58 protein-coding genes and 1 tRNA gene (2 of these 59 only partly in view) are annotated in these 53,590 nt (G+C 64.2%); 30 read left to right on the forward strand and 29 right to left on the reverse strand.

Going from position 1 to position 53,590, the window contains the following annotated elements; translation table 11 throughout:
* The 8 genes from AC2FMM_RS06135 to AC2FMM_RS06170 form a co-directional block, all read right to left on the reverse strand.
* Window positions 1-165, reverse strand: partial view of a 2'-deoxycytidine 5'-triphosphate deaminase gene (locus AC2FMM_RS06135; protein ID WP_496796073.1) — the start only. 915 nt of this gene lie to the left of the window's left edge; only the first 165 of its 1,080 coding nucleotides appear in the window; its start codon is at window positions 163-165; the stop codon falls past the left edge of the window.
* Between the two features lie 61 nt (window positions 166-226).
* A tRNA-Pro gene (locus AC2FMM_RS06140) sits at window positions 227-303 on the reverse strand.
* Between the two features lie 61 nt (window positions 304-364).
* A complete protein-coding gene (locus AC2FMM_RS06145) occupies window positions 365-964 on the reverse strand; it encodes a MerR family transcriptional regulator (RefSeq protein ID WP_496711798.1) in 600 nt (199 codons plus the stop codon).
* A gap of 18 nt (window positions 965-982) precedes the next feature.
* Window positions 983-1,285, reverse strand: coding sequence for an integration host factor subunit alpha (gene ihfA / locus AC2FMM_RS06150; protein WP_496682267.1), 303 nt, complete (start codon window positions 1,283-1,285; stop codon window positions 983-985).
* 97 nt (window positions 1,286-1,382) lie between these two features.
* A complete protein-coding gene (locus AC2FMM_RS06155) occupies window positions 1,383-2,354 on the reverse strand; it encodes a beta-ketoacyl-ACP synthase III (RefSeq protein WP_496682269.1) in 972 nt (323 codons plus the stop codon).
* Window positions 2,355-2,373: 19 nt separating this feature from the next.
* Window positions 2,374-3,462 (reverse strand): phosphate acyltransferase PlsX, encoded by a 1,089-nt coding sequence (gene plsX, locus AC2FMM_RS06160; RefSeq protein ID WP_496711814.1) that lies wholly within the window; start codon window positions 3,460-3,462, stop codon window positions 2,374-2,376.
* A 24-nt stretch (window positions 3,463-3,486) separates the two neighbouring features.
* Window positions 3,487-3,693, reverse strand: a complete 207-nt coding sequence (gene rpmF / locus AC2FMM_RS06165; protein ID WP_068331762.1) for a 50S ribosomal protein L32 — start codon at window positions 3,691-3,693, stop codon at window positions 3,487-3,489.
* Window positions 3,694-3,899: 206 nt separating this feature from the next.
* A complete protein-coding gene (locus AC2FMM_RS06170; protein WP_496711800.1) occupies window positions 3,900-4,436 on the reverse strand; it encodes a YceD family protein in 537 nt (178 codons plus the stop codon).
* Window positions 4,437-4,519: 83 nt separating this feature from the next.
* Between AC2FMM_RS06170 and AC2FMM_RS06175 the strand changes: the two genes are divergently transcribed.
* From AC2FMM_RS06175 to AC2FMM_RS06185, 3 genes are all read left to right on the forward strand, one after another.
* Window positions 4,520-4,990 (forward strand): outer membrane protein assembly factor BamE, encoded by a 471-nt coding sequence (locus AC2FMM_RS06175; RefSeq protein WP_496682273.1) that lies wholly within the window; start codon window positions 4,520-4,522, stop codon window positions 4,988-4,990.
* A gap of 66 nt (window positions 4,991-5,056) precedes the next feature.
* On the forward strand, window positions 5,057-5,830 hold the full coding sequence (locus AC2FMM_RS06180) for a GNAT family N-acetyltransferase (RefSeq protein ID WP_496796074.1): 774 nt from the start codon (window positions 5,057-5,059) through the stop codon (window positions 5,828-5,830).
* A gap of 69 nt (window positions 5,831-5,899) precedes the next feature.
* Window positions 5,900-7,711 carry an ABC-F family ATP-binding cassette domain-containing protein gene (locus AC2FMM_RS06185; RefSeq protein WP_496796075.1) on the forward strand — a complete coding sequence of 604 codons (1,812 nt, stop codon included), beginning with the start codon at window positions 5,900-5,902 and terminating at the stop codon, window positions 7,709-7,711.
* 55 nt (window positions 7,712-7,766) lie between these two features.
* On the opposite strand, the gene AC2FMM_RS06190 is transcribed toward AC2FMM_RS06185, so the two are convergent.
* The 3 genes from AC2FMM_RS06190 to AC2FMM_RS06200 all read right to left on the reverse strand — a co-directional run bounded on the left by AC2FMM_RS06190 (window position 7,767) and on the right by AC2FMM_RS06200 (window position 10,567).
* A complete protein-coding gene (locus tag AC2FMM_RS06190; RefSeq protein ID WP_496682279.1) occupies window positions 7,767-8,522 on the reverse strand; it encodes a 3-hydroxyacyl-CoA dehydrogenase in 756 nt (251 codons plus the stop codon).
* A 40-nt stretch (window positions 8,523-8,562) separates the two neighbouring features.
* Entirely contained in the window at window positions 8,563-9,441 is an 879-nt protein-coding gene (locus AC2FMM_RS06195; RefSeq protein WP_496796076.1) for a GNAT family N-acetyltransferase, read from the reverse strand.
* Window positions 9,442-9,616: 175 nt separating this feature from the next.
* Window positions 9,617-10,567 (reverse strand): GlxA family transcriptional regulator, encoded by a 951-nt coding sequence (locus AC2FMM_RS06200; protein ID WP_496796077.1) that lies wholly within the window; start codon window positions 10,565-10,567, stop codon window positions 9,617-9,619.
* A gap of 112 nt (window positions 10,568-10,679) precedes the next feature.
* On the opposite strand from AC2FMM_RS06200, the gene AC2FMM_RS06205 reads away from it, so the two are divergent.
* Window positions 10,680-11,381: a GntR family transcriptional regulator gene (locus tag AC2FMM_RS06205; RefSeq protein ID WP_496796078.1), complete on the forward strand. Its 702-nt coding sequence runs from the start codon at window positions 10,680-10,682 to the stop codon at window positions 11,379-11,381.
* Between the two features lie 46 nt (window positions 11,382-11,427).
* Here AC2FMM_RS06205 and tyrS read toward each other — a convergent pair whose 3' ends face one another.
* Complete coding sequence (gene tyrS / locus AC2FMM_RS06210; protein WP_496682290.1) at window positions 11,428-12,678, reverse strand: tyrosine--tRNA ligase; 1,251 nt, start codon at window positions 12,676-12,678, stop codon at window positions 11,428-11,430.
* Window positions 12,679-12,741: 63 nt separating this feature from the next.
* Between tyrS and AC2FMM_RS06215 the strand changes: the two genes are divergently transcribed.
* From AC2FMM_RS06215 to AC2FMM_RS06225, 3 genes are all read left to right on the forward strand, one after another.
* Window positions 12,742-13,863, forward strand: coding sequence for an anhydro-N-acetylmuramic acid kinase (locus AC2FMM_RS06215; protein WP_496796079.1), 1,122 nt, complete (start codon window positions 12,742-12,744; stop codon window positions 13,861-13,863).
* 76 nt (window positions 13,864-13,939) lie between these two features.
* Window positions 13,940-14,452, forward strand: coding sequence for an aggregation factor core (locus AC2FMM_RS06220; protein WP_496796080.1), 513 nt, complete (start codon window positions 13,940-13,942; stop codon window positions 14,450-14,452).
* 29 nt (window positions 14,453-14,481) lie between these two features.
* Window positions 14,482-14,934: a TspO/MBR family protein gene (locus AC2FMM_RS06225; protein ID WP_496796081.1), complete on the forward strand. Its 453-nt coding sequence runs from the start codon at window positions 14,482-14,484 to the stop codon at window positions 14,932-14,934.
* Between the two features lie 12 nt (window positions 14,935-14,946).
* On the opposite strand, the gene AC2FMM_RS06230 is transcribed toward AC2FMM_RS06225, so the two are convergent.
* Together AC2FMM_RS06230 and AC2FMM_RS06235 are read right to left on the reverse strand one after the other, a co-directional pair.
* Window positions 14,947-16,488 (reverse strand): phospholipase D family protein, encoded by a 1,542-nt coding sequence (locus AC2FMM_RS06230; protein WP_496796082.1) that lies wholly within the window; start codon window positions 16,486-16,488, stop codon window positions 14,947-14,949.
* Window positions 16,489-16,578: 90 nt separating this feature from the next.
* A complete protein-coding gene (locus AC2FMM_RS06235) occupies window positions 16,579-16,998 on the reverse strand; it encodes a cupin domain-containing protein (RefSeq protein WP_496740697.1) in 420 nt (139 codons plus the stop codon).
* A gap of 66 nt (window positions 16,999-17,064) precedes the next feature.
* Here AC2FMM_RS06235 and AC2FMM_RS06240 point away from each other — a divergent pair, with 66 nt between their 5' ends.
* The 7 genes from AC2FMM_RS06240 (at window position 17,065) to AC2FMM_RS06270 (ending at window position 23,104) form a co-directional block, all read left to right on the forward strand.
* Window positions 17,065-18,483 (forward strand): protein adenylyltransferase SelO, encoded by a 1,419-nt coding sequence (locus tag AC2FMM_RS06240; RefSeq protein ID WP_496796083.1) that lies wholly within the window; start codon window positions 17,065-17,067, stop codon window positions 18,481-18,483.
* Between the two features lie 86 nt (window positions 18,484-18,569).
* On the forward strand, window positions 18,570-19,274 hold the full coding sequence (locus AC2FMM_RS06245) for an endonuclease/exonuclease/phosphatase family protein (RefSeq protein ID WP_496682305.1): 705 nt from the start codon (window positions 18,570-18,572) through the stop codon (window positions 19,272-19,274).
* A gap of 81 nt (window positions 19,275-19,355) precedes the next feature.
* Entirely contained in the window at window positions 19,356-19,769 is a 414-nt protein-coding gene (locus tag AC2FMM_RS06250) for a Fur family transcriptional regulator (RefSeq protein WP_005982689.1), read from the forward strand.
* A gap of 144 nt (window positions 19,770-19,913) precedes the next feature.
* Window positions 19,914-20,798: a DMT family transporter gene (locus AC2FMM_RS06255; RefSeq protein ID WP_496711812.1), complete on the forward strand. Its 885-nt coding sequence runs from the start codon at window positions 19,914-19,916 to the stop codon at window positions 20,796-20,798.
* A gap of 135 nt (window positions 20,799-20,933) precedes the next feature.
* Complete coding sequence (gene eno / locus AC2FMM_RS06260) at window positions 20,934-22,211, forward strand: phosphopyruvate hydratase (RefSeq protein ID WP_496682309.1); 1,278 nt, start codon at window positions 20,934-20,936, stop codon at window positions 22,209-22,211.
* Window positions 22,212-22,257: 46 nt separating this feature from the next.
* On the forward strand, window positions 22,258-22,785 hold the full coding sequence (locus AC2FMM_RS06265; RefSeq protein WP_496740689.1) for a GNAT family N-acetyltransferase: 528 nt from the start codon (window positions 22,258-22,260) through the stop codon (window positions 22,783-22,785).
* 148 nt (window positions 22,786-22,933) lie between these two features.
* Window positions 22,934-23,104 carry a hypothetical protein gene (locus AC2FMM_RS06270; RefSeq protein WP_490361548.1) on the forward strand — a complete coding sequence of 57 codons (171 nt, stop codon included), beginning with the start codon at window positions 22,934-22,936 and terminating at the stop codon, window positions 23,102-23,104.
* Here AC2FMM_RS06270 and AC2FMM_RS06275 read toward each other — a convergent pair.
* The 3 genes from AC2FMM_RS06275 to mazG all read right to left on the reverse strand — a co-directional run bounded on the left by AC2FMM_RS06275 (window position 23,101) and on the right by mazG (window position 25,409).
* Window positions 23,101-23,550, reverse strand: a complete 450-nt coding sequence (locus tag AC2FMM_RS06275) for a GNAT family N-acetyltransferase (protein WP_496682311.1) — start codon at window positions 23,548-23,550, stop codon at window positions 23,101-23,103. The genes AC2FMM_RS06270 and AC2FMM_RS06275 overlap by 4 nt on opposite strands.
* Complete coding sequence (locus tag AC2FMM_RS06280; RefSeq protein WP_496796084.1) at window positions 23,547-24,488, reverse strand: nucleoside hydrolase; 942 nt, start codon at window positions 24,486-24,488, stop codon at window positions 23,547-23,549. The genes AC2FMM_RS06275 and AC2FMM_RS06280 overlap by 4 nt, the downstream gene beginning before the upstream one ends.
* A 63-nt stretch (window positions 24,489-24,551) precedes the next feature.
* Window positions 24,552-25,409 (reverse strand): nucleoside triphosphate pyrophosphohydrolase, encoded by an 858-nt coding sequence (mazG, locus tag AC2FMM_RS06285; protein ID WP_496796085.1) that lies wholly within the window; start codon window positions 25,407-25,409, stop codon window positions 24,552-24,554.
* Between the two features lie 66 nt (window positions 25,410-25,475).
* Between mazG and AC2FMM_RS06290 the strand changes: the two genes are divergently transcribed.
* The 4 genes from AC2FMM_RS06290 to AC2FMM_RS06305 all read left to right on the forward strand — a co-directional run bounded on the left by AC2FMM_RS06290 (window position 25,476) and on the right by AC2FMM_RS06305 (window position 29,143).
* On the forward strand, window positions 25,476-26,639 hold the full coding sequence (locus AC2FMM_RS06290) for a M20 aminoacylase family protein (protein ID WP_496682317.1): 1,164 nt from the start codon (window positions 25,476-25,478) through the stop codon (window positions 26,637-26,639).
* Window positions 26,640-26,674: 35 nt separating this feature from the next.
* Window positions 26,675-27,652, forward strand: a complete 978-nt coding sequence (gene speB / locus AC2FMM_RS06295; protein WP_496682319.1) for an agmatinase — start codon at window positions 26,675-26,677, stop codon at window positions 27,650-27,652.
* 69 nt (window positions 27,653-27,721) lie between these two features.
* Window positions 27,722-28,669 (forward strand): agmatinase, encoded by a 948-nt coding sequence (gene speB, locus AC2FMM_RS06300; RefSeq protein ID WP_496796086.1) that lies wholly within the window; start codon window positions 27,722-27,724, stop codon window positions 28,667-28,669.
* A 66-nt stretch (window positions 28,670-28,735) separates the two neighbouring features.
* Window positions 28,736-29,143 (forward strand): DUF1499 domain-containing protein, encoded by a 408-nt coding sequence (locus tag AC2FMM_RS06305; protein ID WP_496796087.1) that lies wholly within the window; start codon window positions 28,736-28,738, stop codon window positions 29,141-29,143.
* On the opposite strand, the gene AC2FMM_RS06310 is transcribed toward AC2FMM_RS06305, so the two are convergent.
* Complete coding sequence (locus tag AC2FMM_RS06310; RefSeq protein ID WP_496796088.1) at window positions 29,069-29,371, reverse strand: hypothetical protein; 303 nt, start codon at window positions 29,369-29,371, stop codon at window positions 29,069-29,071. The genes AC2FMM_RS06305 and AC2FMM_RS06310 overlap by 75 nt on opposite strands.
* A gap of 62 nt (window positions 29,372-29,433) precedes the next feature.
* On the opposite strand from AC2FMM_RS06310, the gene prfA reads away from it, so the two are divergent.
* The 3 genes from prfA to AC2FMM_RS06325 all read left to right on the forward strand — a co-directional run bounded on the left by prfA (window position 29,434) and on the right by AC2FMM_RS06325 (window position 32,150).
* A complete protein-coding gene (gene prfA, locus AC2FMM_RS06315; protein ID WP_496796089.1) occupies window positions 29,434-30,489 on the forward strand; it encodes a peptide chain release factor 1 in 1,056 nt (351 codons plus the stop codon).
* Entirely contained in the window at window positions 30,486-31,331 is an 846-nt protein-coding gene (gene prmC / locus AC2FMM_RS06320) for a peptide chain release factor N(5)-glutamine methyltransferase (RefSeq protein WP_496740678.1), read from the forward strand. Before prfA ends, prmC begins: the two co-directional genes overlap by 4 nt.
* A 240-nt stretch (window positions 31,332-31,571) precedes the next feature.
* Window positions 31,572-32,150, forward strand: a complete 579-nt coding sequence (locus AC2FMM_RS06325; protein WP_496686309.1) for a DUF4167 domain-containing protein — start codon at window positions 31,572-31,574, stop codon at window positions 32,148-32,150.
* 67 nt (window positions 32,151-32,217) lie between these two features.
* On the opposite strand, the gene rsmA is transcribed toward AC2FMM_RS06325, so the two are convergent.
* The 5 genes from rsmA to lptG form a co-directional block, all read right to left on the reverse strand.
* Entirely contained in the window at window positions 32,218-33,060 is an 843-nt protein-coding gene (rsmA, locus tag AC2FMM_RS06330; RefSeq protein ID WP_496713304.1) for a 16S rRNA (adenine(1518)-N(6)/adenine(1519)-N(6))-dimethyltransferase RsmA, read from the reverse strand.
* Between the two features lie 84 nt (window positions 33,061-33,144).
* The gene (pdxA, locus tag AC2FMM_RS06335; protein ID WP_496796090.1) at window positions 33,145-34,110 is read right to left on the reverse strand and encodes a 4-hydroxythreonine-4-phosphate dehydrogenase PdxA; all 966 of its coding nucleotides are present in this window, start codon (window positions 34,108-34,110) and stop codon (window positions 33,145-33,147) included.
* Window positions 34,107-35,360 carry a peptidylprolyl isomerase gene (locus AC2FMM_RS06340; RefSeq protein WP_496686302.1) on the reverse strand — a complete coding sequence of 418 codons (1,254 nt, stop codon included), beginning with the start codon at window positions 35,358-35,360 and terminating at the stop codon, window positions 34,107-34,109. Before AC2FMM_RS06340 ends, pdxA begins: the two co-directional genes overlap by 4 nt.
* Window positions 35,351-37,507, reverse strand: a complete 2,157-nt coding sequence (locus AC2FMM_RS06345; RefSeq protein ID WP_496796091.1) for an LPS-assembly protein LptD — start codon at window positions 37,505-37,507, stop codon at window positions 35,351-35,353. The genes AC2FMM_RS06340 and AC2FMM_RS06345 overlap by 10 nt, the downstream gene beginning before the upstream one ends.
* The gene (lptG, locus tag AC2FMM_RS06350; protein ID WP_496713306.1) at window positions 37,507-38,607 is read right to left on the reverse strand and encodes an LPS export ABC transporter permease LptG; all 1,101 of its coding nucleotides are present in this window, start codon (window positions 38,605-38,607) and stop codon (window positions 37,507-37,509) included. Before lptG ends, AC2FMM_RS06345 begins: the two co-directional genes overlap by 1 nt.
* 215 nt (window positions 38,608-38,822) lie before the next feature.
* Here lptG and AC2FMM_RS06355 point away from each other — a divergent pair, with 215 nt between their 5' ends.
* Genes AC2FMM_RS06355 through AC2FMM_RS06365 form a run of 3 tightly spaced genes read left to right on the forward strand, consistent with a single transcriptional unit; the run spans window position 38,823 to window position 41,855 of the window.
* On the forward strand, window positions 38,823-40,295 hold the full coding sequence (locus tag AC2FMM_RS06355) for a leucyl aminopeptidase (protein ID WP_496796092.1): 1,473 nt from the start codon (window positions 38,823-38,825) through the stop codon (window positions 40,293-40,295).
* A gap of 4 nt (window positions 40,296-40,299) precedes the next feature.
* On the forward strand, window positions 40,300-40,761 hold the full coding sequence (locus tag AC2FMM_RS06360; RefSeq protein ID WP_496796093.1) for a DNA polymerase III subunit chi: 462 nt from the start codon (window positions 40,300-40,302) through the stop codon (window positions 40,759-40,761).
* A gap of 47 nt (window positions 40,762-40,808) precedes the next feature.
* Window positions 40,809-41,855 (forward strand): aldo/keto reductase, encoded by a 1,047-nt coding sequence (locus tag AC2FMM_RS06365; protein ID WP_496727586.1) that lies wholly within the window; start codon window positions 40,809-40,811, stop codon window positions 41,853-41,855.
* Window positions 41,856-41,930: 75 nt separating this feature from the next.
* Here AC2FMM_RS06365 and AC2FMM_RS06370 read toward each other — a convergent pair whose 3' ends face one another.
* Window positions 41,931-42,917, reverse strand: a complete 987-nt coding sequence (locus AC2FMM_RS06370; RefSeq protein ID WP_496678020.1) for a GlxA family transcriptional regulator — start codon at window positions 42,915-42,917, stop codon at window positions 41,931-41,933.
* 133 nt (window positions 42,918-43,050) lie between these two features.
* Between AC2FMM_RS06370 and bcoG the strand changes: the two genes are divergently transcribed.
* From bcoG to AC2FMM_RS06385, 3 genes are all read left to right on the forward strand, one after another.
* Window positions 43,051-43,965 carry a 3-dehydrocarnitine:acetyl-CoA trimethylamine transferase BcoG gene (bcoG, locus tag AC2FMM_RS06375; protein WP_496686287.1) on the forward strand — a complete coding sequence of 305 codons (915 nt, stop codon included), beginning with the start codon at window positions 43,051-43,053 and terminating at the stop codon, window positions 43,963-43,965.
* Window positions 43,966-44,046: 81 nt separating this feature from the next.
* Window positions 44,047-45,510 (forward strand): carnitine 3-dehydrogenase, encoded by a 1,464-nt coding sequence (locus AC2FMM_RS06380; protein WP_496796094.1) that lies wholly within the window; start codon window positions 44,047-44,049, stop codon window positions 45,508-45,510.
* Window positions 45,507-46,268, forward strand: coding sequence for an SDR family oxidoreductase (locus AC2FMM_RS06385; protein WP_496796095.1), 762 nt, complete (start codon window positions 45,507-45,509; stop codon window positions 46,266-46,268). Before AC2FMM_RS06380 ends, AC2FMM_RS06385 begins: the two co-directional genes overlap by 4 nt.
* On the opposite strand, the gene AC2FMM_RS06390 is transcribed toward AC2FMM_RS06385, so the two are convergent.
* Window positions 46,265-46,447: a hypothetical protein gene (locus tag AC2FMM_RS06390; RefSeq protein ID WP_093962276.1), complete on the reverse strand. Its 183-nt coding sequence runs from the start codon at window positions 46,445-46,447 to the stop codon at window positions 46,265-46,267. The two genes, AC2FMM_RS06385 and AC2FMM_RS06390, sit on opposite strands and share 4 nt — an antisense overlap.
* 90 nt (window positions 46,448-46,537) lie before the next feature.
* Complete coding sequence (locus AC2FMM_RS06395) at window positions 46,538-47,404, reverse strand: helix-turn-helix domain-containing protein (protein WP_496796096.1); 867 nt, start codon at window positions 47,402-47,404, stop codon at window positions 46,538-46,540.
* Between the two features lie 110 nt (window positions 47,405-47,514).
* Between AC2FMM_RS06395 and AC2FMM_RS06400 the strand changes: the two genes are divergently transcribed.
* The 3 genes from AC2FMM_RS06400 to AC2FMM_RS06410 are packed head-to-tail and all read left to right on the forward strand — an operon-like array spanning window position 47,515 to window position 49,537.
* The gene (locus AC2FMM_RS06400; RefSeq protein ID WP_170432309.1) at window positions 47,515-47,718 is read left to right on the forward strand and encodes a DUF2061 domain-containing protein; all 204 of its coding nucleotides are present in this window, start codon (window positions 47,515-47,517) and stop codon (window positions 47,716-47,718) included.
* Window positions 47,711-48,613 carry a fatty acid desaturase gene (locus AC2FMM_RS06405; RefSeq protein WP_496796097.1) on the forward strand — a complete coding sequence of 301 codons (903 nt, stop codon included), beginning with the start codon at window positions 47,711-47,713 and terminating at the stop codon, window positions 48,611-48,613. Before AC2FMM_RS06400 ends, AC2FMM_RS06405 begins: the two co-directional genes overlap by 8 nt.
* Window positions 48,614-48,634: 21 nt before the next feature.
* Entirely contained in the window at window positions 48,635-49,537 is a 903-nt protein-coding gene (locus tag AC2FMM_RS06410; RefSeq protein WP_496796098.1) for an EamA family transporter, read from the forward strand.
* A gap of 59 nt (window positions 49,538-49,596) precedes the next feature.
* Here AC2FMM_RS06410 and AC2FMM_RS06415 read toward each other — a convergent pair whose 3' ends face one another.
* From AC2FMM_RS06415 to AC2FMM_RS06425, 3 genes are all read right to left on the reverse strand, one after another.
* Window positions 49,597-50,985, reverse strand: coding sequence for a DEAD/DEAH box helicase (locus AC2FMM_RS06415; protein WP_170459353.1), 1,389 nt, complete (start codon window positions 50,983-50,985; stop codon window positions 49,597-49,599).
* A 451-nt stretch (window positions 50,986-51,436) separates the two neighbouring features.
* Complete coding sequence (locus AC2FMM_RS06420) at window positions 51,437-52,213, reverse strand: YiiX/YebB-like N1pC/P60 family cysteine hydrolase (protein ID WP_496678035.1); 777 nt, start codon at window positions 52,211-52,213, stop codon at window positions 51,437-51,439.
* 76 nt (window positions 52,214-52,289) lie between these two features.
* Window positions 52,290-53,590: the 3' portion of a peptide chain release factor 3 gene (locus AC2FMM_RS06425; RefSeq protein WP_496796099.1), read on the reverse strand. The gene runs 307 nt beyond the window's last position; the window shows 1,301 of its 1,608 coding nt (coding positions 308-1,608); the start codon falls outside the window, past its right edge; the stop codon is at window positions 52,290-52,292.

Genomic DNA, 53,590 nt, shown 5'->3' on the forward strand with positions numbered 1-53,590 from the left:
GCCTTCGCCGGCCAGAAACGAGGCGCGCACACGGTAAGCCACTGTTCCTAAACGAAGATCAAGGCTGGCGGGTTGGATCTGGGCGGGGGTGATCGGCGGGGTCGCGGTGATCTCACCGCTGTCGATCATCGCTGCGATCTGCTGGTTCGGGCACACGCCGGTCATTCCGCTCCTCCCCTCAGCCGAAGGAGGCTCCGGCCCGTATTTTCTGAACGTCGGTGTGATTTGGTCGGGCTAGCAGGACTCGAACCTGCGACCTTCCGTCCCCCAGACGGACGCGCTACCAGGCTGCGCCATAGCCCGACGTTGAGGTGTTCATAATGATTTTCCCGGCAGGGGCAAGAGGAAAACATTACCTTTTTGCTCAACCCGCCAATTGCTGTTCGACCCGGTCCAGCCAGGCGCGCAGATCCTTGGCAACGGGCGCGATCCGGCGCAAAGTGTCGGTGTCGAACTCGGTTTTCCGCCACGCCCGGGCTGCGATTCCGGCCTGCTGCGGCGTGGTCTCGGTCTTGGGTTTCTGCGACGCAGCGTGATCCCGGGCTTTGGGGGCGGCAGGTTCGCCCAAATTTTCGGCCTCGGTCGGTGATAGATCGAGGGCACCCTGCACCACGGCGGGGGGCTGCGGCAGCGGCACCACGTTCTCAGCTGCCTGGATTTCGATGGTCGGGGCCGGAGCCGCGCCATCGTCCAGTCCCGGCGACAGCGACGCGACGTAGGCCACGCCCTGTTCGCGCAGGATGCGTTGAACACCCTTGATGGTCACGCCATCCTCGTGCAGCAGCTTCTTGATGCCGCCCAACAGGCGCATGTCGTTGGGGCGGTAATACCTACGTCCTCCGGCCCGCTTGACCGGTTTGATCTGGCTGAACCGACTTTCCCAGAACCGCAGGACATGCGCCTGAACACCCAGCCAATCCGCAACTTCACTGATGGTGCGAAATGCGTCGGGAGACTTGCTCATGCCTGCCTTGCCCCGGACTTACTTGCGGTTTCCGGCCGCGACCCGATCCTTCATCAGATGCGAAGGGCGGAAGGTCAGAACGCGGCGCGGCTCGATGGGAACCTCTTCCCCGGTTTTCGGGTTGCGGCCGACGCGGGCCGACTTGTCCCTGACGCTGAACGTGCCGAAAGACGAGATCTTGACCTGCTCGCCGCGCACCAGCGCATCGGACATGTGGTTCAAAATGCTTTCGACAAGCTGCGCGCTTTCGTTGCGAGACAGACCCACTTCGCGAAACACGGCTTCGCTCAGGTCCATTCGCGTCAGTGTTTTTTCGCCCATGATTATTCCCCTGATGATGTACGACCATAGGGGCAGGGCAAATTCACTGTCAATATCAATGAATTGCGCGTGGTGGTGTAAGCAGGTTTGCGCCGCCCTACCAGCGCATCACCACCGCGCCCCAGGCCAGTCCGCCGCCGATGGCCTCGGTCACTATCAAGTCGCCGGGCTTGATCTGCCCGCGTTCCTTGCCCACCGACAGCGCCAGCGGGATCGATGCGGCCGAGGTGTTGCCGTGATCCTGAACCGTGACCACCACGTTATCCATGGGCAGCTGCAGCTTTTTGGCCGTGCCCTGAATGATGCGGATATTGGCCTGATGCGGGACGATCCAATCGACGTCGCCGCTTGTTAGCCCCGCGCGATCCAGCGCGGTGGTGGCCGTGGCAGCCAGTTTCTCGACCGCGTGGCGGAACACCTGGTTGCCCTGCATTCGCAGATAGCCGGTGGTCCGGTTCGAGACCCCGCCATCGACATAGAGCAGATCCTTGAACCGCCCGTCCGAATGCAGGTCGGTGGATAGAATGCCCCGGTCTTCAGGCGTTCCGGCGCCTTCCTGCGCCTCGAGCACCAGCGCGCCGGCGCCGTCGCCGAACAGAACGCAGGTGCTCCGGTCCGACCAGTCCATGATGCGCGAGAAGGTCTCGGCCCCGATCACGAGGATGCGTTTGGCCTGACCCGACAGGATCAGCGCGTTGGCGTTGGCCAGCGCAAAGACGAAGCCGGCGCAGACCGCTTGCACGTCAAAAGCAAATCCGCGGGTCATGCCCAGATTGGCCTGAACCATGGTCGCAGCGGACGGAAAGGTCAGGTCTGCGGTGGAGGTGGCCAGAACAATCGCGTCGATGTCGTCGGCGGTCAGCCCCGCATCGGTCAGCGCGGCCTTGGCCGCATGGGTCGCCATATCAGATGTGGTTTCGTCTTCCGCCGCGAAATGGCGGCGTTCGATGCCCGAGCGGGTCCGGATCCATTCGTCGGACGTGTCCAACGTCTTTTCGAACTCGGAATTGGGAACGATGCGTTTGGGTAGATAATGCCCGACACCAACAACGACTGAACGGCCTGCCATCTGAGGTCCTGCCTTTTTGTTATTTTTCGGTCTGCAGCGCAGATTGCGCAGCATCTTGTTCAAGCTGGGCAGTCGATGCAACCCGTGCGGCCAATTTTTCGGCAAAACCCGACCGTGCCAGGGTAAAAGCCAGCTTGATGGCCGCGGACACACCCGTGGCATCAGCGCCCCCGTGCGATTTGACCACTGTCCCGTTCAGCCCCAAGAACACCCCCCCGTTCACGCGCCGCGGGTCGATGCGCTTTTTCAGGCGCTGCAATGACGTGATCGCCAACACCGAGGCCAGCCGGGACAGAGGAGAATAGCTGAACGCCTCTCGCAGAAGGTCGCCGATCAGGCTGGCGGTGCCTTCGCCCGTCTTGATCGCGACATTGCCGGTAAACCCGTCCGTCACAATGACATCGGCCTTGTCGCCGGGGATGTCGCTGCCTTCCACGAAGCCCACGAAATCGAAATTCGCCTGCTCGGCGAAGTCCGTGATCAACGCGTGCGCCTCTTTCAACTCGGCGCGGCCCTTGTGTTCTTCTGTACCGACATTCAGCAACCCGATGCGCGGACGCGCCAGGGCCATGCCGTTGCGGGCATACGAGGCCCCCATCAGCGCGTATTGCAGCAGATCCCGGGCATCGGCCCGCACATCCGCGCCCACGTCCAGCATCACGTTGAACCCCTGCGGATTGCGCGAGGGCCACAGGATCGCGATCGCCGGGCGGTTCACGCCGGGCAGCTTGCGCAGCCGCATCATCGACAGCGCCATCAGCGCGCCGGTATTGCCGCAGGATACGGCGCCGTGCGCCTCTCCGTTGCGCACCGAATCCAGCGCCGACCACATCGAGGTGTTCTTGCCGTTGCGCACGACCTGGCTGGGCTTGTCCTGCATCGTTACGACATCGGGACAATCGCGAAAAACGACGCGCCCTTCCAGGACGCGCCGTTTCGCAACAAGCTTGCGCAAGACGTCTTGGGGGCCGTGCAGCAGAAACCCGATATCGGGGTTCTTCTGCGCTGATTTCGCGATTCCAGCAACCACGACCGCGGGACCGGAGTCCCCGCCCATTGCGTCAACCGAGATGATGATCTTTCCGGTCTGCTCGGGCTGCGCCGTCATGCCAAAACCTGCGGTCAATCAGGCTCAGGCCGCGTCTTCGTCCAGGTCGATTTCGTCGGCCTGCGCCACGACTTCGCGGTCGTCATAGTGGCCGCAGGCTGCACAGACGTGGTGCGGGCGTTTCAGTTCGCCGCAGTTCGGGCATTCGTTCGGGTTTGCAGCAACCAGAGCGTCGTGTGCGCGGCGGTTGTTGCGACGCGACTTGGAAACTTTGTTCTGTTGGACGGCCATGGTCTCAACCTTTGTCTGACTGGGGGCTGCAGATTCGCTGCCAGCCCGGGTTTCATTCTTCGTTTTCTCGTGGTGTGACGCGCGTTTAGGGGACGAGCCCCGCGATGTCCAACCCAAATTCCGATGAGCGCGCGAAAATACTGCGATTCTCGACATGTTCAAGGGGTTTTTCTGACCGAGTGCTATGACAGGAAATCATGGCGCTGTCACTTGTCTTTTTTCAGCGCGTCGCGCAACCCGGCCAGCCCCGCAAAAGGCTTGGCATCGTCATCCGTCATGGCCTGTTTGCCCGGCTCGGTGAAAATTGCGTCATCCAGATGTGCGCCGTCCTTGCGGGGGTATTGCGGCAGCGCCAGCGCCAGCGCTTCGCGCATCACGGCACCAGGGTCGATCTCGGGGCCCAGGGGTTCGGTTTCGTCGTCTTCGGGCATCTCGAATTCGGGTTCGTCCGGCTCGGTCCAGTCCGACAGGAACAGGCGCCGCACGGGCGTTTCGATACGCGTGGTCACAGGGTCCAGCGTGACGACGCAGGGCTGGATCACGGTTGCGCCAAGGCGACCGGTCAGTTCCCAATCGCGTTTGCCGCGGGCCTTTATCTCTCCGACAAAGCTCAGCTTGCGCAGCCCCTGCAGGCCCAGATCCGCCCGGAGGACATCCAGTTCATCCGCTGCCGGGCGCAGATCGAACGGGACGGGGCTGTTCTGCGGCAGGTCCGCGACGCGCAAAGATGTTGCCTTGGCCATAGTGACCCTTTCCTGTGTTGAACCGGGGCATGGGTTTCTGTAATCGGATAGAAGCCGCAAGGGTGCAAGGCAAGAGGGTGAAGATGTCGAAGGTCGCGAACAAGCTGAAACTGGCGTTCGGAACGCTTGCCTGCGTGTCGGTGCTTGCGATGGCCGGGTGCAGCCCGGTCTACAAGAACCACGGCTATGTCCCCACGCCCGAGGAACTGGCCGAAATCAAGGTGGGTGTCGATACCCGCGACAGCGTGGTAGAAAAGGTCGGCGCGCCCGGTGCGTCGGGGGTTCTAAAGGATTCGGGGTACTATTACGTCGCCTCGCGTGTCCGCCATTATGGCCCCAAACGCCCCGAAGTGGTCGAGCGGCAGCTGGTCGCCGTCAGCTTTGACCAGCGCGGGGTCGTGCGCAACATCGAACGGTTCGGGCTCGAGGATGGCTATGTCATCGTCCTGGACCGCCGCGTGACCGATTCGAGCGTTCAGGATAGGGGATTCCTGCGTCAGTTGTTGGGCAATATCGGCAGTTTCAACCCGGCAAACATCCCAGGCCAGAGCTGATCGCGCGTCCGGTCCCTCGGTCTGTCATGAGGCGGTTACAGACTTGGTGTTAGTGGCAGGCGGAACTTGGGAAAGTCAGATACCGCGGAGGGTGCGGCCATAGACACGGATGTCTTGCTGAACAAGGGGAGGTATCGGGCGCGACTGGCCCGCACGCCCGAGGACATCGCCGCCGCGCAAGCGCTGCGTACGCTGGCTTTTCGCACCGCACGGACAGACCGCGATGCGTTCGACCGGATCTGCACCCATGTGCTGGTCGAGGATCAGCGGGCCGGCGGGCAACTCGTGTGCTGTTTCCGGATGCTGGTCATGGATTGCGGGCACGAGATCGGCCGCAGCTATTCGGCACAGTTCTACGATCTGTCGGGCTTGCAGAACTTTCAGGGACGGATGGTCGAGATGGGCCGGTTCGCGGTGCATCCCGACCGGACCGACCCGGATATCCTGCGGGTGGCGTGGGGCGCGATGACCGTGTTCGTGGACCGGTGCGACATCCGGTTGCTGTTTGGTTGTTCGTCATTTGCCGGGACCGACACCGAGGCCTACTTGGATGCTTTCGCAATGCTCAAACATCGCCACCTGGCGCCCAAACGCTGGTTGCCGCGGGTCAAGGCGCCGGACGTGTTCCGCTTTGCCGCGCGGCTGCGGCGCCGGCCCAACGCGCAGAAAGCCATGCGGCGCATGCCGCCGTTGCTGCGCACCTACCTTATGATGGGCGGCTGGGTCAGCGATCATGCGGTTGTGGACCGCCAGCTGAACACGCTGCATGTCTTCACCGGCGTCGAGATCGGTGCGATTCCCGCGGCGCGGAAACGCCTCTTGCGGATGATTGCGGGCTAGGGCGGGGCCGTTTGGAAAAGCTGGCGCTGGGCCGTTGACGCCCGATGCCAGCCGGTTTAGCTGGCGCATATGGCACGTATTCCTTTGTTGCAGATGTCCGGCATCTCGCTGACCTTCGGCGGCGAGCCGGTGTTTTCTGATCTGGACCTGGTGGTTCAGCCCGGTGACCGCGTTGCGCTGGTCGGGCGGAACGGCTCGGGCAAATCCACCCTGATGAAGGTCATGGCCGGTCTTGTCGAGCCGGACCGGGGTGAGATCGTGGTGCCGCCCGGCAAATCCGTGGGCTACATGGAGCAGGACCCTCATATGGAAGGCTTTGCCACGCTGGGCGACTATGCCGCCAGTGGGCTGGAACCAGGCGAGTTGTACAAGGTGGAACGGGCCGGTGAGGGGCTAAAATTCGACCCCTCGCGTGCGGTTCAAACCGCCTCGGGCGGAGAGCGGCGCCGTGCGGCGCTGGCCAAGCTGATGGCCGAGGCCCCCGACCTGATGCTGCTGGACGAGCCGACCAACCATCTGGACATCGAGGCCATCGGTTGGCTGGAGCGCGAACTGGGCGCAACGCGGGCGGCTTTTGTCCTGATCTCGCATGACCGCGCCTTTCTGCGAGCACTGACGCGGGCAACCCTGTGGATCGATCGCGGTGTCGTGCGCCGGCAGGAGCAGGGGTTCGAGGCTTTTGAGGCCTGGCGCGACAAGATCTGGGAGGAAGAAGACCAGCAACGCCACAAGCTGGATCGGCTGATCAAGTCCGAATCCCGCTGGGCGGTTGAAGGGATCAGCGCGCGCCGCAAGCGCAATCAGGGCCGGGTGCGGGCGCTGCAAGCGTTGCGGGCGGAACGCGCGGCGCAAATCAAGCGTCAGGGCTCGGCGGCCATGTCTTTGGAATCCGGTCCGAAATCCGGGCGCAAGGTGATCGAGGCGCGCGGTGTCAGCAAGGCGTTCGACGGCAAGCCCATCGTACGCAACCTGGACCTTTTGGTACAGCGCGGCGACCGCGTGGCCTTTGTCGGCCCGAACGGAGTTGGCAAGACGACGCTACTGAAATTGCTGCTGGGCGAGGCCGCGCCGGACGAAGGGTCGGTGACTCTGGGCACCAATCTGGAAATCGCGGTCTTCGACCAGACCCGCGCGCAGCTGGACCCCGAGATGACCCTGTGGGACAGCCTGACCGGCGACCCCGAGATGCGTGTCTCGGGCAAGGCCGATCAGGTGATGGTGCGCGGCCAGCCCAAGCATGTGGTGGGCTATCTCAAGGAATTCCTGTTCGACGAACGGCAGGCGAGAGCGGCCGTCAAGTCTTTGTCGGGTGGCGAAAAAGCGCGGTTGCTGCTGGCCAAGCTGATGGCGAAACCGTCGAACCTGCTGGTGCTGGACGAACCGACTAACGACCTGGATGTCGAGACGCTGGACCTGCTGCAGGAGTTGCTAGACGACTATGACGGTACCGTGCTGCTGGTCAGCCACGACCGGGATTTCCTGGATCGTGTGGCGACCACCACCATCGCGATGGAGGGCAACGGCCGCGCGACGGTCTATGCGGGCGGTTGGTCGGACTATATCGCGCAGCGCGGTGATCTGACCGAGAAAAGGCCTGAGAAAACAAAAGAGAACAAGCCGAAAGTCAAGCAGGAAGCCAAGCCGAAAACCGGCCTGTCCTTTTCCGAAAAGCACCGGCTGGAGAAGCTGCCCGCCGAGATCGCGCGGCTGGAAGCCGAGATCGCCAAGCTGGAGGAGCTGATGTCGGACCCCGAGCTGTTCACCCGCGAGCCGGTGAAGTTCCAGAAGGCGACCGAGGCCCTTGTCGAGCGGCAGCAGAAGCTGGCCGCCGCCGAGGAGGAATGGCTGAAACTGGAAGAAAAGGCTGAGGCCGGGGCCTAGCCAGGCTCGACCCAAGGCGCGGGCAGATCGGCGCTGCCCACGCCATGCGGTCATGTCAGCGCATGCGCAGGGCGCCGTCGATGCGGATGACCTCGCCGTTCAGATAGCCCATCTCGACGATGAACCCGGCCAGCCGGCCGTATTCGCGCGGGTCGCCCAGACGGGCGGGGTTGGGCACGTCGGCGGCCAGTTGCTGCTGCACTTCTTCGGGCAGGCCGGCCAGCATCGGCGTCATGAATATGCCGGGCGCGATGGTCATCACCCGGATCCCGGTCGAGGCCAGATCGCGCGCCATCGGCAGTGTCATGCCCACGACACCGCCCTTGGAGGCGGAATAGGCCGCCTGGCCCTTTTGGCCGTCGAAGGCCGCGATCGAGGCGGTGTTGATGATTACGCCGCGCGCGCCATCTGACTCGGGCGCGTTCTTGGCCATTTCGACGGCAGCCAGACGCGACACGTTGAAGGTGCCCACGAGGTTGATGTCGATGGTGCGCTGGAAGGCGTCCAGCGGGTGGGGGCCGTCCCTGCCGACGGTCTTGATGCCATAGGCGATGCCGGCACAGTTCACGCAAGCAGTGATCTTGCCCATCTTTTCCATCGCCAGCGCAATGGCCGCGGCCACCGAGTTCTCGTCGGTCACGTCGGTCTGTGCGAAATGCCCGCCGATTTCGGCCGCGACCTGCGCGCCACGCTCGGCATCGCGGTCGAGGATGGTCACCTGCGCGCCGTTCTCGGCAAAGTAACGGGCGGTGGCCTCTCCGAGGCCCGAGGCGCCGCCGGTGATGACGGCGGCGGTGGTGGACAATTGCATGGCGGGCTCCTCCCCAATGATCTGAACAAGTGTTCAAATATCAGCCTGTATGGGGATCTGTCCAGCGCATCCCGCCGCGGTCAAGGCCCGCCAGCGGGCGCAGGCTGCGCCCCAGCGGTGGCCACCAGCCCCAGGTGCCGCCCAGCCAGCGGGCGCGGGCGCCGGTTCCCAGTTTGAACCGGGCCAGACCGGGCGCATCCTCGGTCGACACCGGGCCAAGATCGAGCCGCTGCAACCCCCGTTTCGCCAGCCAGCGCATTGCCTGCCACAGAATCAGCCGGTGGGCATTCAGCCGCCGCCCGCGCGCGGTGGTACAGCCGATGTGATAGGTCGCAACCGAGCCATGGCACAGGAACAGCATCGCCGCCACGGTGTCGCCGTCGGTGGCTAAGAATTCAACGGCCTTGCCGGGATTGGCGCGGGCATAGGCCAGGGTCAGCGGCACCGGCCAGTTGCGATAGCCGCGTGCCCGCTGTTGCGCCTGATCGGTGGTCAGCAGCCAATTGTCCGACCCTTCGCGTAGGATGCGGCGCGTGATGCGCCGCAGGCTGCGCTCGGCCTGAACAAGCGCATTGCGCCATTTCTGATGCAGCCCTGCCGGCAGGTCGCTGCGCAGATCCAACTCGGCAACGCAGGTCGGGGTAACCAGCGGCATCGCGCCCAACGTGGTCAGGTCGGGGGCTGGATGGTCGGGCGACAGGATCAGCGGCGTGCGGTTCAACCCGGCCTGCCGGATCAGGCCGGGCAGGGTGGCCGGGTCGATCCGCGCGCGCGGCAGCATTGCCACGGTCACGCCGGGAAAGACCCGACGGCGCAGGACCAGCGTACCGTCCGCCAGCCGCAGCGGGCCCTGCCCGCAGGCGCGCAGGGTCGCCTGCATCTCGGTGCTTTGCATCACGGGGGTGTGCGTGGTCGTCATGCGGGCATTAACCCGGTGGAAACCTAAAGCGGGGTTAATGACAGCATGAAAACGGTTCTCGGACAGACAATCCCATCGCCGCGCGTGACCCGTGCCGCGGCCTTTCTGCTGGCTGCCGCGTTGTCGGTTCCGGTGTTCGTGGTTCTCAGCGTGGCCGACTGGCTGTGGTTTTAACCTAATCCAGCCGGCTGCGCTGCTGCATCGGGGTGACGCCAAAGGCGGCGCGATACACGCGCGAGAAATGGCCAGGGCTTTCAAAGCCGCAGGCAAAGGCCACGTCGGTGACCGAGGATTCGGTCTGCAACAGCAGGTTTCGCGCGCGGTCCAGCCGCAACTCCATGAAGTATTTCTTGGGCGAGGCGTTGAGGTATTTTCCGAACAACCGCTCCAGCTGGCGGGTCGAGATGCCGATCTGTTCGGCGATCAACGCCGGCGAGATCGGGTCGTTGATGCGGTCGGCCATGATCTGGATCGCCTTGGCCAGATGCGCGTTGCGCATGCCGTTGCGCGATTGCAGCGACACGCGCTGATCGGCGGTCGCGTTGCGCACGGCGTTATAGACCATCTGGTCGGCGACCGCGATCGACAGGTCCTGCCCGTGGTCGCGCTCGATCAGGTGCAGCATCAGGTCGGCGGTCGTGGTGCCGCCCGAGGCGGTCATGTGCTTTTCATCGGCCACGAAGACGCTGCGCACCAGGTTCACGTCCGGGAAAGCCTCCATGAAGGCGTCGTGATATTCCCAATGGATCGCCGCCTGCATCCCGTTCAGGAACCCGGCCTCGGCGAGCAGCCACGCGCCCGAACACAGCGCCCCGATGGCCGTACCGCGCGCCCGTTCGCGGCGCAGTGCGGCCAGCAATGAGCGGCTGACGTGATCGCGCATGTGAATGCCCGACAAAACGAAGATCTGGTCGCATTTCGGCAGGTTCGCCAGCCCGCCATGCACCAGTGTCACGGACCCGTTCGAACACACCGCCTGCGCGCCGTCCTCCGAGGCGAAGGACCAGCGGTACAGCTCCTCGCCGCTGACCCAGTTGGCGATGCGCAGCGGCTCGACCGCGCAGGAGAAGGCCAAGTGCGAGAACTCGGGAACGAGGATGAAACAGAAGTGTTGCGGGCGGGTCATGCGCTCAGTCTATCACGGGCGGTCAGGCTGATTGTGTACAAGTTGCATTTTATCGGGCAAGAGCAGGGGCGACATCCTGGGTGTCGCGATTCGACCGAAGCGAAGGTTGGGGATGAAAGACGACACGAAAAGCCGCAAGGCGGCGCTGGCCGCGCATCTGAAGGCGGCGGTCATGACGCTGAAACTGCGCCCCGGCGATGACCTGGACGAGGCGCAGCTGTCCGAGGCGTTCGGCCTGTCGCGCACACCGCTGCGCGAAGTGTTCCGGCATCTGGCCGGGCTGGGCTATCTTGAACTGCGTGAAAACCGGGGCGCGCGGGTGTCCCAGATGTCTTATGCCACGCTGCGCGACTTCTTCCTGGTGGCGCCGATGATCTATGGCGCGGTGCTGCGGCTGGCGGCGCAGAACGCCACGGGCGACCAGATCGACCGGTTGAAGGCGGCGCAGGCGGCGTTTCGGGCAACCCTGCGGACGGGCTCGGCCGAAGATCGCGCGTTGGCCAACAACCAGTTCCATGAGATCACCGGTGAGATGGCGGCGAATGTCTACCTGCTGCCGTCGTTTCAGCGGCTGCTGATCGACCATGCGCGCATCGGCATGACCTTCTACAGCCCGGATCAGGCCGGGATGGGTGAAAGCCTCGATCTGGCCTGCGACCAGCATGACGCCATCATCTCCGCGATCGAGGCGCGCGACGAGGCGGCGGCGGGGCAGCTGGCGGCCGATCACTGGGCGCTGTCGCGCGACCAGATTGAGCTGTTCGTGACGCCCGCCGGTCTGGACCTGCCGCTGGGCTCGGTCGAGCGCGGATAAAAAAACGGCCGCCCTGAGGCGGCCGTCGTGTTTGGGGTCAGACGGGTTAGCCCAACTGCACCAGCGCGTGCCGTTTCTTGCCGGCGCTCAGTTTGATGGGCGAGGACAGGGCCGCCGCGTCGATCATCAGCCCCGCATCGGTCAGCGGTGCGTCGTCCAGACGGGCGCCGTTTTCGGAAATCAGGCGCTTGGCCTCCTTGCCCGATTTCGCCAGGCCAGACTTCACGATCAGCTGCACAACCGAGATGCCATCGCCCAGATCTTCGGCGGTCAGGGTCAGGGTGGGCAGGTCGCCGCCCACGCCGCCCTTTTCGAACACTTCGCGCGCGGTGGCCTCGGCCTTGGCCGCGGCCTCGGAACCGTGCAGCAGGGTCGTGACTTCGTTGGCCAGACGGATCTTGGCCTCGTTGATCTCGGACCCTTGCAGCGCGCCCATGCGGTCGCATTCGTCTACGGGAAGCTCGGTGAAGATCTTCAGGAAACGGCCCACGTCGGCGTCGGTGGTGTTGCGCCAGAACTGCCAGAACTCGTAAGGCGACAGCATGTCGCCGTTCAGCCAGATGGCGCCGCCCTGGCTTTTGCCCATCTTGCGCCCATCGCTGGTGGTCAGCAGGGGCGTGGTCAGGCCATAGATCTCGTGATCCAGCACGCGGCGGGTCAGGTCGATGCCGTTGACGATATTGCCCCACTGGTCCGATCCGCCCATCTGCAGGATGCAACCATATCGGCGGTTCAGTTCCAGAAAGTCATAGGCTTGCAGGATCATGTAGTTGAACTCGAGGAACGACAGGGATTGTTCCCGGTCCAGCCGCGATTTCACCGACTCAAAGGACAGCATCCGGTTGACCGAGAAATGCCGCCCGATGTCCCGCAGGAAATCGAGATAGTTCAGGTCGTCCAGCCATTCGGCATTGTTCAGCATCAGCGCGCCGGTGTCGCTGTCGTCATAGGACAGGTACTTGTCGAACACCTTCTGCATGCCGGCGATGTTGGCGTCGATCTGCTCGGGGCCCAGCAGGGGGCGTTCGTCCGAGCGGAAAGACGGATCGCCCACCTTGGTGGTGCCGCCGCCCATCAGGGTGATCGGCTTGTGCCCCAGCTTCTGGAACCAGCGCAGAACCATGATGTTCATCAGGTGCCCGACATGCAGGGACTGGGCGGTGGCGTCATACCCGATATAGGCTGTCTGCACCCCGCTTGTCAGAGCATCGTCAAGGCCCTGATAATCGGTGCAATCGGCCAGAAAGCCGCGCTCGATCATCGTGGCGATGAAATCCGATTTGGGGTGATACGTCATGTCTTGCCTCGGGGTTGAATTGCGGGGCACGTTATAGGCGGCGAACGAGGGAAGGAAAAGGCCATGAATAAGGCCCGAGGCAAAGTTGGGGCAGTGCGGGCACTGGGGGCCATGTCGGGTACCTCGCTCGATGGGGTCGACGCGGCGGTGGTGGAAACCGACGGGCGGCAGATCCTGCGGTTCGGCGACAGTGCCTACCGGCCCTACAGCGAGGACGAGCGCAAGCTGCTGCGCGCCGCGCTGGGAAAATGGAGCGGCCCCGAGGTGCACGCCGCCGAAGATCTGGTGACCCGCGCCCATGCCGAGCTGCTGTCGGAATTCGAGGACGTGGAGCTGATCGGCTTTCACGGCCAGACCCTTGCGCATGAGCCGCGCGGCAAGGGCACGTTGCAGGTGGGCGATGGCGAGGGGCTGGCGGTCGCGCTGGGTGTGCCCGTGGTCTGGGATTTCCGCAGCGATGACGTGGCCATGGGTGGCGAGGGCGCGCCGCTGGCGCCGTTCTTCCACTTTGCCTGCGCAAAATATGTCGGGGCGACGGCGCCCTTGTGCTTTCTGAACCTGGGCGGCGTCGGCAACCTGACCTATGTGGACCCGTCCTTTGACGGACCCGAGGCACCCGGTGCGTTGCTGGCCTTTGACACCGGCCCGGCCAATGCGCCGATCGACGATCTGGTGCAGGCGCGTCTGGGCCTGCCGATGGACCGCGACGGCGCGCTGGCCCGGCAGGGCACGGTCGAGACCGGAGCACTGGAGCTGTTTCTGGCCGAGCCCTATTTCAACCGTCTGCCGCCCAAATCGCTGGATCGCAACGATTTCGCCGAAATGATCGGTCTGGTAAAGGAATTGAGCGATGCTGACGCAGTCGCCACCCTGACGGGCATGAGCGCCGCCGGGGTGGTGCAGGGGATGGAGCATTGTCCCAAACCGCCCGCGCGGGTGCTGGTCACCGGCGGTGGGCGCAAGAACTCGGTTTTGATGGAGATGCTGCGCGTGGCGCTGGACTGCCCGGTCGATCCGGTCGAGGCCGTAGGTCTGGATGGCGACATGCTCGAGGCGCAGGCCTTTGCCTATCTGGCGGTGCGGGTGGCGCGGGGGATGCCGACCTCTTGTCCCGGCACCACCGGGGTCAAGGCGTTGGTCGGCGGGGGAACGGTCAGCCGGGTGTCGCAGGGCGCACCGCGCTGAAACGCGGCGAAAAATGATCCTGCCAAGGCACCCGAGCGTAATCGTAGCAGTAGTCACAACAACGCCGGAGATGAAGATGATCGGTTCCCTTGTGAAAAATGCGGTCGGTTGTGCTGTTGCGTTCATGCTCGCAGTGCCTGCCATGGCCGAAGTGCAGGTTGAGTTCGTCGAGGGAGCGCCAAAGGACCGTTTCGTTCTTCGCAATGCCAGCGATTGCAACCTGTCTGCTGCAACTGTGCGTCTGGATTTGTCTTCGTCACAGGGCGGGTTGATCTTTGATGTCACCGGCTCGAGGGCAGGGGTTGAAGTGTTTCAGCCTTTTGAGATTGTTGCGGGGTCCGAGTATCTGAACGGTTTGCCTCAGGTTCAGGACGGACAGTCGATGGTCGATCTGGACATCCGGGCCATGCCACCCGGTGCAGAAATCGCGTTTACGATCGACGTGGATGACACAGGTGGCGGACGCGAGATCACCGTGTCGGGGGCCGAGATTCAGGGCGCGACGGTCTCTCTGGAAGGCGCGAAGAACCCGCAGCGTGGTGTCTTTTCGTCGGCATCCCGCGCGGCTATACCGGTAGGGACCTGCTGAGCGGCGGTGAAACTGCAGATGGAACCGGCATGACCAAGACCCTGACACGTATCGCATTTCTGGTTCTGGTAATGGGTGGCGGCATACTGATCGGCACTCTGACAGGGCCGGGTGAGTGGTATGCGATTCTGAACAAACCGGTCTTCAACCCGCCGGGATGGGTATTCGGCCCGGTCTGGACGGTTCTTTACGTGTTGATCGCAATGGCAGGTTGGCGGCAGTTCGAACGCGACCGAAGTTCGCCCGCGATGCGCCTGTGGTGGGCGCAGTTGGGCCTGAACTTTCTGTGGTCGCCCACATTCTTCGTGCTGCATCAGCCGTGGCTGGCATTGTTAGTGATTCTTGCGCTTCTGGTGGTGATTGTGCTGTTCATCGCACGCGTCCGCCCGGTGGATCGCGTTTCGGCCTGGGCGTTCGTGCCCTATCTGGCATGGGTGGCATTCGCCACCATACTGAATCTATCGATCGCGGTCCTGAACTGACGCCGGCGGTGGTTAGAGCATCCACTCGACCGGCAGCCACCTGACGACGGCGGCAAGGCCGCGCTGGAACCGAGAGGTGTTCGGGTCAGTCTCAAAGGTCGTGGTCGTTCCGTCGTTGGTCTGCTGAATCCAGATCAGGCCGCCGTCATCGGCCATTTCGACGCGATAGGCGAATTCCGGCTTGTCCAGTTGCCGGGCCAGATCTGCTGCGACCGCGGGGCTCTCGATCAGCAGCCCCATCTCGGTGTTCAGCCGGGCCGAACGTGGATCCAGATTGTATGAGCCGATAAAGATCCGTTTGCCATCCGAGCCAAACACCTTTGCATGCAGGCCCGAGGCAGAGCCTGCAAGAATCTCGGGCAGGCTGCGTGCCTTATGCTCGGCGCGCAACGCGCGCAGCTCCAGCAACTGAACCCCGCTTGCCAGTAGGTCGTCGCGGTAGGCCATGTAAGCGGCATGAACCGGCATCACATCGGTCGCATCCATTGAGTTGGTCAAGACCCGGACTTTGACCCCAGACGACGCCAACCGTTCGAGCAACTCGGCCCCGCGGGGACCGGGAATGAAATAGGCCGAGACCAGATCGAGCGACGTCTCGGAGCTTTCGGCAAAGGCTATCAGACGCTCGACCATGAGGTTCTCGTCCTCCACCTGTCCAAGTCCCTTTGCCGGGTCATCGACAAAAAGTTCGATAGCGCTCCACTCGAACGGCAGATCGCGGTCGGCGATGCGGTCGGCCAGTTCATTGTCGCGGATCGCCTTTTGGTATCCGGCCCCGGCAGCGGTCTGACGCGCGGCCTCGGCCAATGCCTTCAGGCTTGGATCGGTCGCTGCAGGCAGGAACAACGCGGCATCATAGGCCGAGCCGCTGTTCCAGTAGGCATCGAACGACGCTGCAACCTCGTCCACGATAGGACCGATCGCGATGGTATCGACATCCAGATAGTGCGTTCCGGCCCCATAGTCGAAATAGATGTCGCCGATGTTTCGGCCCCCGACAATCGTGGCCACGCCGTCCACTGTCATGGATTTGTTATGCATGCGGCGGTTCAACCGGCCGAAATCGAACACATAGGATAGCAGCTTGGGGTTGCGCAGAGTGAACGGGTTGAAGATGCGCACATGGGCCGTGGGCATGGCATCCAGTTCCGCCAGAAGCGTGTCCAGCCCCGAGATGCCATTGTCATCGACCAGGAGGCGCACGCGCACGCCCCGTTCCGCCGCCGCACGCAATTCGTCCAGCAGCATCAGGCCGGTCACGTCATCCTGCCAGATATAGTATTGGGCATCGATGGACGAGACCGCCTCACGCGCGAGAATGGCGCGGGCGGCGAATGCGGTGTGCCCCTGACCGAGGGGGCGGACGCCATCCAGTCCGGGATTGCGCTGAATCGCCGGCTCGATGGCTTGGCCCAGCGGACCCGTCCAATCCGCGGGTTGGCTGTATGTCTGCTCCGAGAAATTGGTTTCGGGCAGCGGAAAGGCCAACCGCAGCCCAAACACGCCCAAGCCGAGGATCACGGCCACGGTCACCAAAGTCTTGATCAGCCGCATCGCGCCCTCATCTTTGCCCAATCATTCACAAGCGAACCTTGCCGCATTGGGCAGGGCAAGTTCAAGCGTGGTTCAGCAGGGGCCGGAGGTTTAGCCCCTGGGAATGTCGAACTCCGGAGGCGCCAATTCGAACCCGTCGAACTGGAAACCCGGTGAAACGGTACAGCTGACCAGCGTGTAGTCCCCGGTGCTGCGGGCGGCCTGCCAATGCCCGGCGGGTACGATGACCTGCGGGGCACCCTCGCTCAGGTCAGGAGATAGCATGTGATCGTTTGCCGGTCCGGTGTCGCTTTCGCTGATCGACAGGATCAGCGGCGCGCCGGCGTGAAACAGCCAGATCTCGGTCGCATCGACCCGGTGCCAGTGGCTGGCCTCGCCCTGTTTCAGCAAGAAATAGATGCAGGTCGCGGTCGGGCGGCCGGTGTTGTCCGCGCGCCAAGTCTCGGCATACCAACCGCCTTCGGGGTGGGGCTGCAACTGCAGGTGGTCGATGATCTGGTCGGCGGTCATGGCGGGCCTTTCACGGCGATGGGATTTGGTGCTGGCAATACTGCGCACAGATCATATGTTTGCGCCATGACCCTGACGATCCCCTTCGACAATTCCTATGCCCGGCTGCCCGGCGCCTTTTATGCGCGCCAGTCGCCTGAGCCCGTGCGCGCGCCGCGGCTGGTGGCTTTCAATGACGATCTGGCGCAGGTGCTGGGCATCTCGCCCGGTGACGCGCAGGACATGGCCCAGGTGTTTGCGGGCAATACCCTGCCGGACGGGGCCGAGCCGCTGGCGCAGCTGTATTCCGGCCACCAGTTCGGCAACTACAACCCACAGCTGGGCGACGGGCGCGCGGTGCTGCTGGGCGAGGTGGTGGGCACGGACGGGATCCGCCGCGACATTCAACTCAAGGGCTCGGGACGCACGCCGTTCTCGCGGCAGGGCGACGGGCGGGCCTGGCTGGGGCCGGTTCTGCGCGAATATGTCGTGTCCGAGGCGATGCACGCGCTGGGCATTCCCACCACGCGTGCCTTGGCGGCGGTGGAAACCGGCGAGGTCGTGCTGCGCGAGGGCCTGATGCCCGGCGCGGTGCTGACCCGCGTGGCGCAAAGCCATCTGCGGGTGGGTACGTTTCAGGTGTTCGCCGCACGCGGCCAGATCGCCGACCTGCAGCGGCTGACCGACTATGCCATCGCGCGCCACTACCCGGACGCCGTCGGGCCGATGGGCCTACTGCGCGCCGTGCGTGACGCGCAGGCCGCGCTGATCGCGCAATGGATGGCGGTGGGCTTCATCCACGGGGTGATGAACACCGACAACTGCGCCATCTCGGGCGAAACCATCGACTATGGCCCCTGCGCTTTTATGGACAGCTATCATCCGAGTACCGTCTACAGTTCGATCGACCGGATGGGGCGCTATGCCTATTCCAACCAGCCCGAGATCGCGGTGTGGAACCTTGCACAGCTGGCGACGGCGCTGATCCAGCAGATCGAGGACAAGCAGGCCGCCGTGGAAGAGGCGACCGAGATCGTACATGCCATGCCCGAATTGATGCAGCAGCACTGGCTGAGGCGGTTCCGGGCCAAGATCGGCCTGACCACCGAGGAGGACGGCGACCTTGCACTGATCTCGGACCTGCTGACGCGGATGGCGCAGAACCAGGCCGATTTCACCAATACCTTCCGCGCGCTGGGCAGCGATGCGGCACGGGACCAGTTTGCCGATCCGGCGGCTTTTGACAGCTGGGCCGAGGGGTGGCGCGCGCGGCTGACGCGCGAGGCTGACCCGGTTGCAGTGATGCACGCGGCGAACCCCGCCTTCATCCCGCGCAACCACCGGGTCGAGCAGATGATCGAGGCCGCCGTTCAGGGCGACTATGCCCTGTTTCACCGGCTGAACGCTGTGCTGGCCCAACCCTATGACGACCAGCCTGACGCCGCCGACCTGAGGCACCCGCCCACGCAGGACGAGGTGGTGCATGCCACCTTTTGCGGCACCTGAGCGGGTTTCGGCATCTGTGCTGAACTATCGGCTTGCGTCCGGGCGCGATCCTGCGAATCCTGACGGGGTACAACCGTAGAAAACCGATGACCACTTTGCCCAAGCTGCGCCTTGCCAGCTACAACATCCAGAAATGCGTCGGACTGGACCTGCGACGCCAGCCGCAGCGTATCCTGCAGGTGCTGGATCGGCTGAGCGCCGATATCGTGGTGCTGCAAGAGGCTGACAAACGCCTGCCGCCGCGCCCGGCGGCGCTGCCGCATTTCATGTTGGACGAGGCGGGGTGGAAGATCGTTGATCTGGGCGGTGCGGGCAGCCTCGGCTGGCATGGCAACGCCGTGATCTGGCGGGGCGACCACATTCAGGTGCGCCGCGCCGCGCATCACGATCTGCCGGGGCTCGAACCGCGCGGGGCGGTCCGGGTCGAGTTCGACACGCATATCGGCCCACTGCGGGTGATGGGGATGCATCTGGGGCTGTTCTCGGCGTGGCGCCGCCAGCAGATCATTCACTTGCGGCAGGACGGCCGCGCGCTGGACCGGATGCCCACCGTCTGGGCGGGGGATTTCAACGAATGGTCGCGCCAGCCGATCCTTGACCGTCTGGCTCCCGACATGCGGTTCCTGCCACCTGTGCCAAGCTTTCCCGCCGCGCAGCCTCTGGGTGCGCTGGACCGGATCGCGCTGGGCGGCGGGCTCGAGGCACTGGCCCACGGTGTGCACGGGGAGCGGCCCGCGCATATCGCCTCGGACCACCTGCCGGTCTGGGCCGATCTGCGCCTGGCCGGTTGAGTCGGCAAGGGTGCAAAACACGGTGGCGAAACCCGTGCGGACAGACTAAGACAGAGACCCGAACGGATTCTGAGGGGTGCCATGCCGGACACGATCATCGCGCGTTGCGAAGCCAAAGGCCTGCGCATGACCGGCCAGCGCCGGACCATCGCGACCGTTCTGGAACAAAGCGACGACCATCCGGATGTCGAGGAGCTTTACGCCCGCGCATCGGCGCTGGATGCGGGCATCTCGATCGCGACCGTCTATCGCACCGTCAAACTGTTCGAAGAGGCCGGAATTCTCGAGCGGCTGGAATTCGGCGACGGGCGCGCGCGCTATGAGGATGCCGAGCGCGACCACCACGATCACCTGATCGATATGAACTCGGGCGAGGTGATCGAGTTCGTGGACCCCGAAATCGAAGCTCTGCAGGAAAAGATTGCCGCCAAGTTGGGCTACCGCCTGAAAGGGCACCGGCTGGAATTATACGGCGTGCCGCTGGACAAGGACTGATCCGGCACCGACCCATCACGAAACGCGAACGGCCGGCTCAAATCAATTCATCATTCGTGGTCAGGTTGCGGGTTGCCAGACCGAGGCAATCGGGATTTCCTGCGCCGGTCGGGCAAGACGGGCCCGCCGGACGGAGACGCGCGCATGAACAACGTACAGGGCATTCTGCTGATCATCGGGGCGATGGCCGCCTTCACGCTTGAGGACATGTTTATCAAGCACCTGTCGACTTCCGTGCCGACCGGGCAGGTCATGCTGGTTCTGGGCCTGTTCTGCGGGCTGGCCTTTGCCCTGATGGCTGTGGTCACGCGCAAGCGGATTTTTGACCGGGCCGCCTGGCAGCCCTTGCCCCTGATCCGCGCGGGCACCGAGGCCGTCGGCGCGCTCAGCTTCGTGACCGCCTTGTCGCTGGTCGATCTGTCCACGGTCGCCGCCGTGTTCCAGGCAATGCCCTTGGCGGTGACTATGGGGGCCGCGCTGTTTCTGGGCGAACACGTTGGCTGGCGGCGGTGGAGCGCGATCGGTGTCGGATTCGCCGGGGTGCTGATGGTCATCCGCCCGGGTCTGGACGGGTTCCGCCCCGAGGCTCTGTTCGTGGTGGCGACGGTGATCGCCATCGCTGCGCGCGATCTGATCACCCGGCGGCTGGACGCGCGGGTGGCCTCGGCCGTGGTGGCGTTGCAGGCCTATGCGGCGGTGGCGCTGGCGGGGGGCGTTCTGATGCTGATGGCGGGCCAGCCGTTGGTGCCGCTTCAGGCCGAGCAGGTCGGCCCCTATATCGGCGCGGTGGGCTTTGGCGTGCTGGGCTATTTCGGCATCGTCACGGCGATGCGTGTGGGCGAGGCCTCGGCCCTGACCCCGTTCCGCTATACGCGTCTGCTGTTCTCGATCCTGGCCGGGATGTGGATGTTCGGCGAACGACCGGACCTGATGACCATGATCGGCGCGTCGCTGATCATCGGGTCGGGCATGTACACGTTCATCCGCGAACGGCGCATTGCGCGGGCCATGGCTCCGGCGGTCTGCTGACCTGTTGGCGCAAACACGCTGCTGTTGGCGCTAAAGGCCGGAAAATATGCGTGTTAGCGATAACGGACCCGGTTTACTTTTCCCCGCGTGCTGGTATGAGGCATGCAACCGAACGCATTTTCAGGGACCGGTATCATGAGCACCATCATCGACATCCACGCACGCGAAATCCTGGACAGCCGGGGCAACCCCACCGTCGAGGTGGACGTGGTTCTGGAAGACGGCACCATGGGCCGGGCAGCCGTGCCCTCAGGCGCGTCGACCGGCGCCTATGAGGCGGTTGAGAAGCGCGATGGCGACAAGTCCAGGTACATGGGCAAGGGCGTGCTCGAAGCCGTGGCCGCCGTGAATGGCGAGATCGCCGAAGAATTGGTGGGCTTTGACGCGACCGAGCAGGTGGCGATCGACGCTGCGATGATCGAGCTGGACGGCACCCCCAACAAGGGCCGTCTGGGCGCGAACGCCATTCTGGGCGTCTCGTTGGCCGTGGCCAAGGCGGCGGCGGACTTCACCACCCAGCCGCTCTATCGCTATGTGGGTGGCACCTCGGCGCGGGTTCTGCCGGTGCCGATGATGAACATCATCAATGGCGGCGAACACGCCGACAACCCGATCGACATCCAGGAATTCATGATCATGCCCGTGGCCGCCAGCAACATCCGCGAGGCGGTGCGCATGGGTTCGGAAGTGTTCCACACCCTGAAAAAGGAACTGTCGGCGGCCGGGCTGGCCACCGGTGTCGGCGACGAGGGCGGATTTGCCCCGAACATCGCTTCGACCCGCGAAGCGCTGGATTTCATCCTCAAGTCGATCGAGAAGGCGGGCTACAAGCCGGGGGACGAGATCTATCTGGCGCTCGATTGCGCGGCCACCGAGTATTACAAGGATGGCAAATACGTCCTGTCGGGCGAGGGCAAGACTCTGAGCAGCGACGAGAACGTGGCCTATCTGGCTGCGTTGGTGAACGACTATCCGATCATCTCGATCGAGGACGGTATGTCCGAGGATGACTGGGACGGCTGGAAGGCGCTGACCGACGAGTTGGGCGGCAAGGTGCAGCTGGTGGGTGACGACCTGTTCGTGACCAACCCCGCGCGTCTGGCTGAGGGGATCGAGAAGGGCTGCGCCAACTCGATGCTGGTCAAGGTGAACCAGATCGGTTCGCTGACCGAAACGCTGCGCGCCGTGGATATGGCCCACCGCGCCCGCTATACCAACGTGATGTCACACCGCTCGGGCGAGACCGAGGACGCCACCATCGCCGATCTGGCCGTGGCGACCAACTGCGGTCAGATCAAGACCGGCTCGCTGGCGCGGTCGGACCGGCTGGCCAAGTACAACCAGCTGATCCGCATCGAGGAAACGCTGGGCGAGGTCGCGGAATACGCGGGGCGTTCGATCCTTCGCAAGTAAGCCACAAGCTGCTAGTCTGATCCCCGACATTGGCCGGGGGTCCCTAATGCTCAGCATCATTGAACCTAAAACGCCGGACCAGTTTGATGCTGTCCGGCGTTTGTGTTGGGACTATCACGCCTTTCTACTGACACTGGACGAACGGTCGCGGCAGGTCGTCAACACGTTCTATCCGCCCGAGAAATATGCCTCCGTTCTGGCGGCCATCGAGGTCGAGCATATGCCGCCCAACGGTGGGACCCGGCTGGCGATGCTGGATGGGCAGGCGGTGGGCTGCGGGATGTTCCAGACAATCGGGCCGGGTATCGCTGAGATCAAGCGCGTATTCGTGACCGAGGCTGCTCGGGGTACTGGCGCGGGGTGTGCGATCATGCAGGAACTGATTGCCCAGTGCCGCAAGGACGGGTTCGAGATGATCCGGATGGACACCGGAAAACCGCTGAAGGCGGCGACTCGGCTGTACCTGTCCTTGGGGTTCAAGCTACGCGATGCCTATTCCGACATTCCCGAAATCGCCCGAGGGCAATTGTTGTTCTTTGAAATGTCGCTGCGGGGCGATACCGCCGAAGCCTAAGGAATTGCAGTGGAATTGCCCAAAACCTCAGTTTTGGAGGGTCGGAATTGCGAAAAAAGCAAACATAAATGTGATTATGTGTGAACTTTTACCTACGCGCACCGCAGCGACGGGCGTAGTCTGACGGTACAGCAGAAAGGAGAACGTGATGTCTGCTTCAAGAATCCTTCTCGTGATTTCGATGCTTTCCGTCGGTGTTCTGGCGGCCTGTGCGGGGCCTGGCACCTACCCGATCACCGGCGAACCGGTGTCGCAGAATGATCCGGTGCAAGAGATGTACTATAGCCCCAGCCTGATCTTCCGCGGTGAGTCGCGCTAGAGCGTCTTGCTCATCAGCATGTAGCGGTCGCGCGGTTTGAAGCCGGTTCGAAGGTACAGTTTCTGCGCGGCCTCGTTGGTTCGATCCACCTCAAGGTGCAGGGCCGTCAGGCCGGCCCCGGCCAGTGCCTTGGGCAGGGCTTGAAGAACTTCGGTAGCGATGCCGCGGCCGCGAATGGCGGGGCGGATGTAGATTTCGTCCACGAACCCGTCCATGCCCCCGAACTCGACCGACCAGCCGAAGGTCAGGATGACATAGCCCAGCGGTGCGCGCGCGGGGCCGATCAGGTAGATGCAGCCGTGCGGGATGCCCTCGAGCAGCGGCGCAAGGGCCGCGCGGCGCTGGTCGGGGTCCTGTTCGATCCCTGCCTCGGCGTGAAAGGCGGCGACCAGACCCATCAGCCGATCAAGGTCGTCGGGGCGGGCAAGGCGCAGGGCGGCGCTCATAGCCGGGCCAGCCGTTCGGTGAGCAGGGCAAAGAACCCGTCGGCGTCCAGATCGCCGATGAACAGCGCGTTGGGCTTTCGGTCGGTGACGCCCCACCAGTCGGCGACGGTCATGCCAAGGGTGAGGTCCGACTGGGTTTCGATCTCGACGTTGACGTGTCGGCCCGAGAAGAGCTCGGGGCGGATCAGATAGGCGGTCACGCAGGGATCGTGCAGGGGCGCGCCCTCGCTTCCGTACTTCTCCTTGTCGAAACGTTCGAAGAAATCAGTCATCTCGGCCACCGCGATGCCGACCTTGGTGCCAAGGGCGCGGAAGGCGTCGTTGCGCTGTTTGGTGACCAGCGCTTTGTGCGTGACATCCAGCGGCATGACCACGATATCGACGCCGGATTTGAACACGATGTCAGCGGCTTCGGGATCGACGTAGATGTTAAATTCGGCCGCCGGGGTGATGTTGCCGACCTCGAAATAGGCACCACCCATCAGCACGATCTGCTGCACCCGCTCGATGATGTCGGGGGCTTTCTGAAAGGCCGTGGCGATGTTGGTCAGCGGCCCCAGCGGGCAGAGGGTGACGGTGCCGGGCGGGTGGCGGCGCAGGGTGTGGATGATGAAATCGACCGCGTTGCCCTGGGCCAGTTCCATCTTGGGGTCGGGCAGGTCGGGGCCGTCGAGGCCGGTCTTGCCGTGCACATGCTCGGCGGTGACCAGCTTGCGTTTCAAAGGCACGTCGCAGCCCGCATAGACCGGCACGTCGGTTCGGTCCGCCAGTTCGCAGACGATGCGGGCGTTCCTGGCGGTCAGCTCCAGCGGCACGTTGCCCGCGACGGCGGTAATGCCCAGCACCTCGATCTCTTCAGGGCTGGCTAAGGCCAGCAGGATGGCGACGGCGTCGTCCTGTCCGGGGTCGGTGTCGATGATGATTTTGCGGGCGGTCATGGGGTCTCCGGGGGGATGGTGAGGGCGGACACTGGCAAGCGCGGCTGGGCTTGTCCAGCGGTTTCAGGCGTCGCTTGCGGCCTTGACCGGCGGGAGTTTTCCGTTCGCGCGGTGCTCTTCGGCCTTCACCTCGTCCCACAGGGCGTCCATCTCCTCGAGCGTGCTCTGTTCGGGCGTCTTGCCGCGTTCGGCGAGGCGTTCCTCGATCTTGTTGAAGCGCCGGGTGAACTTGGCGTTGGTGCGGCGAAGGGCGGCCTCGGGCTCGACGCCCAGATGGCGGCCGAGATTGACGATCACGAAGAGCAGGTCGCCGAATTCGTCCTCGAGCGCGTCGGCGTCCATCTGGTCGCGCGCCTCTGCCAGTTCGGCGGCTTCTTCGGTGATCTTGTCCAGCACATGGCCCGCATGGGGCCAGTCGAAGCCCACCCGCGCGGCGCGTTTCTGCAGCTTGTAGGCGCGCAGCAGGGCGGGCAGGTTGGCGGCGACGCCGTCCAGCGCGCCCTTTTGTTCCTTTCCGGCGCGCTCGGCGGCCTTGATCGCCTCCCAGTCGCGGGTCTGCTGTTCGGCGGACTTGTCGCGGGATTCGTCGCCGAAGACATGCGGGTGGCGGGCCACCATCTTGTCGGACATGGTACGCACCACGTCCTGAAAGGTGAAATGCCCGGCCTCTTCGGCCATCTGGGCGTGAAAGACCGACTGGAACAGCAGGTCGCCCAGCTCGCCCCTGAGCTCGTCCCAGGCCTGGCGTTCGATGGCGTCGGCGACCTCATAGGCCTCTTCGATCGTGTAGGGGGCGATGGTGGCGAAATCCTGCTCGATATCCCACGGGCAGCCGGTGTCCGGGTCGCGCAGGCGGCGCATGATCTCCAGCAGCCGCTCGATTCCGGCGTCGGTATCGTGGATCAGTGGATTTTCAACCATTGCGAAGCCCCTTGTTCCGGTGTCAGATGCATCCATCCCGCAGCTTGGATCAGGAGTCCACCCCCGATGCCCGTCGTCAACCGCATTGCCGATTACGCCGCCGACATGGCCGAATGGCGCCAGCACCTGCACACGATCCCGGAACTGGAATTCGATTGCCACCAGACCGCCGCCTTCGTGGCCGAGCGGCTGCGCGAGTTCGGCGTGGACGAGTTGCACGAAGGGATCGCGCAGACAGGGATCGTGGCGATCATCAACGGGCAGGGCGATGGCCCCACGATCGGGTTGCGCGCCGACATGGATGCGCTGCCGATCGAGGAGCAGACCGGGGTGGCATATGCCTCGAAGAATCCCGGCAAGATGCATGCCTGCGGGCATGACGGGCACACCACAATGCTGCTGGGCGCGGCGCGGTACCTAGCCGAGACGCGGAATTTCCGGGGCCGCGTGGCTTTGCTGTTCCAACCCGCCGAAGAAGAGGGAGGCGGCGCCGATATCATGGTCAAAGAGGGCGTGATGGACCGGTTCGACATCGCCGAGGTCTATGCGCTGCACAATGCGCCGGGCTTTGCCGAGGGCGCATTCTATACCACGCCCGGGCCGATCATGGCGGCGGTCGATACGTTCGACATCCACATTCAGGGCGTGGGTGGCCACGGTGCCATGCCACACGACACGCGCGACCCGGTCATGGCCGCCTGCGGAATCGCGCAGGCAATCCAGACCATCGTCAGCCGCAACCACTATGCGCTGGACGATCTGGTGATCTCGGTCACCCAGATCCACACCGGGACCGTGAACAACGTGATCCCCGACACCGCCTATCTGAACGGCACCGTCCGGACCTTCGATCCGGCGGTGCAGAAGATGGTGATGACCCGTCTTGAAGAAATCGTGCAGGGGCAGGCGGCATCCTATGGGGTCACGGCGACGCTGGATTACGTCGTGGGCTATCCGGCCACGGTCAACGATGCGGACAAGACCGGTTTCGCCGCCGAGGTGGCGCGCGAAGTGGCAGGCGCCGATCGGGTGATCGCAAATTCGGGCCGCGAGATGGGGGCCGAGGATTTCTCGTACATGCTGCAGGAGCGCCCGGGCGCCTATCTGTTCCTGGGGCAGGGCGACGGGCCGGGGCTGCATCACCCCAAGTACAATTTCAACGACGAGATCGCACCGGTGGGTGCCTCGTTTTTTGCGCGCATCGTCGAAAAGGCGCAGCCGTTGACCTGACGGTCCGGTCGATATCAGGGAGGATACGGGCCAAAATGGCATTGGAAGACGCGAAAAATCAGGTCGATGAGGCCTTTACCAACCCCGACCTGAAGGGGTTGAGCTATGAAAACACCTTTGGCGGGGCCACGTCCTTTCTGCGGCGGCTGTACACCAAGGATCTGACCGGCGCCGATATCGCAGTGACCGGCGTGCCGTTCGATCAGGCGGTGACCAACCGCCCCGGCACCCGTCTGGGCCCGCGCGCGATCCGCGAGGCCAGCGCCCTGCAATCGCCCGATGCGCCCTATGGTTGGCCTTTCGATGCGCTCAGCGAGCTGGCGATCATCGACTATGGCGACATGGCCTATGACTATGCCAACATTCCCGCCTTTCCCAACACGTTGACCGACCATATCCGCACCATTCTGGCGGCGGATGTGGCCTCGGTCACGCTGGGGGGCGACCACTATATCAGTTTTCCGATCCTCAAGGCCTATGCCGAGAAATACGGTCCGATGTCGCTGTTGCAGTTCGACGCCCATACCGACACCTGGGCCGATGACGACATGAGCCGGGTGGACCACGGCACCATGTTCTACAAGGCGGTGAAGTCAGGGATCGTGGACCCGAAACGCTCGGTCCAGGTGGGGATCCGCACCACCAACGAGGACACGCTGGGCGTCAACATCATCGACGCGCGCGAGGTCTATGAATCTGGCCCTGCCGCCGTGGCGCAGAAGATCAAGGGTATCCTGGGCGACAGCCCGGTCTATCTGAGCTTTGACATCGACGGATTGGACCCGGCCTTTGCCCCTGGCACCGGCACGCCGGTCTGGGGTGGGCTAAGTTCGATCCAGGCGCAGATCATCCTGCGCGACATCGCCGGGATCAACATCAAGGGGGGCGACGTGGTCGAGGTGTCTCCGCCGTTTGACACGTCCGGCGCCACAGCGATCGCGGGGGCGCATGTGGCGACCCAGATCGTGTGCCTGCTGGGATGGAACAAACTGGCGAAAGACGGGCGGCTTTAACCATTGGTTAGCCATGGTTTTGCTATGGCCGGTATCAGGTGAACCAACGGGACAGGGGGCGCAGACGCCATGAGCCAATTCAACCAACCCATCAGCGGCAATGATCTGGCGCGGTTTTCCGGGCCCAACACCTTCATGCGGTTGCCTGCGGCCGATAGACTGGCGGGGTTGGACGTGGCTGTGCTGGGCGTGCCGATGGATATTGGAACCTCGTGGCGGTCGGGCACCCGGTTCGGCCCCAAGCAGATCCGCGCCGAAAGCGCGATGATCCGGCCCTACAACATGGCCACGCTGGCCGCGCCTTTCGACAGCCTCCAGATCGCCGATATCGGAGATCTGGCGATCAACACATTCTCGCTGGCCGACAGCCTGCGGATTATCAAGGCAAGCTATGACGCGATCCTGGCGCAGGGGGTGACCCCGGTGGCGATGGGGGGCGATCATTCGATCACTCTGCCGATCCTGCGGGCCGTTGCCGCCAAACACGACCCCGTTGCTCTGGTGCATGTGGACGCCCATGCCGACATCAATGACGAGATGTTCGGCGAGCGCGAGACCCACGGAACGGTAGTCCGCCGCGCGTATGAAGAGGGGCTGATCGTGCCCGACAAGACCTTTCAGGTCGGCATTCGGGGGTCGGGCTATGCGGCCAGCGATTTCACCGAGGCGCGCGACTGGGGGTTCCGCCAGTTTCCTGCGTGGGAGTTGTGGCAACAGAATCTGACCGAGATCGGTGCGCAGATCCGCAAGACGGTGGGCGATCACCCGGTCTACATCTCGTTCGACATCGACAGCCTGGATCCGGCCTACGCCCCCGGCACCGGCACGCCCGAGATCGGCGGCCTGACCACGCCGCAGGCGCTGCAGCTGATCCACGCGCTGGGGGGCATGAACGTGGTTGGCTGCGACCTGGTCGAGGTCTCTCCGCCCTATGATCCGTCGGGCAACACCGCGCTGACGGCGGCAAACCTGCTGTTCGAGCTGCTGTGTATCCTGCCCGGCGTGACGTCACGGTAGGCAGGGCCGGCAGGTCTTGCCCCGTACCGGCGGGCGGTTAGGGTTCTGCCGGAGGGTCTGAATGGAATGAAACGCATGTTTTTTTGGTTGGTCGTCGCAGCGGTTGTCGCGCTTGGCCTCTATGTGCGGCTGGCACCGTCCGATCCCGCGCACTGGCATGTGCCGATCGTGGCCGAGGCAGATCGTGACCTGCCCGGAGGCGTGATCCGCGTGGTGCAGACCGGACCGGACGGCCTTGCGCGGCTGGACAAGGTGGTGCTGGCGACGGCGCGTACGACGGTGCTGGCCGGATCGGTGGATGAGGGCCTGATCACCTATGTGACTCGCAGCCGGGTGTTCGGCTTTCCCGACTACACCACTGCCCAGCAGGACGGCGACACGCTGCGCATCTATGGACGGTTACGATTTGGCCGACGGGATTTCGACGTCAATCGCACCCGGGTCGACGGTTGGCTGGCGGCTGTGCAGTCCTGAAGACAGGCACCCCTCGGACACCTCGCGCCACATCGGCACGTTCAGCGACATCTGGCACTGGGCCATGAACGTGCGGCCATCGACCTTCATGCAGACCATCTCGCCCAGTTCGACCCGCGCACCGGATGTGTCGGTGCAATAGCAATCCTGCACCTTGCCACCGGGGCCGATGACATCGGCCAGACCGGGCGTTGCGCAGACGATCAGCAGGGCAATGATCCGTTTCATGCGCACAGCTTAGCACAAGCCGGGGCCTTGACCAAAGCCGTCGGATGATAGACACCGCCCCAATGATCCCCGAAGAACGTCTTGAACAGATCACCCAGCGATTCCAGTACCTCGAAGCGGCCATGTCCGATGGCGCCTCGGGTGGGGATATCGCGGCTTTGGCCAAGGAATATTCCGACCTCAAGCCGGTGGTCGAACAGATTGCAGCTTGGCGCCAGTTGCGGGCCGATCTGGCCGAGGCCGAGGCGATGCTGGACGACCCCGACATGAAAGAGCTGGCCGAGGAGGAGATCCCGCAGCTCAAGGCGCGCATCCCCGAGGCCGAGCACGCGCTGCAACTGGCGTTGCTGCCCAAGGACGCGGCCGATGCGAGGCCGGCGATGCTGGAGATCCGCCCCGGCACCGGCGGCGACGAGGCGGCTCTGTTTGCGGGCGACCTGCTGCGGATGTATCAGCGCTATGCCGAGGCGCGTGGCTGGCAGTTCGAGATCATCGAAGAACAGCAGACCGAACTGGGCGGCATCAAGGAAGTGGTGGCCCATATCAAGGGCGACAACGTCTTTGCCCGGCTGAAATACGAGTCCGGCGTGCACCGCGTTCAACGCGTTCCCGAAACCGAGAGCGGCGGTCGGATTCACACCTCGGCGGCGACGGTGGCGGTTCTGCCCGAGGCCGAGGACGTGGACATCCAGATCGACCCGAACGACCTGCGCATCGACACGATGCGCAGTTCGGGCGCGGGTGGGCAGCACGTGAACACCACCGACTCGGCGGTACGGATCACCCACCTGCCGACCGGGATCGTGGTTACGAGTTCCGAGAAATCGCAGCACCGCAACCGCGAGATCGCCATGCAGGTGCTCAAGACGCGTCTCTATGACCTCGAGCGTCAGCGGATCGACAGTGAACGCTCGGCCGACCGGGCCAGCCAGGTAGGGTCGGGCGACCGCTCCGAGCGCATCCGTACATATAATTTCCCGCAGGGCCGGATGACAGATCACCGGATCAACCTGACGCTCTACAAGCTGGACCAGGTGATGCAGGGTGATCTGGACGAGGTGATCGACGCGCTGACGGCCGACGATCAGGCGCGCCTGTTGGCGGAGATGGCGCAATGATCGCGGCGCTGACAGCGGCACAGGCCATGGTGGCCGCCACCGCGCGCCTGCGGGCGGCCGGTGTGGACGACCCAGCGCGGGACGCCCGGGTCCTGCTGGCCCATGCCGCCCGGATCGAGGCCAGCCGCGTGACCCTGATCGCACCCGAAGAGCTCTCGCCCGAGATCGCCGAACGCTATGAGCAACTGGTGTCGCTGCGCGCGATCCGGGTTCCGGTTTCCCATCTGCTGGGCGAGCGCGAATTCTACGGCCGACGCTTCCGCGTCAGCCGCGACGTGCTGGACCCGCGCCCCGAGACCGAAGCGCTGATCGAAGCGGCCCTGAGCCAGCCGTTTGACCGCGTGCTGGATCTGGGCGTCGGCTCGGGCTGCATCCTGATCACCCTGCTGGCGGAGCGCACCAGCGCAACCGGGCTGGGCGTCGATCTGAGCGAGGCCGCCTGTCTGCAGGCCAGCGCCAATGCGGTGGTCCATAGGGTGCAGGATCGGGCAGAGATCCTGCGCTCGGACTGGTTTGAAAACATTGGCGGGTATTTCGACCTGATCGTTTCCAATCCGCCCTATATAGCGCTCGATGAGATGGACGGTTTGGCGCCCGAAGTGCGCGAGCACGAACCGCGTCTGGCCTTGACGGATGAAGCGGACGGGCTGGACGCCTATCGCCGGATTGCGGCGAGCGCCCCTGATCACCTGACGCCCGGTGGACGACTTCTGGTGGAAATCGGCCCGACACAGGCGCAGGCGGTCAGCGCGTTGTTCGACGCGGCGGGGTTGGTGGATATCCGCGTGATCCCCGATCTGGATGGACGCGACCGGGTTGTTGGCGCCAAAATGCCGGGCTAGCCGTGGATTCTGAGGCCGATTTACGCCGGTCGCGGTAAAAAACCCGGCATTTTGAACTTTAACCCCTTGTCTGCGCCGTCAGGACATGTTTACTCGGGTTAGTCAGCGCGGTTGACGCCCTTTCGGCGCACCCCTGACGCCAAGCCCAAAAACGTCGACAGTCCCGCAAAGGCACAAGCCACAGAGCAGCGCAGACTTCGGGCGGATCGACAGTGCAAGACAAGGCTGACGTACAGTAAGATGAGATCCTCCAAATCCCGCTCGCGGGCAAAGAACAACCGCAATCGCCCCTCTGGTGGCAACGTCGTTAACCGGGTTTTCGACAGCTCGGGACCCGAGGGCAAGGTGCGCGGCACGCCGCAGCAGATCATTGACAAGTACAACCAACTGGCGCGCGATGCACAGCTGGCCAATGACCGCGTGGCTGCCGAAAACTTTCAACAACATGCCGAACACTATCTGCGTATGCTGAGCGAAGCGCAGCGTGAGATGGAAGCACGCCGCGAGGAGCAGGAGCGGCAGAACCGCGAGCGGCAGGCCGAACGTGACCGTGAACGGGCCGAGCGGCAGGAGCGGGAAGCTGCGCGCCGGGCGGATCCGGCCGAAGCGCCGCAGCCGGATGTGTTGGATTTGGATAGCGATGCGGATTCGCCTGAATCCGGGCTGGTTGAAACTCCAGAGAGCAAGGGCGGTACAGCCGACGCGTCTGAGCCGAAGGAAAAGCCCGCGCGCCGTCCGCGCGGTCGCAAACCCAAGGTGGCGCCGGCCGAAACCGAGCCACCTGTGCAAGGAGGCGATGCACCTGAAGCGGCTGAATAGTCGGTCGGACTTGCGCCAACGAACAGGCCCCGGGCATCTGCGCCGGGGCTTTTTCTTGGTCCGACTGTCAGGTTTTCCGCAATTCCTGTGCCAGCGCACAGAAGGCTTCGAGCGAGACTTGCTCGGCACGATCAGTCGGCTTGATGCCTGCGGCTGTCAGGCGGTCCTCGATATCGGGGGCCAGCCCCTTGAGCGCCGCGCGCAGCATCTTGCGGCGCTGATTGAACGCAGCGGCCACGACGCGTGACAGGGTGTCGGCATCCGCCGGAAAGCGTGGTTCGGGAAGGGCGGTCAAGTGGACCACGGCGCTGCTGACCTTGGGCGGCGGCGTGAACGCACCGGGGGGCAGGGACATGGCAATGCGCGCCTCAGCCCGCCACTGGGCCAGGATCGCAAGTCGGCCATAGGCCTTGGTGCCGGGCTGCGCCACGATGCGTTCGGCCACCTCGCGCTGGAACATCAGGGTCAGGCTTTGCCAGAAGGGTGGCCATTCCGGCGGGGTCAGCCAGCGCACCAGCAGTTCGGTCCCGACATTGTAGGGCAGATTGGCCGCCACGCGGATGGGCGGCGTCAGGTGTTCAGTTGGATCGATTTCGAGAGCGTCACCATTGATGACGTCAAGCCGCCCGGGATAAGCAGCAGCGATTTCCTGAAGCGCGGCGATGCAGCGGGTGTCTTTTTCCACCGCCACCACCTTTCGCGCACCTTCGGCCAGCAAACCGCGGGTCAGGCCTCCGGGGCCGGGGCCGATCTCCAGCACGTCGCATTGGCTCAGGTCGCCGGCCTGCCGGGCGATCTTGGCGGTCAGGTTGAGATCGAGCAGGAAGTTCTGGCCCAGCGACTTGCGGGCCGAGAGCTGATGCTTGGCGATGACCTCGCGCAGCGGGGGGAGGGTGTCGATTGCGCTCATGATCCGATTACCGTGGCGCGAGGGGCAGGCTGTGCGCCAGAGATTTTTTGCCTCCGGCGGGGATATTTGGGGCCAGATGAAGGATCAAGTGCTTTGTGCCATGCGTTGGGCGAGTTTCAGCGCCTCGATCAAGCTGGTGGGGTTGGCGATACCTGTACCGGCGATGTCGAGCGCGGTGCCATGGTCGGGCGAGGTGCGGATGAAGGGCAGGCCCAGGGTCACGTTCACGCCACGGTCGAAATCGAGCGTCTTGATCGGGATCAGCGCCTGATCGTGATACATGGCGATCGCGGCATCGTATCGGGCGCGTGCGGCGGCGTGGAACATCGTGTCGGCGGGGTGCGGGCCGGTGACGGTGTAGCCGTCGGGGGTGAGGTCGGCCAGCAGAGGGGCGATCCAGTCCAGTTCCTCGCGACCCATCTTGCCACCCTCGCCGGCATGGGGGTTGAGTCCGGCCACCGCGATGCGAGGATGCGGGATGCCGAATTGGCGACGCAGTCCATCGGCGGTGATCGCGATCGTGTCGCGCAGCAGGTCGGGCGTGAGCCGCGAGGGCACCTGCGACAGCGGGATGTGGATCGTGGCGGGCACCACGCGGAGTTGGTCGCTGGCCAGCATCATCACCACGCGGGAGCGGCCTGCGAGCGCCGCCAGAAACTCGGTATGTCCTGGGTAAGCGAAATCGGCGCCGTCGATCAGGGCCTTCTTGTGGATCGGTGCCGTGCAGAGGGCCGAGGCCGCGCCCGATTGCACCAGCGACACGCCGGTTTCGATAGCATCGATCACCGAGGGCGCATTGGCCGGATCGGGGCGGCCGGGCAGGTTGGGGGCGGGAAAAGCCAGCGGCAACACCGGCAGCGCCTCCGCGCAGATGTCAGCCACTTGGGCGGGGTCTGTGATTTTGGTCGTGGGGATATCGTCCGGCAGGTGGTCGGGATCGCCGATGTAGAAGAACGGGCAGCTGTCGCGCAACGCGGCCCAGGCCTTGGCGGCGATTTCCGGACCGATGCCCGAGGGTTCGCCGCAGCTGAGCGCGATGGGCGCGGTCATTGCTCGATGATCGTGGCGTCGGCGCGCAGTTGTTCCAGAAGGCTGTCGGCAAAGGCTTGCAGCCGCTGTTGGGTCAGCGCGTTGGCCACGTCCTCGCGCGAGGTGTCTTCGCCCAGGTCGCGGGTGCGGCCGCACAGCATGAGGAACACCAGCGTCTGGCCATTGTTGCGGGTCAGCGTGGAGGACACTTCGTTCGGGTCGAGCTTGGCGAGTTCGACCGCGAAATCGCGCGGAATCTCCGACGGGCTGGCCTCGACGCGGTCGAGCACTTCGGGCGGTTGACCCTTGGCGATGCCGTACAGGTCGTCGCAAGTGTCGACGGTTTCCTTGAGCTCGGCCGCGCGTTTCAAGGTTTCGGGGCTGAGGCCGCCGGGAAGATAATAGGCGGCGTAGTCGATCTTGGAGTACCGCGGCGCTCCGGTTGCGACCTCGCGCAGGCCGCGCAACTGGAACAGGGCGACGGCATTCGGCAGCGTCAGCGGAGGGGTCACTTCACCGGTCTTGAGGCCCAGTATCACGGGCTGCAGGACCGGCGGCAGATTGGAGATATTCAGCCAATCGAGGCGCCCGCCGTTCTCGCGCGTCGGGGCGGCCGAATATTGCGTGGCCGCGGCCGAGAAAGCGTCGATGGTCTTGACCTGAGCGATCTCGTCGGCCAGCGCCTCGGCCTGGGCAAGGGTCTGGGGGGTGACGGGAATGATGATTTCCGACAGCAGGACCTGAAGCCCGCCGCCACCGGCCTGGCCCATGGCGCGGTTGATCTCGTCGGGTGTGGGCCGGGCCTGAGAAATGAAGCGCGAACTGACATAGTCACGCCAAGCCAATTGATTGCCGACATAGTCTCGCACGGTTTCGGGGTCGACGCCCGAGTCGGTCAGCGCCTGCAGGAACTGGTCGGGCGCCAACTGGCCGCGAGCGGCGAATTCATCGATCGCAAGCTGGATATCCTCGGGGGTGGGCTGAATGCCGGCTTCGCGCATGGCCTGCTTGCGCAGCCGCTCGTCGATCAGGGCCTTGCGGACCTCGGGCTCTGAACTGCCGGGAATGCCCAGGACCTCGAGGAACCGCTGCCGCTGTTCCAGTTCGTACCAGGTAATGATGTCCTGGTTGACCCGGATGGCGGGGGCGAACAGGCTTTGGGCCGGGGCCTGATGCGGCAGCGCCGAGATCAGGGCCGCTGCCAGCAGGGGCGCCGCCGATTTCAGAAAACCGGAACGAAGAAAGGTGGAGATAGCTGAAATCAACTGCATTGTCTCTTGTACTTTTTGCCCCCGCCTTCGACGGCGTATCCTGTCAGTGCAACGGTAAAGCCGAATTCCGTCGTGGGCTCAATAGTTGATGACGACGTATATCGCCGGCTGACGGACATGTTTACCTGCACGCATTCGTTTTCATAGGTCAGGCCCAAGCCAAATCTGAGCGGCTCGGATTCGGCCAGATCATAGCGGGCCAGCGCGCGCGTCCGCCAGTTTTCGTTCAAACGGTGGAGCGCCGTCAACCGAATTTCGGAAATCTCGTCATCGAGGTTCTCGGCCGGGTCGGGCTCCTGCCAGATGTAGCTGCCCGATAAAGAGGTGCTGTTGCCCTTCCAGTCACCGCGCAATTCGGCCTTGGTAAAGCTGAAATCCCCATCCAGCAGGGCGCGCCCCGCCAGCGAGAGGTTGTTGGCGGTCTTGATCTGACCGGCCAGAAGAAGGTCCGAGGACGTGCCTTGCAGCCCCGAGGTCAGGGTGAAGTTCGAATCAGCATCGGCGCGGAAAACCTGTCCGATCGTGGCTAGGGCCTGCCAGCCGCCGGCCGCATAGCGGGCCCAGTTGACGCCGATCACGGCGGTTGTCGAATCCTCTCGCCGATCGGGGGCCGGGAACCGGGACATCGACAGCAGGTTGCCCTGGTCGAACTCCTGAAAAGTGCTTTCGTCGTTGGGCACGTTCGTGTCGGACACGTGGGTCCAGCCGATCTGGGCGATAGGTTCCAGGAATTGCGTCGCCCCCGAGGATTCGCGCCGAGTCATGGGATAGCGCAGGGTCAGCGCCGCTCGCGGGGTCGCGCGGCTGAGCTGATCTGGATAGGCGCTGTCGTTGCGGATGTCGAACGTATCGACCGATGCGCCCATCTCGACATCGGCGCGCAGGCCGGTTGCGAAGGTCCAACTGCGCAGCCATTCGGCGTCGAAACTCGCGCGGGCGACGTCGCGCCCGGTGATGTCGGCGTCGCTGGTGCGGGTATGGGAGTGGGTTTCGAAACCCAACCGGACTTCACCGCCCAGAGTGGTCGGGAAATAGCGCTTTTCGTAGAACAGGTCGAACACGCGCGAAGGGATTTCGTCCTGATTCTCGCTGTCGCGCAAGGTCTTGTAGTGAATGAAGCTGGTACGGAACGCGGTGTCGCGCTTGATCCGTTCCAGCGCGAGTTCGCTGCGCAGTCGGTCATAGTCGGGCAGGCCGTAATCGGCCAGATAGCCGTCATCTGACGCGGCCTGGATGTCGAAGGTCAGGCGGAAATCGTTCCTGAGGTTGAACCATCCGGACCCGAACAGATATCCGCGGCCTTCTCCCGGCAGGATGTCGTCGCGGGTATAGGCCCCCTCGAACGAAATGCGTCCGCGTTTGAACGCCTGCCGATAGCGCAGGCCCAGCGTGCGGGTCTTGGAAGACACATAGGGCGTGACGGTCAGGTCGCGATGGTCGCCGAGCTTGAAGAAATACGGGACCTGAACCCCGGTTCCCAGCTGCGACGTCGTTCTGATGGATGGCACCAAGAACCCGGTTGCCCTGTCCAGCGTGGGGTCGGGCAGGCGCAGGGTGGGGAAATAGAATACCGGCACGTCCATCACGCGGAACTGTGCGCCTTCGAAATAAAGCTGCCGTTCCACCTGGTCGTGGATCACTTTGCGTGCGCGGATCTGCCACAGCGGCGGACGACCATCGGCGCAAACGTAGCACGAGGTCGCTGAGACCTTGCTGAACTGCGTGTAGCGTCCAGCGGCGCGGGTCGCCTGAACGGCGGCGATCTGGACTTGCTGGTCAAAGACCATGCGGGCGCCGGTCAGCAGCCCGTTGCGCAGACCGTCATCCAACTCGGCCGAATCGGCCAGAACGGTGGCCTGTCCACCTTGGTCGATGCGGATCGGACCCTCCAGCGTCAGGCCGCCCGTCTCGCGGTCATAGGTAATGCGCTGCGCGGTCAGACGGACATCGCCTTGGAAGGCCTCGACATTGCCTTCCGCGACCAGCTTTCCATCGGCGGTGACGAATACCTTGTCGGCCACCAGCAGGGCGGGCGGGTCCTGCTGTTGCCGTGTGGCGGTGTCGGGTTGGCTGGGCTGCGCGGTGGCGAGCCAAGGGGTGCCCGCGGCCAGCGCAGCCGTCAGCAGCAAGGTCGCGAGCCGGCGCATCAGCCATCCTCCACATGCAAAAGCAGGCCAAGCGACAACAGGATGGCGGCAAAGGGCGGCGCCCAGGCCGCGAGGTAGATCGGCAATTGTCCGTTTTCTCCGAGGATCTGTGCGAAGTTGCGGATGAAATAGATGGCGAAGCCCAGCAGAACGGCGCTGAGAACCGCGATGCCGGTGCCCCCGAACCGGACATGGCGCATGGTAAACGCCGCCCCAATCAGGACCATCGAAACCAAAAACAGCGGACGCGCGAGCTGAACATGCATCCAGACCTCGTATTGCTTGGTCGAAAAGCCGGCCTCGCGCAGATCGCGGATCAGTTGCGGCAGGTCATAGACCGAAACGGAATCCCGCTGGCCCAACGTGTCGAGGATGCGATCGCGGGTCAGCGTCGTGGCCAGCCTGAGGGTCTGGTGTTTGGTCGCCTGGGTTTCGGGATTTTCGCCGTCGGCCAGCGACCAGTCTTTGGCGTCGCGTAGAACCCAGTTGCCGTCCTCAAGCATGGCGCGGCGGGCGACGATCTGGCGGTTTGGAATACCCTCGGGGCCGAAGGTGATGATCGTCACGTCGCGCAACTCGAGGGTTTCGCCGCTTGTGGTGCTGCGCGCGTTGATCACCGACTGTCCCTGAGCTGATCCCTGGCGCAGCCACAGGCCGTCGCGGCTGATCGAAAGGGTCGAACTGCCGCCGTTCTTGTAGAGGTCTGACATGTTGCGGTATTTTTCCGACGTGGCCGCCGCGATCGGATTCAGGAAGGCCACGGCGAGACAGCCGACCAACAGCGCCACCGTCGCCGGTGCGGCCAGCGCACGGATGCCCGACCGACCGATGGCGCGGGTCACTACCAGTTCGGAACTGCGCGCCAGTCCGACGAACAGCGCGATGGTGGACAGGATCATCAGCAGGGGCAGCATTTCCGAGATCGCCGCCGGCGTGTTCAGCAGCGTCAGTTGCAGCAACTGGCCGAAGGACAGATTGACGTCACCAAAGCGCCGGAGCTGTTCGATCAGGTCGATCAGGATCATCAAGGTCAGGAAGATGGCGCCGATGACCAGAAAGCTCTGTATAAACCGACGCGCGAAGTAACGGTCGAGAATCACGTCCGCACCTCCGACCAGGCCTCTTTGGCGGATTCGCCTGTGCCTGTCCGTTTCTGCGACGGCCTGTGCCTGCCGTTTGGTGCCAAATTGTCCCCCCGGACCTGCCGTTCATTTTCGGGCGACCTTAATGCAATTGGTTGGCGGGGAAAACTGCTATCTGGTCAATGCCGCGCCTGCGGGCTAGGTCTGGGGGCAGAGTCTTTCAGGAGCAAGAAATGAGCAGTCTGGTACCGATCCGCTTCCAATCCCAAGATCTGGACCTGATGGCGCAGGCCGAGGGGCGTGTGGCCATCATCATCCCCGCCGATGGCAAGTTGAACCCCGTCGCCCGCCGGGCCAACCGGCTGACACGCGGGGCCATTGCCCGGCTGATTGAAAGTGCGCGGTTCGGCAAGGCCAAGACGGGCGAGGTGATCTCGTTGGCCTGGCCCTGCGGCATGGCGGCCGAGGCGCTGGATGTCCTGGTCCTGCCGCGCCGGCCCGACGCGGACGAGGCGCGCAAAGGCGGCGCCGCGCTGGCCAAGTTGGCCGCGGGCAAGGAACTGCTGGTGATGGCGGGCAACCAAGCGCGGGTCGAGGATCTGGCCATGGGCATCGCTTTGCGCAGCTATGCGTTCGATGCGCACAAAACCAAGGCCGACGCGGATGACGCGCAGGGCGCCGTGACCATCTGCCATGTCAAGGCCGACGATGCCGAGGCCGCGTTCGCGCCCTTGTATGCGGTGGCCGATGGCGTGCGCATGACCCGTGACCTGACCAATGAACCGGCCAATGTGCTGACCACCACCGAATTCGCCGACCGTCTGAAAGAGATGGAAGATCTGGGCCTTAAGGTCGAGGTGCTGGACGAGGACGATCTGACCAAGCTGGGCATGCGCACCTTGCTGAGCGTCGGACAGGGGTCGCACAGCCCATCCAAGGTGGTGGTGATGCAGTGGAACGGCGGCGACGCCGATGACGCGCCGCTGGCGCTGGTGGGCAAGGGGGTCGTGTTCGACACCGGCGGGATTTCCCTGAAGCCCGCGGCTGGGATGGAAGACATGACCATGGATATGGGTGGCGCCGGGGTCGTGGCCGGCACCATGCGCGCGCTGGCCAAGCGCAACGCCAAGGCCAATGTTGTGGGTCTGGTCGGGCTGGTCGAGAACATGCCCTCGGGCAATGCCATTCGCCCGGGCGACGTGGTCAAGTCGATGAAGGGCGACACGGTCGAGATCATCAACACCGACGCCGAGGGCCGATTGGTGCTGTGCGACGTAATGTGGTACGCACAGGAGCGGTTCAAACCGGTGGGCATGATAGATCTGGCAACCCTGACCGGCGCCATCATCATCGGGCTGGGGCATGAAAACGCAGGCGTGTTTTCCAACAACGACACCTTCTGCGACGCGTTCCTGAAGGCGGCCCGGGCCGAGGACGAAGGCGCGTGGCGGATGCCGCTGGGCGAGGCCTATGACAAGCAGCTGGAGTCCCGCATCGCCGACATCAAGAACGTGGGCGGCCGGCCCGCCGGGTCGATCACCGCGGCGCAGTTCCTGCGGCGTTTCGTCAAAGAAGACACGCCCTGGATCCATCTGGACATCGCCGGTGTGGCCTCGGTGGCGAAGGAAACCAACTATGCGCCCAAAGGCGCGACCGGATGGGGCGTGCGGGCGCTGAACCGCTTCGTGCAGGACAATTTCGAGTAGGCCGATGGGCGCCGTCTATTTCTACCACCTGACCCGTCACCCGCTGGAGCACACCTTGCCGGTGCTGCTGGACAAGGCGCGGCAGGCCGGGTGGCGGATTGCCGTGCGGGGCACAGACCCCGCGCGGATGGACTGGCTGGACGAAAGGCTGTGGCTGGACCCCGAGGAATCGTTTCTGCCGCATGGGCGCGCGGGCGGGCCGCATGACGCGATGCAGCCCATCCTGCTGACCACCGGACCCGAGGCCGCCAACCACCCGGCCTGTCTGATGGCGGTGGACGGGGCCGATGTGACCGCCGACGAGGTGACTGCGTTGGAGCGGGTCTGCATCCTGTTCGACGGGAACGACCCGCAGGCGCTGGATCATGCGCGGGGGCAGTGGAAGACGTTGACCGGGGCGGGCTGCGCCGCCCAGTACTGGTCCGAGGAGTCGGGCCGTTGGGAGAAAAAGGCCGAATCCGGGTGATGCGGCCACGGGCGGTGCGACCGCCCGCGAGGACAGGAGAGATTGCAATGAAGTTGAAGCCTTTGGGCCGCACGGGGATCGAGGTGTCGGACCTGTGCCTGGGCACGATGACTTTCGGCACACAAACCGCCGAGGCCGACGCGCATCGGCAGATGGACACGGCACTGGCGGCGGGGATCAATTTCGTCGATACCGCCGAAATGTACCCGGTGAACCCGGTGTCGAAGGACACGATCGGCCGCACTGAGGAGATTCTGGGCAATTGGAACGCCGCCCATCCGGCGCGGAGGGCCGAGTATGTTCTGGCGACCAAGCATTCGGGGGAGGGCCTGGCCGCCGTGCGGGATGGTGCGCCGATCTCGGCTGCGACCATCCCGGGCGCCATCGAGGGGTCTCTGCGGCGTCTGCGGACCGATTACATCGACCTCTATCAGTTCCACTGGCCCAACCGCGGCAGCTACATGTTCCGACAGAATTGGGACTACGACCCGTCAGGCGGTGATCGGCAGGCGGTTCTGGACAACATGCGCGAATGCCTCGAGGCGCTGCAGTCGCAGGTGGACAAGGGCAATATCCGCGCCTTCGGCCTGTCGAACGAAAGCGCCTGGGGCACCGCCCAGTGGCTGCGCCTGTCCGACGAGTTGGGGGCACCACGGGTGGCGTCGGTCCAGAACGAGTATTCCCTGCTGTGCCGCCTGTATGACACCGACATGGCCGAGCTGAGTGCCTATGAGGATGTGGGTCTGCTGGCATTTTCGCCGCTGGCTGCCGGGTTTCTGACTGGCAAGTATCAGAGCGGGGCGGTGCCCGAGGGATCGCGCATGTCAATCGTGCCGCAGATGGGCGGGCGCAAGGGCGACCGGGTGTTCGACGCGGTCGAGGCCTATCTGGCGATTGCCGCGAAACACGGGCTGGACCCGGTGCACATGGCGCTGGCCTGGTGCCAGGCACGGCCTTTCATGACCTCGGTCATCTTCGGCGCGACCACGCAGGTGCAGCTGGAGCGGATCCTGGAGGGGCGGGATGTCGTGCTGTCGGATGAGATTTTGGCCGAGATCAACGCGGCCCATCGCGCGCATCCGATGCCGTATTAAGCGATGGGGGCGCTGCCCCCGTCGCCCTTGGCGACTCCCCAGGGATATTTTTTTGCCAGATGAAGCTTGCGCGCGTCAGTGATGAGTGGGCTGGGTGCGGTCTTGTCTGAGGTCACGGGCGGACTGCCCGTGCGCGGTGCGGAACGCGCGCGCAAAGCTGGATTGTGACGTGAACCCCGTGGCTTGCGCCACGTCCATCAGCGGCATGTCGGTGTCGGTGACCAGACGGCGGGCCTCGGCAAGGCGCAGTTGCAGGTAGTGGTCCTGCGGCGTGGTATTCAGCCGCAGGCGGAACTGTTGCTGCAGGGTGCGCGGGCTGGTTCCCAGGGCCTTTGCGATGTCGGCCAGGGGCAGCGGGTCGTCCAGCGAGGCCTGCATGATCGCGTTGGCGCGGGCGGTCAGGGCGCTGTGGCGGTGCGGTGCGCCAGTGCGGCTCTGCGGTCTGCCGGGTTCGGGGGCACCTTCGTAAAGAAACAGGCCCGAGACCCGGGCCGCGAAGCCGGCGCCATGGCGGGCGGCGATGACATGCAGCATCATCTCGACCGCGGGGATCGCGCCGCCCGAGGTCAGGCGGTTGCCGGACACGGTGAACCGATCGGGGCGCACGTCGACTTCGGGGAAACGGGTGGCGAAGGTCTCGAGATCCTCCCAATGGGTGGTGGCGGCGTGACCGTCAAGCAGCCCTGCTTCGGCCAGCAGCCATGGGCCTCCGTCAATGCCCGCCATCGTGGCACCGGTATTGGCGATGCGACGCAGCCCGGCCAGAAGGCTGGGCGTGGCGTGGCGCACCAGATTGAACCCCGCGATCACGATCATCAGGTCGCAGTGGTCGAGACGCGCGAGCGGGATGCCCGGCACTTGCAATGCGCTGGTCAGCATCGCCGGCTCGGGCGTGGCGGTCACGTAGTCCCAGTCGAAGGCTGGGCGGTCGGCCAGCCGGTTGGCGGCGCGCATCGGGTCCACCGCCGAGGCAAAGCTGAGCGTGTTGCACTCGTCCAGCACCAGAACGGCGGTTTTCAGCGCGCGGTGCTCGGGCTGGAGGATGTTTTTTGCGGATTTCATCAAGTCTGATTCGCATTCTGGCAAGTTGTCTGCTCAAGGCTGCGCCAGAGTCGGGGCCAGACGCAAATCGGAATCCGGGGAGAAGCCTGGGGAAAACCCATGGCGAAGCCCGGTATAACCTGGGGATAACACCATGCCTTTGGAAATGAACCGCGAAGTTTTCATTACCTGCGCCGTGACCGGCTCGGGCGGGACGCAGGATCGCAGCCCGCATGTGCCGCGTTCACCCAAGCAGATCGCCGACAGCGCCATCGCGGCCGCCAAGGCCGGGGCGGCGGTGGTGCATTGCCATGTGCGCGACCCCGAAACCGGCGCGCCCAGCCGCCGTCTGGACCTGTATCGCGAGGTGACCGACCGCATCCGCGATGCCGAGGTGGACGTGGTTCTGAACCTGACCGCCGGCATGGGTGGCGACATCGTGTTCGGCGGGGTCGAAGCCCCGTTTCCCGTGGCCGAGGGGACCGACATGATCGGTGCGTCGGAACGGGTGGCGCATGTGGCCGAGTGTCTGCCCGAAATCTGCACCCTGGATTGCGGCACCATGAACTTTGCCGAGGCCGACTATGTGATGACCAACACGCCCGGCGCGTTGCGGGCGATGGGGCAGATGATGACCGATCTGGGCGTGAAGCCCGAGATCGAGGCCTTTGACACTGGCCATCTGTGGTTTGCCAAGCAACTGGTGAAAGAGGGCGTTCTGGCCCCGAATGCGCTGGTGCAGCTGTGCATGGGCGTCCCGTGGGGCGCGCCGGATGACCTGAACACCTTCATGGCGATGGTGAACAACGTGCCCGACGACTGGACTTTCAGCGCGTTCTCGCTGGGGCGGCATCAGATGGCCTACGTGGCGGCCTCGGTTTTGGCGGGCGGCAACGTGCGCGTGGGGCTCGAGGATAACCTGTGGCTGGACAAGGGGGTGCTGGCTGAAAACTGGCAACTGGTCGAACGCGCCGGAACAATCATCGCGAACATGGGCGCGCGGGTGATCGGCCCGGCTGAAGTGCGCGAGAAGTTGGGATTGGTCAAACGGGCGCCTGTGGCAACCTGACGAGCGGGGCGACCCTCGGAAATTCTGTCAAACAACGATGGCCCCAGATGCCGTGTGGACGCTTGGGGCGAAGGAGAGAAGATGAAGACGGCAGCGATCATCGGTGGTGGCGTGATCGGCGGCGGATGGGCCGCGCGGTTTCTGCTGAATGGCTGGAATGTGCGGGTGTTCGACCCGGACCCCGAAGCCGAGCGCAAGATCGGCGAGGTCCTAGACAACGCGCGGCGGTCGTTGCCCGGGCTGAGCGATGTACCGCTGCCGCCCATGGGCGCGCTGAGCTTTCACGGCGACATGGCCGACGCGGTGCAGGGGGCCACTTGGATACAGGAGAGCGTGCCCGAGCGGCTGGACCTGAAGCTGAAGGTTTACAAGGGGCTGCAGGAGGCCTGCGATCCGGGGGCGATCATCGGGTCCTCGACCAGCGGGTTCAAGCCGTCCGAGCTGCAGGAAGGCGCGTTGCGGCCCGAACAGATCGTGGTGACGCACCCGTTCAACCCGGTCTATCTGCTGCCGCTGGTCGAGCTGGTGCCCTCGGCCGCCAACACGCCCGAACTGGTCGCGCAGGCCAAGGACGTGTTGCGCTCGGTCGGATTCTTCCCGCTGCAGGTCCGCAAGGAGATCGACGCGCATATCGCCGACCGGTTCCTCGAGGCCGTCTGGCGCGAGGCGCTGTGGCTGGTCAAGGACGGCGTGGCCACGACCGAGGAGGTGGACGAGGCGATCCGCATGGGCTTTGGCATCCGTTGGGCGCAGATGGGCCTGTTCGAAACCTATCGTGTGGCTGGGGGCGAGGCCGGGATGCGGCATTTCATGGCCCAGTTCGGGCCAGCGCTGAAATGGCCCTGGACCAAGCTGATGGACGTGCCCGAGTTCACCGACGATTTGGTCGACATGATCGCCGACCAGTCGGACGCGCAATCGGGGATGCATTCGATCCGCGAGCTGGAGCGGATTCGTGACAACAATCTGGTGGGCATGATGCGGGCGTTGAAGGCGCGCGACTGGGGCGCGGGGGCATTACTGAACCAGTATGACGCGCTGCTGAAGCCGGGTGCCCTGCCGACGCTGGATCAGGCAGACCTGAGCCAGCCGATCCTGACGCTGGCCCGCGCGGTGCCGCTGGACTGGACCGACTACAACGGTCACATGAACGAGGCGCGATATCTCGAGGCCTTTGCTGCCGCGACCGACCGCTTCATGGAAATCATCGGCTGCGATGCCGACTACATCGCCTCGGGCGGCAGCTATTTCACCGCTGAAAATCACATCCGGTATCTGGACGAGGCCCATGCCGGGGCGAAAATCGAGGTGCGCACGCAGATGTTGTTGGGCGAGGGCAAGAAGCTGCACCTGTTCCACAGCATGTACGAGGGCGACAAATTGCTGGCCACGGGCGAGAGCTTTCTGCTGCATGTCAGCCTGGAAACCCGTCGGCCCTGTGCGCCGTCTCCGCAGATCGAAGCCGCGATGGCCCGCATCGCCGAAGCGCAGGCCGGGTTGCCCTATCCCGAGGGCGCAGGGGCGGCGATCCGCAAACCGGTATGACCGGGCGGGTTCTGATCACCGCCGGTGCCTCGGGCGTGGGGCGCGCGATGGCCGAGGCGTTCGACGACGCCGGCGCTCAGGTCTGGGTGGCGGATGTGGACGCCGAGGCGCTTCAGGCCTGCCCGGATCACTGGGGGCGGTCGCAGGTCGATGTGTCGGATGAGGCCGCCGTCGCAGCGCTGTTCGGCGAGATCGCGGCGCAGTGGGGCGGTATGGACGTTCTGTGCGCGAATGCGGGTATCGCGGGGCCGACCGCATTGGTCGAGGATGTTGCGCTAAGCGATTGGCAAAAATGTATTTCCGTCAATCTGGATGGGGCGTTTCTGTGCGCGAAATACGCGGCGCCGATGCTCAAACGGCAGGGACGCGGCGTGGTGCTGATCACATCCTCGACCGCCGGGCAGTACGGCTATCCCAACCGTGCGCCCTATGCGGCGGCGAAATGGGCGGTGATCGGACTGGGCAAGACCCTGGCGATGGAACTGGGGCCGCACGGAGTGCGATGTAACGTCATCTGTCCGGGGGCCGTGGAAGGCCCGCGGATGGAGGGCGTGCTGCAGCGCGAAGCGGCCGCCAAGGGCATGACCCGCGATCAGGTCTATCAGGGCTATGCGGCGGGCACTTCGATGGGCCGCTTCGTCGAAGCCCATGACATTGCCGCCATGGCGGTGTTCCTGGCCTCGGATGCGGCACGGTTGGTGTCGGGCCAGGTCATTGCCGTCGATGGGCATACCGTGAACCCCGACCCCAAGCTCTAGCCCTGGTTGGGGCCGCGCATCTGGCGGATCGAGGCGCGAACGGCCTGCCAGTTCTGTGCCTCTTCCACGTTTCCGGCGGCTTCGAATTCGCGGGCTTTCTGGGCGGCTTCGGCCTCGGCCTTGTCGCCATGCGCCGAGTAGAGGGCGCGCGCGTATTGAGCGGTTTTGAGAGCGTCCATTCCTGATATCCTCCTTTGGGTCGGATCGTTCGGATTTTCGCGCACCTCACTATAGGGGATCGGGTGGGAAATTGCACCCGTGGACTGGTGTCACCCCGCCGAAATGGCGGCGCGCAGTTGGCGCAGATGGGTCGGGAAATGCCGGGCGGTCAGATCGGCTTCGCGGACCAAGGTATCGAAATGGCGCGTAAAAACCTCGATCCGGTCCCGGTCGCGAAAGGCCATGTAATGGCTGCCGACATAGAACACGCATAGCAGCGGACCAAAGATGGTAACCGGCGCGGAATAGAGCCGCTTGGCATCGAACAGGTAGATGCGCATACGCGGATACAGCTGCTCGCACAGCTCGAGCATGTGATCGATCTGGTCCAGCCGCGCCTGCAGGGGCAGTCCATCATAATAGCCGGTGCCATGGGCAAAGCTTTGAATCTCATACAGCGGCATAGCGATTTCATAATCGGACTGGGCACCGCGCATCCAGGTCAGGCGGTCCTCGGAGGCGCCGATGGCCTGGTCGGCGGTTCGGCCCAGATGCGGCGCGTATTCCCATTCCAGCACGGCGCGGGTTTTCAGCATGTCGGGCAGAGTGGCCGGAACATAGCGGATCTTGTAACCCGCGGCCTGCTGGTGCCATTCAAAGATGCGCTCATCGACCAGCGCGCGGGGTGCCTCGGTCATGGTGAGCGAGCTGGCCAGCAGCTCGGCCGCGCTTTCAGGGCGGTCCGAGAGGCTGAGCAGCCAATCCGCCGACACCCCCAGAGCCGAGGCGCAGCTGCCCACAACATGGGCGTTGGGCAGGCGTGCGCCCGTATCGGTCAGCAACTGGGAAACGGTCGAGCGATCGACCCCGATGGTGCGCGCCAGCGCGCTTTGGCTCATGTTCCGCTGCGCCATCGCTCGGGCCAGGCGCAGGCGGAACTGCGCGGCGCGGTCTCGTTTGTCGAAATTTTCCTGCATTTGTTGATAAATATCACGGACGCTGAGATTTGTTAATCATATTCGGAATTCTCGACAGCGCCACTGGCAGGTAACGCTTTGGTGAAAAGCAAAAAAGACTGGGGACCGGAATGGAAACGCGGCGAAGATCTGTCGTGAAAGCAATCATTTGGAATGCGATGGGCCTTGCGGTCATGACCGTGGTGGGGCTGATCGCCACCGGCTCGGCCGCTGTCGGCGGCGCATTGGCGGTGGTGAACACGGCCATCGGCCTGACGCTCTACGTGATTTACGAACGCATCTGGGCCGGAATCTCCTGGGGACGGCATGGCTGAGGCGACCACTCCCAAGTCCCCCGAATGGCCGACCTTTGCGCTGATCGTTGCCTGCTATGCCCTTTGGCTGATCGCGATTTTCGGTGTGGCGGCGTGGTCGCTCTGGCTGGCGGTGCCGATGATGGGTGGTGTCGCGGCGCTGCACTCATCCCTTACGCATGAGGCGCTGCACGGCCATCCGTTCCGCGCAAAGTGGCTGAACGAGGCGCTGATGGCGCTGCCGCTGACCCTGTTCATCCCCTACAACCGCTTCCGCGATCTGCATCTGGCGCACCATCAGGATGCCAACCTGACCGACCCTTACGACGATCCGGAATCCAACTATCTGGACCCGGCGGTCTGGATCAGGCTGCCGCGATGGCAGCGGTGGGTCTATCAGGCGAACAACACGCTGTTGGGGCGCATGGTGCTGGGTCCGATCATCGGCCAGTTGGCCTTTATGCGCGACGACTGGCGCGGCGCGGTAAGCGGGGACCGCGACATCTGGCTGGCCTGGGCCCTGCATCTGCCGGGTGCGGCGGCGGTTCTGTGGATCGTGGCGCAATCAGCGATGCCTGTCTGGGCCTTCGTTCTGGCGGCCTATCTGGGGCTGGCGCTGGTCAAGATCCGCACCTTTCTGGAACACCGCGCGCACGAGAAATCGCGCGCCCGCACGGTTATCGTCGAAGACCGCGGACCGCTTGCCTTTCTGTTTCTGAACAACAACTTGCATGTCGTTCATCACGTGAACCCGGCGGCGCCATGGTATAGACTGCCCGCGCTCTATCGCCGAGGGAAAGAGCGCTATCTGGCCTGCAACGAGGCCTATGTCTATCGCTCGTACGGGCAGGTCTTCCGGCAGTATTTCTGGCGCGCCAAGGATCCGGTGGCGCATCCGCTCTGGCCAAAACCTTGATTTGACGACAGAAGGGAATCCATGAGTTTGTGGATTCCCGTGACCTTGGCCGCCGCCACCTTTCAGACGGTGCGCTTCATGCTGCAGAAATCGCTGAGCAGCGTGAAGTTGTCGGCGACCGGCGCGACCTTTGCGCGCTTTGCCTATTCGATGCCTCTGGTGCTGCTGGGGCTGGCGGGGGCGATGCGGCTCAGCGGTCTGCCGCTGCCGGCGTTGCCGCGACTGTTCTGGCTCTATGCCGCCATCGGTGGGGTGTCTCAGATCCTCGCTACGATCTGCGTCGTGGCGCTGTTCAAGCAGCGCAACTTTGCCGTCGGCATCACCTTCAAGAAAACCGAGGTGATCCAGACCGCCATCGTCGGTTTCATCGTGCTGGGAGACCGGGTCTCGGCCGGTGCGTTCGGGGCCATCCTGCTGGGGCTGCTGGCGGTTCTGCTGTTGTCGAAAACGCCGGGCGGCAGTGGGGCGTGGTGGCGTCACCTGACCAACCGCGCCTCGCAACTGGGGTTGGGGTCGGGCGTCTTGTTCGCCTTTTCTGCGGTCAGCTATCGCGGCGCGTCGCTGCAACTGGGCGATGGCGAGGCTTGGTTCCGGGCGCTGGTGACGCTGGCGGTCGTGGTCTCGATCCAGTTCCTGTCGATGGCGCTGTGGCTGGTTTGGCGCGACCGGGCCGAGCTGCGCGCGGTGTGGGACACGCGGCGCACCGGCATCTTCGTCGGGCTGACCAGCCTGGGCGGGTCGTTCTGCTGGTTCTGGGCTTTCAGCCTGCAGAACGCGGCCTACGTCAAGGCGCTGGGGCAGGTGGAGCTGATTTTCAGCCTCATGGCCTCAGTCCTGGTCTTCCGCGAGGCGGTGACACGGCGCGAGATTGCGGGGATGGTCCTGCTGGGCCTCTCGATCCTGATCCTGGTCGCAGCGATCTAAGATGCAAAAAGGCGCTCGGAGGTCGGTGCGCCTTCTGATCTTTTTGCCGTGCAGGCCTGTCAGCCCGCGCGGCGTTCGTCAAAGCTGAGAGCGATGAAGCTGGGCAGGTGATCGCCCATGCCCACGACGGCCGTTCCGCCATCATCGCGGCGCCCACGTCCTTTGCCACGTTTTTCCTTGGCAGGTTTGTCGTTCGGGGCGGCGTCCTTGGCGGGCTTGTCTTTCTTGCCCTCATCCTTGCGGGTCGAGGCGCGCGATTTCTTTTCGGGCTTTTTGTCCTCGGCCTCGGCCGGTTCGGCCTGAACCGGGTTGTCGAGACGCGGGATTTCTTTCTGGATCAGCTTCTCGATCGCATCCAGCGCCTTTTCATCGCGGGCCGAGCAGATGGTGATCGCCTTGCCCTCGCGCCCGGCGCGGCCGGTGCGGCCGATGCGGTGCACATAATCCTCGGGGTGGCTGGGCACGTCGAAGTTGAACACATGGCTGACCGACGGAATGTCGAGCCCGCGCGCGGCCACGTCAGACGCCACCAGCAAACGCACTGAGCCCTCGCGGAACCCGTCCAGCGTTTTCATCCGCTGCGACTGGTCCAGATCGCCGTGGATCGGCGCGGCGTTGTAACCATATTTCTTGAGCGATTTCGCGGTGATATCCACATCGGTCTTGCGGTTGCAGAAGATGATGGCGTTGGTGCATTTGTCACCTTCGGCATCGATCAGTGCGCGCAGGACCTTGCGCTTGGTGCTGCCCTCGCGGTCACGGCGGCCGCCCTTGACCATCACGACACCCTGTTCGATGGTCTCGGACGCGGTGGCCTGACGAGCCACTTCGATCCGTGCCGGGGCCGACAGGAAAGTGTCGGTAATCCGCTCGATCTCGGGCGCCATGGTGGCCGAGAAAAACAGCGTCTGGCGGGTAAAGGGCGTCAGCGAGAAGATGCGTTCGATATCGGGAATGAACCCCATGTCCAGCATCCGGTCAGCCTCGTCCACGACCATGATCTGCACGCCGGTCAGCAGCAGCTTGCCGCGTTCGAAATGGTCCAGCAGACGGCCGGGCGTGGCGATCAGAACGTCGACGCCACGGTCGATCAGGGCCTCTTGTTCTTTGAAGCTGACGCCGCCGATCAGCAGCGCTTTGGTCAGCTTCAGGTGCTTGGTGTAGGTGTCGAAGTTTTCCGCCACCTGCGCCGCCAGTTCCCGCGTCGGGCACAGCACCAGCGAACGCGGCATCCGCGCCCGGGCGCGGCCGCGCGCCAGCAGGGTGATCATCGGCAGGGTGAAGCTGGCGGTCTTGCCTGTGCCGGTTTGGGCGATACCCAGAACGTCTCGCCCTTCCAGCGCCGGTGGAATGGCACCTTCCTGGATTGGGGTCGGGGTTTCGTAGCCGGCTTCCTCAATAGCTTTGAGGACCTTCGGGTTCAGGTTCAGATCGGTGAATTTCGTCATGTATGTCCGGTTCATGCGGACACTGACCTGGCCCGCGCGTATGAAAAATGCCGGGCCCGGATGGCCATGCGCACCATGCGCGTTTCGGCTTGGGTGCGGACATAACAAAAAGGTGTGGCAGGGTCAAATGAAGTCGCCTTCATGTGTGGCCGTCATCTGTGATTGGGCTTTTGGCGCGACAATTCAGCAACTTCCGGGGAAGTTTTTCAGTGGATTCGCCTAGAGTTCCAGCGGCCTGTGCAGGATCATGCCCCGCACACCTTCGGGTCGGCACGGCCGGGTTCGTCGAAAAAGCTGCGCAGAGTGCGAAAGGTCGTACGGGCGTGCTCATCGAGGTGGATGTGGCACGCCCCGCATTCAGATGAGGGCGACACGGACGAGGATGTCGGAAGTGGACCCGCGACCATCGACGGCATCCCCCGAGGCGGCGAGGCCCGGTCGGGCGCAGTCGTCATGTCACGGCGCTGCGGTTGGGTTCGGATGGCAGGGCATCGAGCCCGGGCGGCCGGTCCGACCAGGTCAGGGTGCGATAGTCGAACCCGTATTCGATGGTCGGTTTCACGATGCGGAAATAGGGCGACAGGTCAAAGTCGCGCGGGGCGAACAGCGAATGGTGCCGGATGCTGAGGATCTCGCGGGCCTGGCCGGCGTCGCAGTCTTCGGTCAGGACCGGCAGGATCGGATAGCGTACGCTCTGGAACGCCTCGGCGATCAGGGTCGAGCAGATGGCGCGGGTCGGGTCACCCGAGCCCAGTTCCAGCATCTTGCGGCGAAAACGGGCCGGAACCGGCGGGTTCGGAAGCAGATACCGCAGCAGGTCGAAGATGTTCTTTAGGTCATAGGTCTTGCCGATACTGCCGCGCATGAAGGCGATGATCTGCGCCTCGTCTTCCGGGGTCAGGCCGATGGGGCGGCAGATACGAGTATTGAGATGGGCGAAATGTGAAACCGGAACCGCGCGCACGCCCTCTTGCAGGTCGGCCTCGATCATCTGGGTGTCGGGGTCGTCGCCCCCGGCGTAGAAGGCCACATGCGACCAGGTCGAGTTGGTGAGATACTTGATCGCCGAGGCGACCCGGCTGTTGCCCTCGACCAGCAGCACGTCGCAGGGCCGCAGGGTGCGGCGCAGGCGTTCGGGCGTGGTGGTCGAAAAGCTCTGATACCCTTTGAGCGGCTTTTCGATGAACCGCGACAGTGCGCGTCCAACCGTGCCCAGAAGCCTGTTCATGCCGCATCCTCCGCGCTGTGTCCGACGGCAGTATACCGCCCAATCCGGTCCGGGCCGGATCACAAACCCGTTGATATTACGTCATCATCTCCTTGGTCGCGGTCAAGGACAGTTTGGGATAGTCGCGCACCACGCGGTCGATGTCCCACTGAAGCCGGGTCAGATAGACGATGTCGCCATCGTGGTCATGGGCGATGTGCTGCTTGTTGGCATTGACGAACCTCTCGATCTCGGCCTTGTCGCCCGACACCCAGCGCGCACTGGTGAATTGCGAGGCCTCGAACCGGACGGGCAGGCCGTATTCCAGCTCGATCCGGCTGGCCAGCACTTCGAATTGCAACGCCCCCACCACGCCGACGATGAAGCCCGAGCCGATCGACGGCTTGAAAACCTTGGCCGCGCCTTCCTCGGCAAACTGCATCAGTGCCTTTTCCAGGTGCTTGGCCTTCATCGGGTCACCGGCGCGCACGCCCTGCAGCAGTTCGGGCGCGAAGGACGGGATGCCGGTCACGCGGATCGCCTCGCCCTCGGTCAGAGTGTCGCCGATGCGCAACTGTCCGTGGTTGGGGATGCCGATGATGTCGCCGGCCCAAGCCTCTTCGGCCAGTTCCCGGTCGGATGCGAGGAACAGCACCGGGTTCGACACCGCCATGGGCTTCTTGGTGCGCACATGGGTCAGCTTCATGCCGCGCTTGAAATGGCCGCTGGCCATGCGGACAAAGGCCACCCGGTCGCGGTGCTTGGGGTCCATGTTGGCCTGCACCTTGAAGACAAAGCCCGCCACCTTCTTTTCGTCCGGCGAAATCTGGCGCGGTTCGGCCGATTGCACCTGCGGCTGCGGGCCATATTGGCCGATACCCTCCATCAGTTCCTTGACGCCGAAAGAGTTGATGGCCGATCCGAACCAGATCGGGGTCATATGCCCTTCCAGAACCGCCTGCGGGTCCAGCGCGGGCAGCAGTTCGCGCGCCATCTCGACCTCTTCCAGCAGCTTGTCCAGCAGATGCGCGGGTACGTGCTCGGCCAGCTTGGGGTCTTCCAGCCCGTTGATCTCGATGCTTTCGGCCACCCTGTTGCGGTCGGCGCGGTCCATCAGCTCCAGCCGGTCGCGCAGCATGTCATAGCAGCCGATGAAATCGCGCCCCATGCCGATGGGCCAGCTGGCCGGGGTCACGTCGATGGCCAGCATTTCCTGGATCTCGTCGATGATCTCGAACGTATCGCGGCTTTCGCGGTCCATCTTGTTGCAGAAGGTCAGGATGGGCAGGTCGCGCAGGCGGCAGACCTCGAACAACTTCTGCGTCTGGCTTTCCACGCCCTTGGCCCCGTCGATCACCATGACTGCGGCGTCAACGGCAGTCAGCGTGCGATAGGTGT

The sequence above is a fragment of the Ruegeria sp. BHSC043 genome (assembly GCF_059612985.1).

What these genes read in the sequence shown, in the direction of transcription:
- AC2FMM_RS06145 (WP_496711798.1), bottom strand. Translation starts at nt 964, where the DNA reads ATGAGCAAGTCTCCCGACGCATTTCGCACCATCAGTGAAGTTGCGGAT.
- ihfA (WP_496682267.1), bottom strand. Translation starts at nt 1,285, where the DNA reads ATGGGCGAAAAAACACTGACGCGAATGGACCTGAGCGAAGCCGTGTTT.
- AC2FMM_RS06155 (WP_496682269.1), bottom strand. Translation starts at nt 2,354, where the DNA reads ATGGCAGGCCGTTCAGTCGTTGTTGGTGTCGGGCATTATCTACCCAAA.
- plsX (WP_496711814.1), bottom strand. Translation starts at nt 3,462, where the DNA reads ATGACGGCGCAGCCCGAGCAGACCGGAAAGATCATCATCTCGGTTGAC.
- rpmF (WP_068331762.1), bottom strand. Translation starts at nt 3,693, where the DNA reads ATGGCCGTCCAACAGAACAAAGTTTCCAAGTCGCGTCGCAACAACCGC.
- AC2FMM_RS06170 (WP_496711800.1), bottom strand. Translation starts at nt 4,436, where the DNA reads ATGGCCAAGGCAACATCTTTGCGCGTCGCGGACCTGCCGCAGAACAGC.
- AC2FMM_RS06175 (WP_496682273.1), top strand. Translation starts at nt 4,520, where the DNA reads ATGTCGAAGGTCGCGAACAAGCTGAAACTGGCGTTCGGAACGCTTGCC.
- AC2FMM_RS06185 (WP_496796075.1), top strand. Translation starts at nt 5,900, where the DNA reads ATGGCACGTATTCCTTTGTTGCAGATGTCCGGCATCTCGCTGACCTTC.
- AC2FMM_RS06190 (WP_496682279.1), bottom strand. Translation starts at nt 8,522, where the DNA reads ATGCAATTGTCCACCACCGCCGCCGTCATCACCGGCGGCGCCTCGGGC.
- AC2FMM_RS06195 (WP_496796076.1), bottom strand. Translation starts at nt 9,441, where the DNA reads ATGACGACCACGCACACCCCCGTGATGCAAAGCACCGAGATGCAGGCG.
- AC2FMM_RS06200 (WP_496796077.1), bottom strand. Translation starts at nt 10,567, where the DNA reads ATGACCCGCCCGCAACACTTCTGTTTCATCCTCGTTCCCGAGTTCTCG.
- AC2FMM_RS06205 (WP_496796078.1), top strand. Translation starts at nt 10,680, where the DNA reads ATGAAAGACGACACGAAAAGCCGCAAGGCGGCGCTGGCCGCGCATCTG.
- tyrS (WP_496682290.1), bottom strand. Translation starts at nt 12,678, where the DNA reads ATGACGTATCACCCCAAATCGGATTTCATCGCCACGATGATCGAGCGC.
- AC2FMM_RS06215 (WP_496796079.1), top strand. Translation starts at nt 12,742, where the DNA reads ATGAATAAGGCCCGAGGCAAAGTTGGGGCAGTGCGGGCACTGGGGGCC.
- AC2FMM_RS06220 (WP_496796080.1), top strand. Translation starts at nt 13,940, where the DNA reads ATGATCGGTTCCCTTGTGAAAAATGCGGTCGGTTGTGCTGTTGCGTTC.
- AC2FMM_RS06225 (WP_496796081.1), top strand. Translation starts at nt 14,482, where the DNA reads ATGACCAAGACCCTGACACGTATCGCATTTCTGGTTCTGGTAATGGGT.
- AC2FMM_RS06230 (WP_496796082.1), bottom strand. Translation starts at nt 16,488, where the DNA reads ATGCGGCTGATCAAGACTTTGGTGACCGTGGCCGTGATCCTCGGCTTG.
- AC2FMM_RS06235 (WP_496740697.1), bottom strand. Translation starts at nt 16,998, where the DNA reads ATGACCGCCGACCAGATCATCGACCACCTGCAGTTGCAGCCCCACCCC.
- AC2FMM_RS06240 (WP_496796083.1), top strand. Translation starts at nt 17,065, where the DNA reads ATGACCCTGACGATCCCCTTCGACAATTCCTATGCCCGGCTGCCCGGC.
- AC2FMM_RS06245 (WP_496682305.1), top strand. Translation starts at nt 18,570, where the DNA reads ATGACCACTTTGCCCAAGCTGCGCCTTGCCAGCTACAACATCCAGAAA.
- AC2FMM_RS06250 (WP_005982689.1), top strand. Translation starts at nt 19,356, where the DNA reads ATGCCGGACACGATCATCGCGCGTTGCGAAGCCAAAGGCCTGCGCATG.
- AC2FMM_RS06255 (WP_496711812.1), top strand. Translation starts at nt 19,914, where the DNA reads ATGAACAACGTACAGGGCATTCTGCTGATCATCGGGGCGATGGCCGCC.
- eno (WP_496682309.1), top strand. Translation starts at nt 20,934, where the DNA reads ATGAGCACCATCATCGACATCCACGCACGCGAAATCCTGGACAGCCGG.
- AC2FMM_RS06265 (WP_496740689.1), top strand. Translation starts at nt 22,258, where the DNA reads ATGCTCAGCATCATTGAACCTAAAACGCCGGACCAGTTTGATGCTGTC.
- AC2FMM_RS06270 (WP_490361548.1), top strand. Translation starts at nt 22,934, where the DNA reads ATGTCTGCTTCAAGAATCCTTCTCGTGATTTCGATGCTTTCCGTCGGT.
- AC2FMM_RS06275 (WP_496682311.1), bottom strand. Translation starts at nt 23,550, where the DNA reads ATGAGCGCCGCCCTGCGCCTTGCCCGCCCCGACGACCTTGATCGGCTG.
- AC2FMM_RS06280 (WP_496796084.1), bottom strand. Translation starts at nt 24,488, where the DNA reads ATGACCGCCCGCAAAATCATCATCGACACCGACCCCGGACAGGACGAC.
- mazG (WP_496796085.1), bottom strand. Translation starts at nt 25,409, where the DNA reads ATGGTTGAAAATCCACTGATCCACGATACCGACGCCGGAATCGAGCGG.
- AC2FMM_RS06290 (WP_496682317.1), top strand. Translation starts at nt 25,476, where the DNA reads ATGCCCGTCGTCAACCGCATTGCCGATTACGCCGCCGACATGGCCGAA.
- speB (WP_496682319.1), top strand. Translation starts at nt 26,675, where the DNA reads ATGGCATTGGAAGACGCGAAAAATCAGGTCGATGAGGCCTTTACCAAC.
- speB (WP_496796086.1), top strand. Translation starts at nt 27,722, where the DNA reads ATGAGCCAATTCAACCAACCCATCAGCGGCAATGATCTGGCGCGGTTT.
- AC2FMM_RS06305 (WP_496796087.1), top strand. Translation starts at nt 28,736, where the DNA reads ATGAAACGCATGTTTTTTTGGTTGGTCGTCGCAGCGGTTGTCGCGCTT.
- AC2FMM_RS06310 (WP_496796088.1), bottom strand. Translation starts at nt 29,371, where the DNA reads ATGAAACGGATCATTGCCCTGCTGATCGTCTGCGCAACGCCCGGTCTG.
- prfA (WP_496796089.1), top strand. Translation starts at nt 29,434, where the DNA reads ATGATCCCCGAAGAACGTCTTGAACAGATCACCCAGCGATTCCAGTAC.
- prmC (WP_496740678.1), top strand. Translation starts at nt 30,486, where the DNA reads ATGATCGCGGCGCTGACAGCGGCACAGGCCATGGTGGCCGCCACCGCG.
- AC2FMM_RS06325 (WP_496686309.1), top strand. Translation starts at nt 31,572, where the DNA reads ATGAGATCCTCCAAATCCCGCTCGCGGGCAAAGAACAACCGCAATCGC.
- rsmA (WP_496713304.1), bottom strand. Translation starts at nt 33,060, where the DNA reads ATGAGCGCAATCGACACCCTCCCCCCGCTGCGCGAGGTCATCGCCAAG.
- pdxA (WP_496796090.1), bottom strand. Translation starts at nt 34,110, where the DNA reads ATGACCGCGCCCATCGCGCTCAGCTGCGGCGAACCCTCGGGCATCGGT.
- AC2FMM_RS06340 (WP_496686302.1), bottom strand. Translation starts at nt 35,360, where the DNA reads ATGCAGTTGATTTCAGCTATCTCCACCTTTCTTCGTTCCGGTTTTCTG.
- AC2FMM_RS06345 (WP_496796091.1), bottom strand. Translation starts at nt 37,507, where the DNA reads ATGCGCCGGCTCGCGACCTTGCTGCTGACGGCTGCGCTGGCCGCGGGC.
- AC2FMM_RS06355 (WP_496796092.1), top strand. Translation starts at nt 38,823, where the DNA reads ATGAGCAGTCTGGTACCGATCCGCTTCCAATCCCAAGATCTGGACCTG.
- AC2FMM_RS06360 (WP_496796093.1), top strand. Translation starts at nt 40,300, where the DNA reads ATGGGCGCCGTCTATTTCTACCACCTGACCCGTCACCCGCTGGAGCAC.
- AC2FMM_RS06365 (WP_496727586.1), top strand. Translation starts at nt 40,809, where the DNA reads ATGAAGTTGAAGCCTTTGGGCCGCACGGGGATCGAGGTGTCGGACCTG.
- AC2FMM_RS06370 (WP_496678020.1), bottom strand. Translation starts at nt 42,917, where the DNA reads ATGAAATCCGCAAAAAACATCCTCCAGCCCGAGCACCGCGCGCTGAAA.
- bcoG (WP_496686287.1), top strand. Translation starts at nt 43,051, where the DNA reads ATGCCTTTGGAAATGAACCGCGAAGTTTTCATTACCTGCGCCGTGACC.
- AC2FMM_RS06380 (WP_496796094.1), top strand. Translation starts at nt 44,047, where the DNA reads ATGAAGACGGCAGCGATCATCGGTGGTGGCGTGATCGGCGGCGGATGG.
- AC2FMM_RS06385 (WP_496796095.1), top strand. Translation starts at nt 45,507, where the DNA reads ATGACCGGGCGGGTTCTGATCACCGCCGGTGCCTCGGGCGTGGGGCGC.
- AC2FMM_RS06390 (WP_093962276.1), bottom strand. Translation starts at nt 46,447, where the DNA reads ATGGACGCTCTCAAAACCGCTCAATACGCGCGCGCCCTCTACTCGGCG.
- AC2FMM_RS06395 (WP_496796096.1), bottom strand. Translation starts at nt 47,404, where the DNA reads ATGCAGGAAAATTTCGACAAACGAGACCGCGCCGCGCAGTTCCGCCTG.
- AC2FMM_RS06400 (WP_170432309.1), top strand. Translation starts at nt 47,515, where the DNA reads ATGGAAACGCGGCGAAGATCTGTCGTGAAAGCAATCATTTGGAATGCG.
- AC2FMM_RS06405 (WP_496796097.1), top strand. Translation starts at nt 47,711, where the DNA reads ATGGCTGAGGCGACCACTCCCAAGTCCCCCGAATGGCCGACCTTTGCG.
- AC2FMM_RS06410 (WP_496796098.1), top strand. Translation starts at nt 48,635, where the DNA reads ATGAGTTTGTGGATTCCCGTGACCTTGGCCGCCGCCACCTTTCAGACG.
- AC2FMM_RS06415 (WP_170459353.1), bottom strand. Translation starts at nt 50,985, where the DNA reads ATGACGAAATTCACCGATCTGAACCTGAACCCGAAGGTCCTCAAAGCT.
- AC2FMM_RS06420 (WP_496678035.1), bottom strand. Translation starts at nt 52,213, where the DNA reads ATGAACAGGCTTCTGGGCACGGTTGGACGCGCACTGTCGCGGTTCATC.